This is a genomic window from Telluria sp. ZT3P39, assembly GCF_059685935.1.
Genome location: NZ_JCASIH010000001.1, coordinates 173,014 through 229,375, shown reverse-complemented (window position 1 = coordinate 229,375; position 56,362 = coordinate 173,014). Strand labels below are relative to the sequence as shown.

Below are 56,362 nucleotides of genomic sequence, written 5' to 3'. Positions count from 1 at the left end.
CGCTGGCCGAATGAGCCGGCACTGAGCTTCCAGGCAGCCCGGCCGATGGTGTATATTCCGTGCGCCCCACGGGATACCGCAGTCCCGTACCGACAACGACGACAAGAGACGAGATGACTACCCTGATTGCCACCATTGCCGCTTACCTGATCGGCTCGATTTCCTTTGCGGTCGTGATGAGCCGCGTGTTCGGCCTGTCCGACCCGCGCACCTACGGTTCCAAGAACCCCGGCGCCACCAACGTGCTGCGCAGCGGTAACAAGAAGGCCGCGATCGCCACCCTGATCGGCGACGGCTTCAAGGGCTGGCTGGCGGTCTGGCTGGCGATCAAGTACGGCCCGCAATACGGGCTGGACGACGCCGGCGTGGCGCTGGTGGCTATCGCCGTCTTCCTGGGCCACCTGTGGCCGGTGTTCTTCCGTTTTGTTGGCGGCAAGGGCGTGGCCACGGCGCTGGGCGTGCTGCTCGGAATTAACGTCTGGCTGGGTCTGGCGACGCTCGCGACCTGGCTGATCGTGGCCTATGCCTTCCGCTATTCGTCGCTGGCCGCGCTCGTGGCCTCGGTGTTCGCTCCGTTCTATTACGGGCTGCTGTTCGGCGCCGACGAGATCCTGTTTGCGGTGGTGGCGATGAGCGCGCTGCTGCTGTACCGGCACAGCAAGAACATCGGTAACCTGATTGCGGGGAAAGAGTCGAAGATCGGCAGCAAGTCGGCGGGGGCGAAGAAGACGAACTGACGCCGAATCAAGTGCGCCACGCGCTTGTGCACATCGCGTTACCATACCGCCACCTGGCACTCCCCGTGCCGCAACAACCAGGAAAGGTGGCGTTCATGACCAAGCAACTCAGGATCGATTTCGTATCGGACGTCTCGTGCCCGTGGTGCGCGATCGGCCTCAAATCGCTGGAACAGGCGCTCGAGCGCGTCGATGGCGAAGTGGCGGCCGACCTGCATTTCCAGCCCTTCGAGCTGAATCCGGACATGGGCCCGGACGGCCAGGACATCGTCGAGCACATCACCGAGAAATACGGCGCCACCGCCGAGCAGCAGGCGCACAGCCGCGAGATGATCCGCCAGCGCGGTTCGGATGTCGGTTTCGTGTTCGAGATGGAGCGGCGCGGCCGCATCTACAACACCTTCGACGCCCACCGCCTGCTGGCCTGGGCCGAAGAAGTCGGCCGCCAGCGCGACCTGAAGATGGCGCTGTTCGAAGCCTATTTCACCCATTGCGAAGACCCGAGCAACCACGATGCGCTGCTGCGCGCCGTCGAGCGCATCGGCATGGATGTGGAAACCGCCGCCCGCATCCTGCAATCAAGCGACTACGCCGACGAAGTGCGCGAGCGCGAGCAGTTCTTCCAGCGCGCCGGCATCCAGTCGGTGCCGGCCGTGATCATCAACCAGCGCCACCTGATCTCGGGCGGCCAGCCGCCGGAAGTGTTCGAGCAGGCGCTGCGCGACATCGCCGCCAGGATCGAAGCGGCGCCGGAAGCGCCGGCGCAGCAGTAAGCTGTTACTTCAGGTCGAGCACGATCGGCTGGTGGTCCGAGGCCGCGGTTTCCGACTGCACCTCGACGGCCGCCACGCGCGGCGCCAGGTCGTCGGTGACGAAGAAATGGTCGTAGCATTCCGGCCGGTCCGGCCACGGATAGCCGTGCAGGCCCGTGGTCGGCGCGCGTGCGACATTGCCGTTGGCGACGCGCCAGGCATCGAGGAAGGGCGGGGCGCCGCCCTCGAATGGCGCCAGCAGGGCCTGGTAGTCGTCGGCGTCCGGTGCGAAGTTGAAATCGCCGCACAGGATGCTCGATGCCGGACGAAAGCCCAGCTGGTAGGGCGCGTCGAGATTCGGGTCGGGCTGGAAGATGCGCGAGCGGGCGCTGGCCTCGGCATGCAGCTCGCGGATGCGCTGCACCTGCGCCATGCGCTGCAGCGGCGAGTAATACTCGAGGTGGGTGGTCATCATGCGCAGCTTGCCGTTGGGCGCGTCGAGCACGGTTTCGATCAGCCCGCGCGGCATGCCGGCGGGGCGCTCCGGGTCGGCCGGCCAGGGCAGCAGGTGGCGGTGGACCTGCGAAATGCGGTATTTCGAGAGGATCAGGTTGCCGAACAGGCGAGGCGAATTATTCTTGTAGAGCTCGCTCGGGGCATGTTCCATCATGTGATAGCCGCCAAAAGCGCCACCGAGCTGCTTGAACTGGTTCGCAGTCGCGCCGCCATTGAGTTCCGGATGGTTGGCCGCCACTTCTTGCAGGCACACCACATCCGGATTCAGCCGCCGCAGGACGTCGATGATCGCATGAATACGGATCCGCCCGTCCTTGCCACAGCCCCAATGAATGTTCCAGCTAACTACGCGCATCGCAAACCCTCCGTAAATCTTAACCGTCGGATATTGCCACCGTTTGGCAAGGGGCGGTCACACCGTAGGATCGATGTCAGGCTTGCAAGTTCAATATCGCGCGCACCATCCTGGTGCCGCGCGGCGGCCTGTTTCAGGCAGCTTCCAGCTCGTCCAGCGGCCAGCGCGGGCGCACGTTGAAGGCATAGTCGCGCTGGGCCAGCGCCGGATTGCGTTCGAGGCGCAGCGCGCCGGCAAAGGCGATCATGGCGCCGTTGTCGGTGCAAAATTCCAGCTCGGGGTAATAGACCTTGAAGCGGCGCTTGACGGCCGCCGCGTTGAGCGAGGCGCGCAGCTGCTTGTTGGCGCCGACGCCGCCAGCGATCACCAGGCGCGACAGGCCCGTGTGGCGCAGCGCGTTGACGCATTTCGCGGTGAGCACGTCCACGATCGCATCGACGAAGCCGCGCGCGATATTGGCCTTGTCCTGCTCGCAGATATTGGCCACCACTTTCTGTTCGTGGTTCTTCACGACCGTGAGCACCGCGGTCTTCAGGCCCGAGAAGCTGAAGTTGAAGTCTTTCGAGTGCAGCATCGGGCGCGGCAGGGTGTAGGCCGCAGGGTCGCCGAATTCGGCCAGGCGCGAAATCGCAGGCCCGCCCGGATAGCCCAGGCCCAGCAGCTTGGCCGACTTGTCGAAGGCTTCGCCGGCGGCATCATCCAGGGTCTCGCCCAGCAAGGTGTAGCGGCCCACGCCATCGACCCGCATCAACTGGGTGTGGCCACCCGAGACCAGCAGGGCAAGGAAGGGGAATTGCGGACGCTCGCTGGCCAGCAGGGGCGAGAGCAGGTGACCTTCCAGGTGGTGCACGCCGAGCACCGGCTTGTCCAGCGCCAGCGCCAGGCTGCAGGCCACCGACGAGCCGACCAGCAGCGCGCCGGCCAGGCCCGGGCCCTGGGTGTAGGCGATGGCGTCGATGTCGGACATGGCGATGCCGCCCCGGTCCAGCACCTCCTGCAGCAGCGGCAGGGCGCGGCGGATGTGGTCGCGCGAAGCGAGTTCGGGCACGACGCCGCCATACTCTTCGTGCATGGCGACCTGCGAATGCAGGGCATGGGACAGCAGCCCGCGCTCGGTGTCATACAGAGCCAGGCCGGTTTCATCGCAGGAGGATTCGACGCCGAGAACGATCATGGGGGAGAGGAGAGTGGTAAAGCGGAATCCGCCATTTTACATTACGGGCGCTGCAACAATTCCGCGTGCGCACTGCGCAGCATTGCCTCGGTCTCTTCCCAGCCGATGCAGCCATCCGTCACCGAGCACCCATACTTGAGCTGCGACAGGTCTTCCGGAATCGCCTGCGCCCCGCTGACGATGTTCGATTCGATCATCACGCCCACCAGCGAGCGGTTGCCGTGCCTGATCTGCTGGATCACATCCGACATCACCAGCGGCTGCAGCTCCGGCTTCTTGTAGCTGTTGGCATGCGAGCAATCCACCACCAGGTTGGCCGGCAGCTTCGCCTTGGTCAGGGCCTGCTCGGCAATCGCCACCGAGACCGAATCGTAGTTGGGACGGCCGCCGCCGCCGCGCAGCACCACGTGGCCATAGGCATTGCCGCTGGTGCGCACGATCGACACCGTGCCCTGTCCGTTGATGCCCAGGAAGGCGTGCGGGCTGGCCGAGGACTGCACCGCGTTCACGGCGATGCTCACGTCGCCGTCGGTGCCGTTCTTGAAGCCGACCGGGGTCGACAGGCCGGACGACATTTCGCGGTGGGTCTGCGATTCGGTGGTGCGCGCGCCGATCGCGGCCCAGGCGATCAGGTCGCCCAGGTATTGCGGCGAGATCGGGTCCAGCGCTTCGGTCGCGGTCGGCAGGCCCAGCTCGCAGACGTCGAGCAGGAAGCGGCGCGCGCGTTCCATGCCGACGTCGACGCGGAAGGAGTCGTCCATGAAGGGATCGTTGATATAGCCCTTCCAGCCGGTGGTCGTGCGCGGCTTCTCGAAATACACGCGCATCACCAGCACCATGGTGTCGGCGACCTCCGCCTGCAGGCTTTTCAGCCGGCGCGCGTAGTCCAGGCCGGCTTCCGGATCGTGGATCGAGCAGGGGCCGACGACCACGAACAGGCGCTTGTCCTTGCGGTCGAGGATATTGCGCAGCGTTTCGCGGCCACCCATCACGGTGGCGAAGGCGCGGTCGGTCAAGGGCAGCGAGGCGTGGAGTTCGTTCGGCGTCGGCATCTGCGCGAACGAACTGACGTTGGTATTTTCAATGGCGGGCGTATTGATCATGGTGCTGTGATTTCTGGAGGGAAGATCCAGTGTAGACCGAAAATGCTGCACTTGCACAAGGCATGGCAAATCCGCCGGTGGCCAAGGCGTTGTATGCTCCACCATATGGACAAGACCACCGAACGATTTGCCGCAGCCCCCTTTATCAAGGAGATAGGCCGCGGCGTGAAAGGCGCGCGCAGCATGTCGCGCGAGGATGCGCGCCTGCTCTACGCCGCCATGCTCGAGCGCCGCGTGTCGGACCTCGAACTGGGCGCGATCCTGCTGGCCATGCGCATCAAGGGCGAGTCGGTCGAGGAGCTGGCCGGCTTCATGGACGCGGCCGAACATTCGTTCGCACTGCTGCCGCCGCCGCCGGGGCAATATGCCCCGGTCCTGATCCCCAGCTACAACGGCGCGCGCAAGCTGGCCAACCTGACGCCGCTGCTGGCGCTGCTGCTGGCGCGCGAAGGCGTGCCGACCCTGGTGCATGGGGTGCGGTCCGATCCCGGGCGCATCACGACGGCGGAGATCCTGGCCGAGCTGGGCCTGGCCGAAGCCGGTTCCACCAGCGACATCCTCGACGCGGCCGCGGCCGGTCGCCCGGCCTTCATGCCGATCGAGCGCCTGGCGCCCGAACTGGCCCACATGCTGGCGCTGCGGCGCATCCTGGGCGTGCGCAATTCCACCCATACCCTGGTAAAAATCCTGCAGCCCTTTGCCTGCCCGGCGCTACGTCTGGTGTCCTACACCCACCCCGAATACCTGGAGACGCTCGGCGCCTATTTCACTACCGCCGCGCCGCCCGAGCGGGGCGACGCCTTCCTGATGCGCGGCACCGAGGGCGAAACCGTGGCCAACCCGCACCGGGCGCAGCAGATCGACTGGTTCCATGGGGGAGCGCGCAGCTTGCTGGTCGAGCGCGACGCGCCGGCCGACGAGCTGGCCACCGTGCCGGAAGGGCGCGATGCCGCGACCACGGCCGCATGGATCGCCGCCGCCCTGCGCGGCGAGGTGCCGATTCCGCGCCCGATCGCCGCGCAGTTCGCGCAATGCCTGCAGGTAGCGCGCTCCCTGCGCCGCTGAATGACCCGCTAACGTTGGATGGCAACAACATTTGTCTTGCCAAGACATATGTTTATGCGGTCGAGATGTGCGCTTTGCGGCGACACATATGAACTTGCAAACTGATGGGAATTTCCCATGAACTTACGTTATATGCAGCCAATTTTTAGTTATCCGAGGCTACGCACTTGTATAGGTGCGTGCCTTATTAACAATTATTGATGAAATTGACAAGATATTTTCAGTCGTAAACTTCCCGAAACAGTGATTTGGCGCAGAAAGCCGTTATTATTTTCTTGCAAAATAGCAAAACGATACCGAGCAGCAACGTTTAATGTTTCTTACAGAGCATCGTTGTGTAAGGTTCGTAAGAACAGTCCGGCGTAGAAATGCCGCTCCATCACTATCTGAAGGAAGACCAGAATGACCAAGCACGCCCGTTTCACTTCGACCCATCTGCCCCTGGCCGCGCTGGCACTGGCAGTCGCCGTTGCCGCCGGCAGCGCCCACGCCGCCAGCACGACGGCAGCCTCGACCAGCACCGTGGTCACCCCGATCGCCATCGTCCAGGCGGCCGACCTGGCCTTCGGCAGCTTCGCAGCCAGCGGCACCGCGGGCACCGTGACCGTCAGCCCGAACAATACGCGCGGCGTAAGCGGCGGCGTCACCGGCATGGGCGGCGGCAGCACCGCGGCCAAGTTCAACGTGACCGGCCAGGGCACCTCGACCTATACGATCAGCGTTATCGGCACCGCGCTGACCTCGGGTGGCGACACGATGGCCTTCACCCCGATCACCGATCTGACCGCCAGCGCCATCACGAGCGGCACCGTCACGGCCGGCGCCCTGACCGCCGGCGCGCAGTCGATCTACGTCGGCGGCATCCTGACCGTGGGCATCAACCAGGCGCCTGGCAATTACTCCGGCACCATCACCGCGACCGTCGACTACAACTGATGACGGCACGGTAGTGGCGTAAGCTGTCCCGGCTTTGTTCAGAATCATGCAGGTACGTCGCTACCACGCAATCCCTGCCGCCGGCACCCTGGTGCTGGCGGTGTTGGCCTCCTTCTGCCCGCTCGGCGCCCATGCCCAGCAAATTACGCTCAGCACGGCGCGCGGCATGGATTTCGGGCGTTTCGTCGCCGGCAGCGGCGGCACGATCATCCTTAGTCCGACCGGCGTGCGTTCGCGCACCGGCGGGGTCGTCCTGCTCAATTCGCCTGCGGTCGGGCAGGCCGTGTTCAACGTCGGCAAGAGCAGCAATGGCGGCAACAACAAGGCCGTCATCATCTCGTTACCGCCCAACGGCAGTGTCCGGCTCAACAGCGGCGCCAACAGCATGGCGCTCAATTCCTTTGTCAATAATCCGGCAACGCTGGTATCGGTGCCCAATGGCGGCACGACTCTGGCGGTCGGCGCAACCCTGAGCGTTGCGCCCAACCAGCCACCGGGCAATTACTCCGGTTCATTTCCATTGACCGTCAATTTCCAGTAGGACTACATCATGTTTTTCGCATCTGCTTGCCATCGCCACCTGCGCCGGGCGACCTCCCTTGTCATCGCCTGCCTGCTGCTGGCGCCGTTTTCGCCTGCGCATGCGGAACTGATGCTGCACCCGACCCGCCTCGTCTTCGACAAGAACGCACGCGCGGCCCAGATCGAACTGATCAACAACGGCAGCAAGCCCGCCAGCTACCGGATTTCGCTGGTGAACCGCCGCATGACCGAGGCCGGCCAGTTCGAGGCGGCCGACACCGCGATCGACGGCGAGCGTTTTGCCGACGGCATGCTGCGCTATTCGCCGCGCCAGATCACCCTGCAGCCCGGCACCGCGCAGACGGTGCGCGTCATGCTGCGCAAACCCGCCGACCTGGCGGAGGGCGAATACCGTTCGCACCTGCTGTTCGACAAGCTGCCCGAGGTCGAAGGCAATGCCAGCATCGAGAACCGCGGCGCGCAAACCCAGATCGGCGTGACCATCAACGCGATGGTCGGTGCTTCGGTGCCCGTCATCGTGCGTCACGGCAGCTTGAGCGCGAGCGCCGGCCTGGCCGGGCTGGCGCTGCAGAAGGATGCCGCCAGACGCCCGGTGCTGGCCCTGCGCCTCGAGCGCGAAGGCGCCAGCTCGCTGTACGGCGACCTGAACGTCAGCTTCACGCCGCGCGGCGGCAAGCCGGTCGGCCTGGCCCAGGTGGGCGGCATTGCCGTCTACACGCCCAACCGGGTGCGCCAGGCCGCCGTACCGCTGGAGGTGCCGGCCGGGGTGACGCTGTCCGGCGGCACCATCGACGTGACCTACCACGACCGTCCGGAAGCGGGCGGCAAGCTGCTGGCCCAGGCCCGGCTGAATCTGCCTTGAAGTCCGTTCACACGCTTCTCTTGATTCCTGCCCTGGCGCACAAGAGCTCCTCAGTTAATGTTTTTTGAGCAATAATCGTGTTGTCGGGCTGACCGCCGGTCGGCCGCCAACACGTGTATGCGCGCATCCAGGCACCATGCAGGGTTTTCGAACGGGATTTCTTGTCGCAGGATTGATGTTGCTGCCGGCCTTGCAGCCGGGGGCGGTGGCGGCGCCGTCGCGGCAATCCGAGGCCAATCTCGTCCTGCTGGAAGTGCGGCTCGGCAATCAGCTGCTGTCCGACGCCGTCACCGGCTATGAAATCGGGCGCGAAGTCTTCCTGCCGCTGGGAGAAATGTCGCGCCTGCTGACCCTGGCGATCCGGGTCACGCCCGGCGAAGGGCGGGCCAGCGGCTTCATCCTGTTTGAAAACCGCGGTTTCAGCCTCGACGTGCCCGGCCGCACGGTCGAGATCGCCGGCCGCCGCGAAGAACTCGACCGCTCGCAGTTCAAGCTGCTGCCCGAAGACATCTATGTCGCCAGCAGCCTGCTGCAGCGCTGGCTGCCGGTCGACCTCGAGCTGGACATGCCGAGCCTGGCCCTGAAGGTGCGCCCACGCGAGCAATTGCCTCTGCAGGCGAGGCTGGAGCGGCGCAAGTTCGGCAGCCTGCCGGGCTCGCCGGGCGGCTATGCCGATCCGGGCTACCCGCGCCTGGCCACGCCTTACCGGCTGGCCGACGTGCCCTTCATCGACCAGACCATCGGGTTGTCAAGCAGCAAGATGGATGGCCGGCGCCAGGCCGAAGCGGCCTATACGGCCTACCTGACGACCGACCTGCTCGGCATGGAAGCGGCCCTGTATGCCAGCCGCAACCGGCAAGACCCATCTTCCGGCCTGCGCCTGACCCTCGGGCGCAACGACCCGGACGGCGGCCTGCTCGGCCCCTTGCATGCGCGCACCGCGCTGTTCGGCAGCGTGCCGCTGCCGGGCGTGGCCAATATTTCGGCCAGCAGCGCGACGGGCAACGGCGTCCTGGTGAGCAACCGGCCGCTCAACCAGCCCACCAGCTTCGACCGCCACACGCTGCAGGGCGCGCTGCCGCCGGGCTGGGACGTCGAGCTGTTCTACAACGAGGCCCTGGTCGGCTTCCAGCAATCGCGTCCGGACGGCAAATACAGTTTCGAGGACATGCCGCTCGCCTATGGCCCCAATGAGTTCCGGCTGGTGTTCCATGGGCCGCTGGGGCAGCTGCGGGTCGAGCGTCAGAGCTTCCTGCTGGAGCAGTCGGCGGTGCCGCGCGGCGCGCTCTACTACGACGTCGGCGCGCACCGCGACCTCTTCGGGCGCGGGCGCGCGCTGGCGCAATTCGAATGGGGCCTGAGCGAGCGCATCAATGCCCTGGGCGGCTGGCAGCGCGTACCGATGTTCGACGGCAGCGCGCGCACCTATGCCAACCTGGGCCTGCGCGGCTACTGGAACAGTTTTATTGCCACCCTTGATGCGGCCAGGTCCGGCGACGGCGGCGCCCTGGCCCAGGTCGGCGTCAAGACCCGGTTGGGCAATGTGGCCGTGTCGGCGTCGCACGCACAGCTGGACAAGTTCACCAGCGACTTCTTCAACCAGAGCGCCGACCCGGTGCGTACCCGCGACGAAGTGCGCGCCGAAGGCGTCATCGCGCCAGGGGGCGCCCAGTTCTTCCCGCTGGCGCTGCAGGTGCGCCACGACCGCCTGGCTTCGGGGACCCGCAACCTCGATGTGCAAGGCCGGATCTCGGCCTACCGCGACGGCGTGGCGCTGACCAATACACTGCGCTGGCAGAAGGTGGGCAGCCACGAGCTGGCCGACGGCCTGTTCCAGGTCAGCCGCCGGGTGGCCGGCATCGGCCTGAGCGGACAGCTGCAGTACACGCTGTCACCCGAGACCGCGCTCGGCAGTGCGGCGGTCTCGGCCGACTATTACCTGAACGACGGCTACCTGCTGAACCTGGGCCTGGCGCGCATGTTCCAGAACCACGAGCTGCGCGTCACCGGCGCCCTGAACAAGAGCCTGGGCAGCTACGGGCTCGGCATCAACGGCTATTACTCCAGCCGCCGCGAGTACGGGCTCGGCCTGCAGTTCTTCATGGCGATGGGGCTGGAGCCCCGCAGCAGCCGCGTCATGCTGGACGCCCAGCCGATGGCCAACATGGGCGCGGCCTCGATCCGCGTCTTCCTCGACAAGGACCTGAACGGCATCATGGACGGCACCGACGAAGCCATTGCCAACGCCGGCTTCACCGTCAACGGCGCCAACTACGCTGCGCGCACCGACACCAGGGGCATTGCCTACCTGGGACGCCTGCCCACCCACCAGAACACCGACATCAGCCTCGACCCGAACACGCTCGACGACCCGCAATGGCAGCCGCGGATGCCCGGGGTGCGCGTCGTGCCGCGGCCCGGCAAGGTGACCCAGGTCGAGTTTGCGGTGGCCATGACGGGCGAGGTCGATGGCACCACCTACCTGTACGCCAACGGCGCCCGCCGCGCCATCGGCGACCTGCGCCTGGAAGTGGTGGATGCAGCGCGCAAGGTGGTGGCCACCATCAGCAGCGCGGCCGACGGCTATTTCGTCATCAGCGGCATCTTCCCGGGCGACTACTTCCTGCGCGTGTCGCCCGAGCAGCTCAAGCGCCTTGGGCTGCTTGACACCGGCATGCACATGATTACCATCGGGAAGGATGGCACCGTGCTCAACGGGCGTGACCTGGACGTGCGGGCGGGGGATGGCGGGTAGCGTTTGTAGGGTGGTCGGCTTTGCCGACCGCGCGTTCAACCAGATCGTGCGTCGCCACGGTGCATGCTGGATTTGAACGCGCGGTCGGAGGCCCCGACCACCCTACATGACAAGGCGCCTGCCGGCCTGGTCGGATACAATGGCCGGTTTGGCGATTTCAACGCCAACGCAAGGACACGGCAAGCATGGCAGAACAATATGATGTGGCAGTAATCGGCGCGGGCGCGGCCGGCATGATGTGCGCGGCCGTAGCCGCCCGGCGCGGCAAGCGCGTGGTGCTGCTCGACCATGCCACGAAGCTGGCCGAAAAGATCCGCATCTCCGGCGGCGGGCGTTGCAACTTCACCAATATCAACGCCGGCCCGGCCAATTTCCTGTCGCAGAATCCGCATTTCTGCCGCAGCGCCCTGTCGCGCTACACGGCCCAGGATTTCCTCGACCTGGTGAAGAAATACCGCATTCCCCACCACGAGAAGCACAAGGGCCAGCTGTTCTGCACCGAGTCGTCCGAGCACATCATCGCCATGCTGCGCGCCGAATGCGATGCAGGCGAGGTCAGCTGGCGCATGCCGTGCAAGGTCGGCAGCATCGAGCAGATGGAAAACGGTTTCCACATCACGCTTGATGCTGGCGACATCGAATGCGACAGCGTCGTGATCGCCACCGGCGGGCTGTCGATCCCGAAGATCGGCGCGACCGACTTCGGCTACCGCATCGCCACCCAGTTCGGCCTCGGCATTGTCGAGCCGCGTCCGGGCCTGGTGCCGCTTACTTTTGACGGCCCGAGCTGGGAAGCCTTCGTGCCGCTGGCCGGCATCGCGCTGGAAGTCGAGGTGAGCACGGGTTCCCAAGGAAAAGGGAAGGGCGGCAAGGCCAAGGCCGGCGGCCATTTCCGCGAAGACCTGCTGTTCACCCACCGCGGCCTGTCCGGTCCGGCGATCCTGCAGATTTCCAGCTACTGGGAGCCGGGCACGCCGATCGTGCTGAACCTGCTGCCCGAGATGGATGTGGCCGAGGAACTGATCGCCGCCAAGAGCACCGTAAAGAAACAGCTGGGCAACGTGCTGGCCGGCTGGCTGCCGGCGCGCCTGGCCGAGGGCCTGCTGGCGGCCAACGGATTTGCCCCGGACGCCCGCCTGGCCGACATGCCCGACGCCAGGCTGCGCAAGCTGGGCGACGCCATCAACCGCTGGGAAATCATCCCGACCGGCTCGGAAGGCTACAAGAAGGCCGAGGTGACCCTGGGCGGCGTGGATACGCGCGAGCTGTCCCAGCAGACCATGATGGCGAATAAGGTTCCGGGCCTGTATTTCATCGGTGAGAGCGTCGACGTGACCGGCTGGCTGGGCGGCTACAACTTCCAGTGGGCATGGGCATCCGGCTTCGTCGCCGGCAGCAGCGTTTGAACGCTGCACTGATGTAGCAATTGTGGAACATGACGATAAAACCTTCCACTGATCCACAAACAATGCTAAACTTTCGTTCTTCATAAATCCAACGGTTTCATTTTTACATGACCACTATCCGCCTTAAAGAAAACGAGCCGTTCGAAGTCGCAATGCGTCGCTTCAAGCGCACTATCGAAAAAACTGGTCTGCTGACCGAACTGCGCGCACGCGAGTTCTACGAAAAGCCAACCGCAGAGCGCAAGCGCAAGCTGGCAGCTGCCGTGAAGCGCCACTACAAGCGCATCCGCAGCCAGCAACTGCCTAAGAAACTGTACTAAGACGGCATTGCCGACTCCACCCGGTGACCGTTGTCCCGGTGAGTCGCTGAGCGTCCGCAAGCCCGCTCCGGTTGTTACCGCGGCGGGTTTTGTCGTTCATACCCATCGTTATTACCTATCCCAGACGGAGAATCCATGAGCCTGAAAGCACAACTGACCGAGGACATGAAGGCGGCAATGCGCGCCAAGGAAAGCGGCCGCCTGAACACCATCCGCCTGATGCTCGCGGACATCAAGCGCAAGGAAGTGGACGAGCAGATCGAGCTGGACGACACCCAGGTGCTGGCCATCATCGAAAAGATGATCAAGCAGCGCAAGGATTCGATCTCGCAATTCGAAGCCGGCGGCCGTGCCGACCTGGCCGATATCGAAAAAGCCGAACTGACCATCCTGTCGGCCTACATGCCGGCCGGGCTGTCGGACGAAGAAATCGCCGCTGAAGTCACCGCCGCCGTGGCCGCCACCGGCGCCGCCGGTCCGCAGGACATGGGCAAGGTGATGGGCGTGCTCAAGCCGAAGCTGGCTGGGCGGGCGGATATGACGGTGGTGTCGGGCTTGGTCAAGAAGGCGTTGACCGGCGGCTGATCGCGCCAAGTTGACCGCGTGCATCCACGCCACACGCGAAATCCAACTTGGCAATTGCCTTGTCATAAATCAATTTGCAGTCAGCGCTGCGGTATAGTCTGATCTGAGCCTGGACAAACACTGAGTACCTCTAGTGATTCCGCAATCCTTCATCACCGATTTGCTCAACCGTGTCGATATCGTCGATATCGTGGGCCGTTACGTCCAGCTGAAAAAGGGCGGCGCGAACTACATGGGGCTGTGCCCCTTCCACAACGAAAAATCCCCCAGCTTCACGGTCAGCCCGACCAAGCAGTTCTACCATTGCTTCGGCTGCGGCGCCCACGGCACCTCGATCGGCTTCCTGATCGAATATTCCGGCATGGGTTTCGTCGATGCCGTCAAGGATCTGGCCCAGGGCGTGGGCATGGTGGTGCCGGAGGCCGACGACAAAATCCCGCCGCAGCAGCGCGCCGCCCAGCAAGCCCAGTCGCTGGCCATGACCGATGCGCTGACCCAGGCCTGCACCTATTACCGCGCCCAGCTGCGCGAGTCGCCGAACGCCATCGCCTACCTCAAGAAGCGCGGCCTCACCGGCGAAATCGCCGCCCGCTTCGGCATGGGCTATGCTCCCGGCGGCTGGGACAACCTGCGCTCGGTCTTCCCCGACTACGAGGTGCTGGCGCTGGTCGAATCGGGCCTGGTGATCGACAAGGTCGACGAGGACGGCAACAACAAGAAACGCTACGACCGCTTCCGCGAGCGCATCATGTTCCCGATCCGCAACACCAAAGGGCAGGTGATCGGCTTCGGCGGGCGCGTGCTCGACAGTGGCGAACCGAAATACCTGAATTCCCCGGAAACGCCGCTGTTCCAGAAAGGCCTGGAGCTGTACGGCCTGTTCGAGGCGAGGCAAAGCATCCGCGACGCCGGCTACGTGCTGGTGACCGAAGGCTATATGGACGTCGTCGCGCTGGCCCAGCTGGGCTTCCCGCAAGCCGTCGCCACGCTCGGCACCGCCTGCACCAGCACCCACGTGCAAAAGCTGCTGCGCCAGACCGATACCGTGGTCTTCAGCTTCGACGGCGACAAGGCCGGCCGCCGCGCCGCCCGGCGCGCGCTGGAAGCCTGCCTGCCGCAGGTGACCGACGACAAGATCATCAAATTCCTGTTCCTGCCGCAGGAGCACGACCCGGACAGCTTCGTGCGCGAGCGCGGCGGCGACGCCTTTGCCCAGGAAATCAACGAGGCGATGCCGCTGTCGCAATTCCTGCTGCGCGAGATCACGGCCGAGCACGACCTGGGCACGCCGGAAGGCCGCGCCCACGCCCAGTTCGAAGCCAAGCCGCTGCTGCAATCGATGACGCCGACCGCGCTGCGCCTGCAGATCGTGCGCGGGCTGGCCAGCCTGACCGAGTCAACCCCTGCGGAAATCGAAGCGTTGTTTGAATTGTCCAAGCCGGTGTCGGTGCTGCGCAAGGCGCCGCCGCGCCAGGGCCGGCCCAAGCCGGTCGGACTCGAGCTGCAGATGCTGCGCATCCTGGTGTCCCATCCGCACTTGGCCCTTGACCTGGACGAAGCCGTGCAACAGACCTTCGACTACTTCGGGCAAGAGTCCGCCGACAGCCTGCGTTACCTGGTCGGCATGGCCCAGGCGCTCGGGGAGCATGGCAATTTTGCTGCCCTGTCGCAACAATTGAAAGAGGTGACCGTGGAGTACGACGGCCTGATCGCGGAGATCGCGGCCGAGCCGGAGTCCGAAGTTGATGCGGACCGCATATGGTTGTGGAGTGCACTGCGCCAAATCAAGACCGACTCGTTGAAACACGAGTTGAACCAGTTGTTTTCCGCGGGCCTGACCCCAGATCAGGTGAGCGCTCGCTATCGCGAAATCACGGCTGAGCTGGACGCTTTGGAGCGCGAGGCCATCGCGGAGAGGGCGCCTCGCTGAGTCTCCGCCACATAGTGCTGGAGGGCAGTCTTCACGACTGGAAAAACTAGGGGTGCGTGCTATAATAAAACGCTAACTATTGCAACCTTTGAAACCCTTTTTCGTTTCGAGAGGGCGTGGAGTTTGGGTTAGCGAGGCAACGGAAGTTGCTTGCAGGGTGATATAAGGTAACAAGAAAGTTTATCTTTAACCATCGTAAAGTGTGAGTCGTCGTGACTTCGAAAGCGCCTGTGCCAACCAAGAAACCCGAAACCAAAGTGGCTGCAAAAACCACGCGAGCGTCCGCCACGGTGGACAAAGGTCAAGACACGGCCGAGGTTCGTACGGCGAGCCCGGCACCGGTCAACCAGACGACCGATGCGGCGCTACTTTCCGCGATCGACACGTCCGGTTACGTCCTGCCATCCGTCAAGGTCCCGGGACGCCGTGGTCGCAAGCCGAAGGAATTCACGCCCGAGAACGAGGAGATCGCCGCCCTCAATGCGGTCGAGCGCGCCGAACTGAAGGCCGCGGACAAGGCCAAGGCCAAGGACCGCAAGGCCAAGGAAAAAGCGCTGCTGAAAGACGCCTTCTCGTCGGATACCGAAGCCAGCGAAGAAGAGCTCGAGATTCGCCGCAACAAGCTCAAGGCCCTGATCAAGTCGGGCAAGGAGCGCGGCTTCCTCACTTATTCCGAGATCAACGATCACCTGCCGGAAAACATCGTCGATCCGGAAGCGATCGAAGGCATCATCGGCACCTTCAACGACATGGGCATCGCCGTCTACGAGCACGCTCCTGACGCGGAAACCCTGCTGCTGTCCGATAACGTTGCCACCGTCACCAGCGACGACGAAGCCGAAGCGGCCGCCGAAGCGGCGCTGTCCACCGTCGACTCCGATTTCGGGCGCACCACCGACCCGGTCCGCATGTACATGCGCGAAATGGGCTCGGTCGAGCTGCTCACGCGCGAAGGCGAGATCGAAATCGCCAAGCGCATCGAAGACGGCCTGAAGGACATGATCCAGGCCATCTCGGCCTGCCCGGTGACGATCGCCGAGATCATCGACGCCGCCAGCAAGATCGAAAAAGACGAAATCAAGATCGACGAAATCGTCGACGGCCTGGTCGACCCGGACGGCGACGAACAGACCCCGCCGGTCGCCCCGCCTCCAGCTGCGTCGGATGACGACGAAGAAGAAGAAGACGAAGAAGAGGGCGCCGAGGAAGAGGAAGAAGAAGCCGCAAGCGCCTCCGGCGCCGCCGGCTACTCGGCCGAGCAACTGGAAGCGCTGAAGCAGTCGGCCCTGGCCAAGTTCAACCACATCGCCCAGCAATTCGACAAGATGCGCAAGGCCTTCGAGAAGGACGGCTACAACTCGAAAGCCTATGTCAAGGCGCAGGATGCGATCTCCGACGAGCTGCTGGGTATCCGCTTCACCGCCAAGGTGGTCGAGAAGCTGTGCGATACCCTGCGCGGCCAGGTCGACGAAGTACGCCACATCGAGAAGCAGATCCTGGACGTCGCCGTGAACCGCTGCGGCATGCCGCGCGCCCACTTCATCAAGGTCTTCCCGGGCAATGAAACGAACCTGGAATGGGTCGACGGCGAAGTCAACGCCGGCCACGCCTACAGCGCCATCCTGGGCCGCAACATCCCGACGATCAAGGAACTGCAGCAACGCCTGATCGACCTGCAAGCGCGCGTCGTACTGCCGCTGCCGGACCTGCGCAACATCAACCGCCAGATGGCGGCCGGCGAGATGAAGGCGCGCAAGGCCAAGCGCGAGATGACCGAGGCCAACCTGCGCCTGGTGATCTCGATCGCCAAGAAATACACCAACCGCGGCCTGCAATTCCTCGACCTGATCCAGGAAGGCAACATCGGCCTGATGAAGGCGGTGGACAAGTTCGAATACCGCCGCGGCTACAAGTTCTCGACCTACGCCACGTGGTGGATCCGCCAGGCCATCACCCGCTCGATCGCGGACCAGGCGCGCACGATCCGTATTCCGGTGCACATGATCGAAACGATCAATAAGATGAACCGGATCTCGCGCCAGATTCTGCAGGAGACCGGCGCCGAACCGGATCCGGCCACCCTCGCCATCAAGATGGAGATGCCGGAAGATAAGATTCGCAAGATCATGAAGATCGCGAAGGAACCGATTTCGATGGAGACGCCGATCGGCGACGACGACGATTCGCACCTGGGCGACTTCATCGAGGACAACAACACGCTGGCGCCGTCGGACGCCGCGCTGCACGCCTCGATGCGTGGGGTGGTGAAGGACGTGCTCGATTCGCTGACCCCGCGCGAAGCCAAGGTGCTGCGCATGCGCTTCGGCATCGAGATGTCGACTGATCACACGCTGGAAGAGGTGGGTAAACAGTTCGACGTGACCCGCGAGCGGATTCGCCAGATCGAAGCGAAGGCGCTGCGCAAGCTGCGCCACCCGTCGCGTTCGGACAAGCTGAAGAGCTTCCTCGAGGGTAGTAGCTGATTGTTGTAGTCTGGGCTTGACGGCCCTGTACTAAAGGCAATATCCTCTCGCCATTCTGCTCTACGGAAGGCGCCGTTGAAGCAGATGGCAGGAGTTGTTTCTGTTCCGATTTCTGGGCCTCTAGCTCATGCTTGGTTAGAGCAGCGGACTCATAATCCGTTGGTGCCGTGTTCGACTCACGGGAGGCCTACCAGTAAAATTAAGGACTTAGGTAAAAACCTGAGTCCTTTTTTATTGCTCGATAGATTCGTGTAGGCACCATGTAGGCTTTCCAGCACTACATCTCTGCCTGAGGTCAGCGCCAAAAGTATGATGCGTTGCAGAGTTGCTATTCAGTTAAAACCCTATAAAATTGCTAGACAATAAACCGGGAGGGCTGGCGCAGACCAGGCAACGAATTCTACGAAATCAGACGACTTTGGGCAGATTTGCAATTTTGCAAGAGTGCCACTCTTGTTCCAGCTGAGCTTTGCTATTCTAGTGACATTTATCGCTGTCGGGATCGCTGGTGCCGGGATATATGAGCAATACGCGAAGGGTACGCTATGGCCGTACGGCTTGATGTGGTTTGGCCTGTTCGTTGTTGCGACGTGGATTCCCGAAGAACTTATGCCAAGAATGTGAGGCGTGAATACGCTACTGTCCCCGCCGACGTCCCTCCTAGCGCCGGGCGTAGCCGCGCCCCTGCTGCTACTGCTATTTTTGTAGTGGCGCTGGGAATTCTTCATTCCAGTGGCCAGTTCGCAGCTGGAATTCTCGGGACACTGTACACAGTCTTACCTGTGGCATTGGCGTATGTCTGGGTGTTGGTTGCTGCCACCCGTTATAAGACGACAGCCCACTACAAAAGCTGCTCAAATAGAAATGCAGCGAATCAGGGCCGCCGAGTCTAAAGCGAAACCGCCATCAAAGGCGGAGATATATTTTTTAACAACTATCGGCTATCTAATGGGTTAGATATTTGGCCGAATCTCTCCTACTGATTTGCAGCTATAACCTCGCGGTAGGCCACTCAGGAGGAAGGACAACACCGTTCTTTCAATCGTGTTAGCTTGCTGCGGTGCGTACTGCATACGCGAGGTTTTTGGATGGATACTTGGCGCAGCCATAGTTGGCAGTATCCTCTACGCCTTGCTTGGACCGCTAGCAGGCATCCCAGTGAGCGTAGCAATCTTCTTCCGCACCATAATCATCGCTAACTCTCATAGAGGGAATGCATGACCCCTATGAATTCATTCATATTTTCTTTGCTGCCGAGCGGAAAGCGAGCATAAGGCTGGCAATGGTCTTACGTTGCTCCATCCACTCAGCAGAGCGCATGCCGTGCGTCAGCGCATTGGCAGCGGCTGCCGCCTTGCCTGCATCAGTTGTCGGACTTGTGGCACGCTCCCCAGCTTTCCATTAAGAGAACTCTACTCGCGAGCGCCAAGACGAAGCCCCTCCGCTATAGTACGCAATAGAATTTCGCCAAGCTTTACAGGGACGGCGTTTCCGATTTGCTTCCCAGCTGCAGTAATCCCCCCCTTGAATACAAATTTTTCGGGAAAGGTTTGGAATCGTGCCGCATGACGTGCGGTGATGCCGTGATGTTCGGTCGGGTGAACAAATCTTCCTTTTGACGGATTGATACACGCAGTAGTCATCGTCGGACCGGGTATTGAAGGATCGATTCGGCCGTAGACATCGTTATGCCCATTGTGATTTTTATGACATTCAAGCACACGTCCAGAATGACTGCGGCTTCCACCATTTTTTGGGGTCGCCTTAAAAACACTAATTAATTCTTCCGAATGACTCATATGAATATTGTTTTCATCTGATTCACTTAATGGCCTACTAAAAACAGTTCGCGCTGTCACCCAAGGTTTTAGAGCGGGAGTTCTCTGTCTAGCCTCATCGTCACCATGAGTAGCGCTTGGTGGCCAAACTGAATCTTCAAATTCGGCTCCCTTATGAATCCCGAGAACAAATATTCGTTTCCTTCGTTGCGGAATTCCATAATCTCTAGCATCCAGCGCAATCGGCCCAATGATGCGGTAGCCAGCGTTTTCGCTTTCAGAAAAAAACTCGGCTAAAAACTTCCGGTGCCGGGGCCAAAGTAGCCCAGGCACGTTTTCCATCAAAAAAACTTTAGGCTGCAGGCATCTTACGAACTCAAAATATCTGAGAACCAATTTATTGCGCGGATCATCTATCCCCGCGCCATTGATGCGATGAACAGAGAACCCTTGACATGGCGGCCCGCCGAGCACGACGTCACAAGGTGTGCCGTCGCCAAAGTGTGCCATTCTCAGCGCCTCGGGTTCGAGCCTTAAGATGTCTTCGACGTATAGCGTTGGACGGGTTGCGACCCTCTTGTTGTTGATCAAATTGGCTGTATATGTTGACGCCGCATGCTCATCCATCTCCACTGCGGCAACCACGCGGAGTTTAGCCTTTTGCGCTGCGAGTGAGAAGCCACCTGCGCCAGCAAACAAGTCAACGCAATTTAACCGAGGCGCTTTGCAATCTATGCGAGAAATCGACGCCGTGGTGTCAGTCTCGTTGTTTTCTACCTTGTTAAAGATTCTTATTTTGTCAGTTGTAGGGAAGTACATTTGTGAAGCCTATGGACGTTCATCAATTTTTGCCTTAGTGGTTTAAACTTAACGCAATTATTTTGGGCATGAGAAACTAAATGATTAAAGTTACATCTCTTTCGCGAAGTTATGTAATTTGCAACGTTAGTAAGAAATTGGACTTAGGGGGTGTCATTTTACGGGGTTCTGAAGATCGGTAGTAGTCATTCAGCTTGCCAACTAGAGTCAAGATTCGCTCTGATGTGTACGCGAACTGACCGGGTCGCTAACAGTCGCCTTTTCGACAGGCCGTATGCTCGATGCAGATAATTAGTATGCAAAGTATTTTTGACTTTCAGTAGTAAAATCTTAAATTCGCAGAGACGCTGCATGCATGGCTTAGACGAGCTACCTGCTCATATTTCATCCGCTGTCAACCGGTGATTGTGAACGTGGAATGCAAATCCCCGTTATGGAGTTCATGTGCTCCCTCCAGATGCCAGCCTCAGCGTTGCGTCGCTTTACCATCGTGGCATGCAGAAATTTAACCTCCTGTCCACCTGCCTACCCTCACTCAACATTCCCAAGTGAATTTTAGTTGCTTTTTATAAAATAATAAAGGAAGATGTAACTATCGACTCGTGTTGTTATATTGAAACAATTTTCTCTCGTTTACATCCGATAATGGCAATACAAAAGCATGAATTCTACGAAGGTGCAGCGCTGCACCAACTCATTCGGAGTTGCGGGAATGCAGAATTTAAATATTCTGCTCCATTTTTTGTCATAAATGACTCTATCCAACTCTACCTTAAATACTCGACAGGGGTGCGTAGCCCATGGGGATTCACATTTAATCCTGAGGAGCAAATATTAATTCGCTCTCGTGCAGCAGCGATCGATACTGTTATTGGATTAATTTGTGGGTCAGATGGGATTGCAGCTCTTCCATTCGACGATTTTAAGAAATTAGCTATTATTCGAGGCCTGTCCGTCCGCATTGGTTGTCATCGTAGATACCGGCAATATTTCGAAATCACCGGGCCCGACGGGTCATTGGATACAAAGGTCCCTCCCTCTGACTGGTATCGTTTAATTTCAAATAGAATTATGAAAGGCTCGGCATGAACCACCGCGATCAAGTGCTCAATCTTCTGAAAAAACAAGTTGGGAATCTAAGTGAAGTAGATGACATTCGAAGAACTGCAGAGGAAGTAGTTGAGAATTGGGTAGATCCGCTTACAGGCGGATCTGATTCTACAAACGGACTCATCTACGGCTTGGTTCAAAGCGGGAAAACCGGCGTATTGACTGTTACCGGCGCTATGGGGGCAGATGAGGGCTATAAGACAATTATTATACTAACTTCAGATATAGACCCACTTTATGAGCAAACTTTGGGCCGCGCGCAGGAGGCGTTTCCCGGTATTGACATTCTCGGAAAACACGACATCCGTGATCCGGTTGCTTTTTTGCAGCGGATAAAGGGAGGAACGTGCGCCATTGTGGTTACGAAAAATTCCGCTCTACTTAAAACACTTATAGAAAACTTTAAGAGTGCAAAGTTACGTGGATTAACATGTTTAATCATTGATGATGAAGCAGATCAGGCTAGCCTTAACACAAAAGCTCGCCGTATGGACGGGTCACGGAGCTCAATCAATCAGCTTATTGAAACTTTGCGGACTTTTTTCGTTCGAAACACGTATTTGCAAGTCACGGCGACGCCCCAAGCCCTTTTTTTGCAGGAAGGCGAACACGCTTTTCGGCCTAAATTTACCGTCTTAAGTCACCCTGGTTCGGAATACGTCGGTGGTGCAGATTTCTTTAAGGATAATTCAGCGCTTGTTACAGAATTTCCGATTGGAGAAATCGCAGCACTCTCAGCAGGCGCCCAACCATTGCCGTCTGGTGGAATGCCTGCGTCTCTGATTCAAGCTTTAGACACCTTTATGGTGGGCGCCACATATAAGCGCACAAAAGATGCCGATCAAAATTGTGCGTTCCTGTGCCACGTCAGTACGAAGACGGCAGATCACAAACACATAGTAGAGTTGCTCCGCGCATATAAAACCGATCTGACAAAGGGATTAAAAAATGGAAATGCCAAGGTCGTTGCGCGTCTAAGAAGAGCTTATGATGATATTGCGACAACCCATAAAGGAATTAGAAACAGTAATTTTCAAGAACTGTTAGATTCCATCGAATTCCTATCGCCAGGGATTACCGTAAAGCTGGTAAACGGTGAAACAGACGAAGACGTTGCTTTGCGATCGCCTTTTAATTTGTTCGTTGGCGGAAATAAGCTTGGACGTGGAGTTACGATAAAGAATTTGCTGGTCAGCTATTATGGGCGCAATCCAAGAACGCCTCAAGCAGATACAGTACTGCAGCACGCTCGAATGTATGGATATCGAAGAAAGGACATTGGCTTACTTCGGCTATTTCTGCCGAGAGAACTCCATGTGCTATTTCGTGCGATCAATAAAATGGAACATGGGTTGCGAGACTTGATCGCCTCGAGCCCTAATGAAGAGTTTCGTGGAATTTATGTTGAGACTGGTCTGCAGCCAACAAGAAAGAGCGTTCTGGTTCCCGGGGCAATAGGTGCATATTTAGGTGGGCACTCCTATAACCCGGCTCAAGTTTTACGCGATTCCGCGTCGATGACCGTTACGAAAAACTTAGATCTACGACTTTCAAAAATTTCTAATAAGACATTTGCTGAATTTCCTATTGCAGAGATTTTGGAACTTCTGTCGAAAACCAGGCCTGACGAAAGTGAGGCTGAACATGTATGGAACTCTGCTGCAATTATTGCGTCTATCGAGCAGTACGCGCAGCTCCACGGACAGACCAGTGGTTATGTCTATGTTGATCGTGAGCGTGGCTTGATAGAGGGGCGCCGGGAGACCCAGGGTATTTTGACCGGAGGCGAAGCGGATAGGGTGCCCTCTGACAAAGTAACACTATTTTTACTTCGTACAACGTCCGACAAAAATGGAAATTCGGCTTGGTGGCCACAGCTCCGGTTCCCAAGTGGGCAATACGCATTTGCATTTGCGGTCTAAGGACGCGTTTGGAGGGGCAACGCCGATATAGTCAGCACTTCACTCACTATAGCATTCAAAAGACTGGTAATGACTCCCAAACTCGACGGCAAAGTCGCCGTCATCACCGGCGCTGGCCGCGGCATCGGCCGTTCCATCGCCCTCAAGCTGGCCGGCGACGGCGCGCGCGTCGTCGTCAATGACCTCGACCAGGAGCCGGCGCAGGAAACCGTGCAGGCGATCCGCGATGTGGGCGGCGAGGCTGTTGCCTGCGCCGGCAACGTGACCGCGCCCGACTTCGCGGAGCGCTTCCTGCAGGCGGCGGTGTCGGAATACCAGGGCCTGGACATCATCGTCAACAATGCCGGCTATACCTGGGACAACGTGATCCAGAAAATGGGCGATGAGCAGTGGGCAGCGATGCTGGACGTGCACCTGACGGCGCCGTTCCGGCTGCTGCGCGCGGCCCAGCCCCTGATCCGCGCCTACAGCAAGGCGGAAGCAGACGCGGGCGCACCAACAGTGCGCAAGGTGGTGAATATCTCGTCGATCGCTGGCCTGTTCGGCAATGCGGGCCAGGCCAATTATGCGGCGGCCAAGGCCGGCGTCGTCGGCATGACCCAGACCCTGGCCAAGGAATGGGGCCGGATGAACGTCACCGTGAACTGCGTCGCGTTCGGTCTGATCAAGACGCGTCTGACCGCCGACGGCGACAACGCCAGCATCGATGGGCGCGAGATCAAGCTCGGCGTGCCGCCCGACGCGCTGGCCGCGATGGAGCGCGCCATCCCGATGGGCCGCGGCGGCACGCCCGATGAAGCGGCCGGCGCGGTCTACCTGTTCTGCATCCCGGAGTCAGATTACGTCAGCGGCCAGACGCTGCTCTGCAGTGGCGGCCTGACCGGCTTCTGATGCCTGGGGTAGGTTTGACCAAGCGCCGCCACAGTGCATGCGAATGTTGAACGCGCGGTCGTTCGTAACTCAGGCCACTGGCCTGAGTTACCCCGACCACCCTACGAAATTCACCGCTCCATACGGGGCGTTACTCAGATAGACCCTGGCCTCCCTGGGCGTGCAGGTAGTGCACGTCCGGCACCGCCCGCAACTGCGCCGCAGCCTGCTCCGGCGTCAGGTCGCGCTGGGTCTCCGCCAGCATCTCGAAGCCGACCATGAACTTGCGCACCGAAGCCGAGCGCAGAAGGGGCGGGTAGAAGTGCGCGTGCAGCTGCCACGCTGTATCAGCGTCAGACCCATACGGCGCGCCGTGCCAGCCCATTGAATACGGGAAGGACGACTGGAACAGGTTGTCGTAGCGGATCGTCAGCTGCTGCAGGGCCAGCGCCAGGTCGGCGCGCTGGGCAGCCTCCAGGTCTTCCAGGCGCTGCACCGGGAAGCGCGGCAGCAGGATGGTTTCGAAAGGCCAGCTGGCCCAGTAGGGCACCACCGCCAGCCAGTGGTCGGTTGCGACCACGACCCGTTCGCCATCGGCCGCTTCGCGCTCCACATAGTCCAGCAGCAGCGGCTTGCCATGCTGCGCAAAATAATCGCGCTGCCGGGCGTCTTCGGTGGCCGGCAGCACGGGCAGGAAGCTGGTGGCCCAGATCTGGCCGTGCGGGTGCGGATTAGAGCAGCCCATCACGGCGCCCTTGTTCTCGAAGACCTGCACCCAGCGGTATTTCGCGCCGAGTTCCTCCGCTTGCTTGCACCAGGCGTTGACCACGCCTTCGATGGCCGGCAGGCTCAATAGCGGCAGCGACTTGCTGTGGTCGGGCGAGAAGCAGATGACGCGGCTGGTGCCGCGCGCGCTCATGGTCTGGAACAGCGGGTCGTCGCCGGGCGCCGCTTCGGGCGTGTCGGTCGTCAGGGCCGCGAAATCATTCGTGAACACATAGGTGCCTTCATACGGCGGGTTGTGTTCGCCGTTGACGCGGGTATTGCCCGCGCACAGGTAGCAGTCGGGGTCGTGGGCCGGCTTGGCGGCGCGGTCCACCGCTTCCTGCTGGCCCTGCCACGGGCGCTTGGCGCGGTGGGGCGACACCAGCACCCATTCGTCCATGAGCGGGTTGTAGCGGCGGTGGGGATGGTCGGAGGGATTGAACATGGGATTCTTTCTCTAGCGTATCGATTGCATCTGCGTGGCGTCGTTGCGCCGGCGCTCAATACTGCCAGTTTGTCCATCACGTACGCGCACGCATGGTGCGTGGCCCTCCGGCCGGCCTCAATCGTCCGGGTCCGTGTCGTCCTGGGCCGGGGCCGCCATCCCTTTGCCGGCGCGCCGGCTTGCCAGCCAGTCCCGGCCGCCGGCCTTGAGCGCCTTGGTGATCACGTCAGGCGGCAGGCTGTAGACGGTGGCCCAGGTGGCGCGGCCGTCGACATCGTTGGACGGGAAGCTTTCGGTCTCGATCGGCCAGTGGTATTTGCGCTTGAGGGCGCGCACGATGGCGGCCAGGGTGATGCGGCCGCGCATCGGCTCGGCGCCGGTCTGGTCTGCGTTCGACAGCAGCACCGCGAGCACCGCGCCGCGGGCGGTCAGCGGGCCGGGGAAGATGGGGGTTTTTTTCGGCATGGGGCAATTGTAGCTGGAGCTCAAGAAGCAGCCTGCACGCTGCCGTCCTTCGCCAGCTCGTAGCGGTCCAGGTCGCGCGCCAGGGCCAGCCTGCCGCTGTAGTGCTCGCGCGCTTCGCGCTCGATGTCGTCCAGGGTCGGCCCGGCGCCGCGGTCCTGGTAGCGCGGGCTGAAATGGGTCAGGATGAGGTTGGGAAGGCCGGCCTGCCGGGCGAAGCGTGCCACCATGGCCGCCGAGCTGTGCTGGGGGCCGGGCCCGACCTTGCGCAGGACGTCTTCGGTATAGGTCGCTTCGTGTACCAGCAGGTCGGCGCCCGCCGCTTCGCCGGCAAGCAGCTCGGGGCGGTCGTTGTCGCCGGCGATGATGATCTTGCGCGGCTTGCGCGGCGGCAGCAGGAAGTCCGCGGCGCTGATCTGTCGCCCATCCGCCAGGCGCACGTCCCGTCCCTGCTGGATCTCGCCCCAGGCGGGGCCGGAAGCGATGCCGCCGGCCGCGAGCTTGTCGAGGTCGAGCTTGCGTTCGACGCGCGTCTCGGTGAAGCCGTAGGCGTGGGTGGCGATGCGGTGCGAGAGCGCCGTGGCGGTCACGTCCAGGTCGGGCAGCACCCTGGCATGGGGCAGGTCCTCGATGGCCACCCAGTCGATCGGATAGGGCAGGGTGAGCTGGGTCGCCGCCATGATGGCCTCGATCATCGCGCGCAGCGGCGGCGGGCCGACGATGGCCATCGGGGCGGTCCGGCCCTGCATGCCGGCCGTGGCCAGCAGGCCGGGCAAGCCGTAGCAATGGTCGCCGTGCAGGTGGGTGATGAAGATGGCGCGCAGGCTCACCGGCGACAGATGCGTGCGCTGCAGGCGGTATTGCGTGCCTTCCGCGCAATCGACCAGGGCCCAGTGCTTCGCGCCGCTGCTGCGGATCGCGCAGGCCGTCATGTTGCGGGTCCGGGTCGGCGTGCCGGCTGATGTTCCGAGAAACTGAATTTCCATAAGCGTCGGGCTGAAGGAGGGTAGAAAAGCAGGATAGTTTGATCGCGCTCAAGGCGCTCGCGTAACGCGAGGCCGCTTTCGCACTTTGACGCCAGCCCCGCTGTCTGATCTTGCAGGACGGCCGCCATGGTGCGGCTGCCACTCGATCATTCCTGAGGAGATGACATGCGTAAATTCTATCCGTTCCTTGCGGCAGCCTGCCTGCTGGCCGCACCCTTCGCATCGGCTGCCCAGTGCGGGCAGGGCACGGTCAACGTCACGGGCCAGCGCGGCGGCACGGGCACCGGCAGCGCCTACACGATCACCGGCACCCAGCTCGCCAACGAAGTCGAGGGCGCCTACGCCCTGTCCAACGGGCGCCGGCTCGACCTGGTCTATCTCGACCAGGCGGTGTACGCTGACTTCGAGCGCTGGCAGCGCGTCCGGCTCGAAGAAGTCGGCACCCACCGCTTCGCTTCGCGCGACGGCGATATCCAGATGACCTGGGTGCCCGATGCGCGCACCGACCGCATCTACCTGAGCTATCCGGGCAACGGCAGGGGAGAGCTCAAGCGCAGCTGTTAGCGCGGGGCAATAGGGCAGCGTCGCAGCGTCGGCACGAAGCGCCATAAATAGATGCTGACGCAGGTTCCGGTCAGGGCCAGGAGGGCAGGCGCGGCGAGGCCGTCGAAGCGCCCCATCGCCATCAGCAGCGAACTCCACAACAAGACGGTCGCGACGATCTTCGCGCGCAGCGGGATCCCGCGGCCGGCCTCGAAATTGCGCAGGTAGTCCCCGAAGACGCGGTGCGACAGCAGCCAGCGGTGCAGGCGTTTTGATCCGCGCGCGAAGCACCAGGACGCCAGCAGCAGGAAGGGCGTGGTGGGCAGCAGCGGCAGGAAGATGCCGATGATTCCCAGCACCACGCACAGCGCACCCATCACGTTATAGAACAGTTTCATGCTGCCACTCTAGCATGCGTGCCTGCGCGCGGCACTGTCGCGCTGGTGAAAGAATATTTCACGCAAGGCGCTGCAGTGAAAGAAAATTTCACACCCTGCACCGAGAAGCAAATTCAGCAATTGCCCCCGCACGATAAGTTCTGGTAATAAACAGTAGGTATAATCAATGTATTCACGACGGGCGCGTCCACGACGGTTTCGGACGCGAGCAGGACGCCCGGCTTCGCCTCGATGTGCCTACTTGTTGCCGCATAGTCGTCCATGCCTTTGTCCACCTTATCGTCATCGCCCTCGTCGGGCACGCGCATCGGACAATTCTTCCGGCCCCGCGTGCTGCGCGAGCTCGCGATCTACCTGGCCTTCATGCTCCCGATCGTCTGGGGCCTGGTGGCGGTGGAACAATCACGCTTTACTTCCCTGGCCGAAGCCGGCAGCAACCGCGACCTGCGCAACACCGCGCGCGCCTTCTCCGAGGAGGTGCGCGCCACGGTCGGCATCGTCGACCTGTCGCTGCTGCAGTTGCGCTCGACCTGGCAGCGCGACCGCGACGGCTTTGCCCAGACCGTGGGCGAGCATGCGCGCCACCTGCGCTACCGCGCGCCGATGCTGATCAAGGTACTCGACGCCGGCGGCAAGCTGGTCTACACCAACCTGGGGCCCGCGCGGGAAGGCCTGGACATGAGCGGCTCGGCCGCCTACAGCGTCCACCTGCAGGTCAACGACGACCGTTTCTATGTGCACCGCCCCGTGGTCTCGCCGCTGACCAAATCGTGGGCGGTCCAGTTCAGCCGCTCGATCCGCGATGCCGGCGGCCGGCTGCAGGGCGTGATCGTCGCCGCCGTGTCGCCCGATTATTTCGTGCGCTTCTATGAGGACATCGACCTCGGGCCCAGCGGCTCGGTGTCGCTGATCCGCACCCTCGATGGCGCCATCATGGCGCGCAGCACCCGGGCCGGCCGCCACCACGGCATCGGCACGGTCCTGAAGGACAATCCGCATAACGAGCAAAGCCCGCTCACCGGGAGCTTCCGGCGCGCCGGCCAGATCGACGCGGTCGAGCGCTTCTACGCCTGGCACAAGATTCCCGATTACGGCATGGTGGTGACGGTCGGCCAGGCCGTGCGCGACGCCAATGCCCGCTTCGCGCAGCAGCGCGCGGTGCTGGCCTGGGTCGGCAGCCTGGTGTCGGTGGTGCTGGCGCTGCTGGGCTGGGCCGCCCTCGCAGCGGCCGACCGCCGCCGCCGCGCGCTCAATGCGCTGGCCGCGGCCGAGGCGCGCTGGAAGCTGGCCCTGAATGCGGCCGGCGATGGCGTCTGGGACTGCGACGTCGTCACCGGCCTGGCCACGCTGTCGCCGCGCGCGCAGATGATCCTCGACACCGACCGCGCGGTGATCTCGTGGTACGGCAGCGCGCTCGACGCCATCGTCCATCCGGAAGACCTGCCGCAGCTGCGCGCCGATCTGCGCAGCCACCTGGCCGGGCGCGCGCCGGACTTCGCCGCCGAGTTCCGGGTGCGCCTGCGCAGCGGCGAGTGGAGCTGGATCGACGCGCACGGCACCGTCGGCGAGCGCGACGAGCTCGGCCAGCCGCTGCGGATGGTCGGCACCTTCTCGAACATCGACGCCCGCAAGCACGAGGAAGCGCGCATGCACCGCATGGCGCACGAAGACGCGCTCACCGGGCTGCCCAACCGCGTGCTGCTGGGCGACCGCCTGCGCCAGGCGATCCGCGCGGCCAGCCGCGATGGCCACAAGGTCGCGGTGATCTACTTCGACCTGGACAAGTTCAAGCCGGTCAACGACACCCACGGCCACGCCGCCGGCGACCGCCTGCTGCAACTGGTGGCGCGCCGCCTGCGCGCGGGCCTGCGCGATGCCGACACCCTGGCCCGCATCGGCGGCGACGAATTCGTCGTGCTGCTGCCGCACTGCGACAGCCACGACGACGCCGCCCGCGTGGCCGAGAACATCCTGGGGCAGCTCAACGAACCCTTCGAGGACGGCGAACTGGTGCACCGCATCTCGGGCAGCCTGGGCTGCGCGATGTTCCCGGACCACGGCTTCGACGCCGACGCCCTGCTGCGCAGCGCCGACCTGGCGATGTATGACGCCAAGTCGCATGGGCGTAACCGGGTGTCGAGCCGGTATCGGGAGGAGGCGGCGTGAGGCCTGCGCCGCAGCTCCATGGTTTTTCACGAACCGGGCTCCATGCCCCCATGACAAGGAGTTGAAGATGGCCTTGAAAGACGAGATCCAGGCAGCACAAAACCAGCTTGCCGAAGCGGTCGGCCGGCGCGACGCCGGCGGCGCGGCCTTGCTGTATACCGAGGATGCGCAATTGATCCCGCAGGGTGGGCCCGTCTGCATAGGGCGCGCCGCGATCGCCGCCTTCTTTGCCGGCGCCATGGACAATGGCGTCTCCGGCGCGCGCTTCACGACCGGCGAAGCCGATGGCGACGCTTTCCAGGCAATCGAGACCGGCCGCTACGAGCTGTATGCCGTGCCGCCAGGCGGCGAGCGCGTCCTGGCCGCCGAAGGCCGCTACCTGATCGTCTGGCGCAAGGTGGGCGGCGACTGGCGCATCTACCGCGACATGTTCAACACCCAATAGCAGGCGAGGTACAACCGTTCAGTGGGGCGCCGCCACGCCGGCATCGGCAGGCAGGCGGGCCGTGGCTCCCGCGTGGCGCGGCAGGTAGATCGTCACCGTCGTGCCCTTGCCCGGCGCGCTCGCGAGGCGGATGTCGCCGCCGCTCTGGCGCGCGAAGCCATGCGCCATCGACAGGCCGAGCCCGGTGCCCTTGCCCTCGGGCTTGGTGGTGAAGAAAGGCTCGAAGGCGCGCTCCATCACTTCCTGCGGCATGCCGTGGCCCGAATCGGCGACCGCCACCGAGACGTAGTCGCCCGGCGCCAGCTCCGGATCATGGTCGATGGTGACATTGCTAAGCTCAAGGGTGATGCGGCCAGTGCCGTCCATCGCGTCGCGCGCATTGATCACCAGGTTGAGCAGCACGTTTTCCAGCTGGTTCGGGTCGACCAGGGTCCGCCACAGCCCGGGCGGGACGATTTTTTCCAGCCGGATGCTGTCGCCCGCCGCACGCAGCACCAGGCTGTCCATGCGCTCGAGCAGCTCGCCGATATCGACGGTGGTGGGGTGCAGCGGCTGGCGCCGCGCGAAGGCGAGTAATTGCCCGGCCAGCTTGGAACCGCGCTCGACCGCATCGAGGATGCTGAGCAGGCGCTTGCGGTTGGCACCGTCCGCGCGCAGCATCAATTGCACGTTGGCGCTGATGATGTGCAGGATATTGTTGAAGTCGTGGGCCACGCCGCCGGTCAGCTTGCCTACCGCTTCCAGTTTCTGCGAACGGCTCAGGGCCTGGCGCGCTTCGTCGAGCCGCTGCTGGCGCTGCTGCTCGCGTGCTTCGGTTTCCTTGCGCTGGGTAATGTCGCGCACGAAGGTGGTGGCGCCGAAGCCGTTGCCGACGGCCAGTTTCGCCACGCTCAGCTCGGCCGGGATGGGGCGGCCCTCGCGGTCGAGCACGGTCAGTTCGGTCACCTTGCCCAGAATCGGGCAGTGGCCGCTGGCGGCAAAGGCCTCGAAGGCGGTGCGGAAGGCGGCGCGGCCTTCCTCGGGCAGCAATTGCCCGGCGTCGCGCCCGATCGCTTCCTGCACGCTCCAGCCGAACAGCCGGGTGGCCTGGGCATTCCAGTCGGTAATGCGGCCCCGGCTGTCGAGCGCCAGGAAGGCGTCGGGGGCGTTCTCGAGGATGACCTGCATGCGCTTCTGCTCGGCGGCAACCTGGTCGTGCGATTCGCGCAGTTCGAGCGTCATGCCCTGCGCCAGTTGCAGCGCGCCGCGCCGCTGCCGCGCCAGCAGCCAGACCACGATGCTGAGCAGTATGCTCAGGCTGATGCCGGTAAGCGCGACCAGCCGCGGGCGCGTGGTGTCGAGGCTGTTTTCCAGGACGGCGCTGGAACGCATCGAGATGGTCCAGGTGCGCCCGCCCGGCACGATCTGGGCGCTGGCCTTGAGGCGCGCCGCGCGCGGGGGCGCATTGGTGGAGCGGTAGAGCAGGGTGGCGCCGTCGCTCGGCTCGCCGTCGTGGATCTCGATGTCGAGGTCGGTCGAATGGGCGCCGCCCAGCTCCCGCATCAGGTCGTTCATGCGGAAGGGTGCGTACACCCAGCCCACGATGGCGGCGCGGCGCTGCTCGACGGTGCCGGCCAGCTGCCCGGCGCGGTAGACCGGCAGGTACATGACGACGCCGGCCTGCGGCGCGCCCTTGCGGTCCTGGACCAGCACCACCTTGCCGCTCAGGGCCGCCAGTCCGCTGTCGCGCGCCCGCACCATGGCGGCGCGGCGCGCCGGCTCGCTGAACATGTCGTAGCCGAAGGCGCGCAGGTTGGCGCCAAGGAAGGGTTCGATGCGGGTGATGGCGGTGTACAGCGGGCGCGGCCCCGCCGTCTGCGGTGAAGGATGCACCGCATAACTGGGGAAACCCTCGCGCCGGAGGGCCGCTTCGTGCGCGGCCAGCGCGGCAGGCGGCACGATCTCGGCAATGCCGAGCGCTTCCAGCCCGGGAAACGACTGCTCCAGCCCCAGCACCCGGTAATATTCTTCCCAGTCGCGCCGCGACACGTCGACCGAGCCGCGCAGGTAGCCGCGCGCACCGCGCAGCACCTGCTCGTACACCGCCATGCGCCGGCTGATGCTGAAGGCCATCTCGCGGGTGCGGTAATCGAAGGTTTCCAGGAACTGGGCCTGGGCGGTGCGCTGGGCGCCGCTCCAGGCGCTGAAGGTGACTGATAGGGTGAGAAGCAGCACCAGTAACGCCAGCAGCAGGGGCATCAGTCCGGAACCGGGCAGGGGAATGCGGCTCGTGTCGGCGGAAGAAGGTTGCTGCATGTGGTCGTACGCGCGGCGGGGGCCGTGGGGAGGTTGATCGGAATCGCGCGAAAAGCAGTAGGATACGCATCCTTGCTGGGTTGAGGCGCACGCAAGTGCTTGCGTTTGGCAAGACTATTACTGATAAAAAATTACTCGATGCACCAATCTGACGCGATGACCATCTACTTGCCCGGCGCTCCTGCGCCGCACCCCGCATGACGGCCCTGCCTGCCTGGCGCCGGCATTGGCCGCTGACCGTGCTGGCGGGCAGCATCCTGCTGGCCTTGGTCTGGGGAACGCTGGCGCCGCTGCGTGGCGCCAGCCATGAGCTGCTGCTGGAGATCGGGCCCGAGAGCCGGCAGTCCAGCGTGCGCCTGACGCTCGGCGTGCAGGACGTCCTGCTGCTGCGCAACAGTAGTGGCGCGCCCCTGGTCTTCGGCCCGGTGCAGCTGGCGCCCGGCGGCGAGTTCCGCCTCCCGGTCGAGGAGGCCGGCGAGCAGGCGATTCCCTGTCCGGCGCTGCCGGGCGGCATGCTGCTCGTGCAGGTGGTGCCGATGCCCGATCCGGGCATGGCGCGCTTGCGCTGGCGGCTCGCCAACCTCGGCAATGCGATCCGCACGATGCCGTTGCAGGCGCCGGATTCATGAACACGCCGACGCGGAAAAATCGGCCCTCAATCGTGCTCCGGTCCCCGCTGTGATTCTGTCATGATGGGATCATGTCGACGATTTCCATGCCGCTGTTCCCGCTCAGTACGGTACTGTTCCCGGACGGGGTATTGCCGCTGCAGGTGTTCGAGGTGCGCTACCTCGACATGATCAGCCGCTGCCTCACCGAGGACACGCCGTTCGGGGTGGTGTTGCTCACGCAGGGACATGAAGTGCGCCAGCCCGAGGGCGACCCCGAACGTTTCGTTGCCTCCGGCACCATTGCTTCCGTCACCGAAACCACCACCTCCACGCCGGGCCTGCTGCAGGTGCTGTGCCGCGGCGGTTCGCGTTTCACGGTGGTCACCGCCGAACAGCGCCTGAACGGGCTGTGGATGGCCGAGGCCGAGCTGGTCGAGGACGACCACCCGGTGCGGGTGCCGTCCGAACTGCAGGGCGCGTCCGACGCGCTCGACCGGGTACTGTCTTCGCTGCACGACGTACCCCAGCACCGCTGGCCGGTGCAGCCGCCGTTCCGCCTCGACGATTGCGGCTGGGTGGCGAACCGCTGGTGCGAACTGCTGCCGCTGCCCAACCAGCAGAAGCACCAGATGCTCATGCTCGACAATCCCGTGATCCGGCTCGAAGTGCTGCACGATGTCCTCGACGAACATGGACTGATCACCTCCTAGCTTACCAACTGGCGTGCTGGCATGAAATTCTCGGACGACCTCCTGATTGCCTACATCAACGGCGAGTTGGCCGAGCCGGCGCGCGCGGCGGTCGAGCGGGCCGTCCGCGCCGACCCGGTGCTGGCGGCGCGCCTGGCCCAGCACCGCAAGGAGCACTCCAGCCTGGGGCGCTCGCACATCTTCAGCGTCTCGGCCAACGGCCACGACGGCAATGGCAACAACAAGCCTCCCCATCGCTCGCCGCCAACGCGCGGCGCCAAGATCGTTCACATCGACACCATCCGCCCGGGACGCGCCATCGTGCCGCCGGTCCCGCCGGCGCCGCCCTCCTGGGGGGCGCGCCACTGGGCGGCCGTCGGCGCGGCGCTGGCCATCGGCGCCGTCGCCGGCGCGCTCGGCTGGCAGGCGCTGCGGCCCAACCCCGACCTGGTCACCCTCATGGCCAGCGACGGCGCACTGGTGGCGCGCGGCAAGCTCACCGACGCCCTGGCCGACCAGCTGGCCAGCCCCGGACCGTCCGAAACCGGGGTGCGCATCGGCGTCACCTTCGTGTCGAAAGACGGCAGCTATTGCCGCAGCTTCGTGGTCGACACCACCGCCGGCCTGGCCTGCCGCGCCGGCGGGCGCTGGACCATTCCCGTGGTGGCCCAGGCCGGGGCGGGCGCGGCCTGGGTCGACGGCAGCGTGCTGCCGCCGGCGGTGCAGGCCGCGATCGACGCGCGCATCGTCGGCGCCACGCTCGACCCGGTGGCCGAACGCGCCGCCCAGCAGCGCGGCTGGCAGCCGTAAACCCCCGGCACTATTCGTCCATGTCCGTAAAAAACTTCCCCCGAAACAGGACCTTATATACAGGGGGGGCGATTTCAGGTATCGTGTAGGCCGCTAAAGTGCGTCTACGTCCGCGCGCCCGTGTTCCGGCGCCCTCCGCGGCACCGGCCCCGGCCTGCCGTCCCATCTGGAAGCTTCCCGCGCAGGCCGTGTCGTGCCGCAGGCGCAGCCGTAGAGCTAACGAAATACTGTCCAACAAGAATATGTCTGATACCCAGAACACTCCAGCCAGCGCCGAATCGCTCGACTCCCCGATGACCGCATCCGACCTGGTGCTGGCCGCGACCGCACCGGTGGCCGCCGTCGATACGCCGGCCAGCTTGCCGGATGCAGTGGCCGAGTCCGACGCCACCTCGGTGCTCGACGCGCCGGTCGAGCAGGTCGCCGCCGACGAGCAGCCGACCGTGCGCTTCGCCGACCTCGGCCTGGCGCCGGAAATCCTGCGCGCGCTGAACGACCAGGGCTATGTGCATCCGACGCCGATCCAGGCCAAGGCGATCCCGCTCGTGCTGCAGGGCCGCGACGTCATGGGCGCCGCCCAGACCGGTACCGGCAAGACCGCCGGCTTCTCGCTGCCGATCATCCAGCTCCTGATGGCACATGCCAGCAGCAGCATGTCGCCGGCGCGCCATCCGGTGCGCGCCCTGGTGCTGACCCCGACCCGCGAACTGGCGGTGCAGGTGGCCGAGAACGTCAAGGCCTATGCGCGCCACACGCCGCTGCGCTCCACCGTCGTGTTCGGCGGCATGGACATGAAGGGCCAGACCACCATCCTGAAGGGCGGCGTCGAGATCGTCATCGCCACCCCGGGCCGCCTGCTCGACCACATCGAACAGAAGAACGTCAGCCTGTCGCAGGTGCAGATGCTGGTCATGGACGAAGCCGACCGCATGCTCGACATGGGCTTCCTGCCGGACCTGCAGCGCATCATCAACCTGCTGCCAAAAAAGCGCCAGAACCTGATGTTCTCGGCCACCTTCTCGCAAGAGATCAAGAAGCTGGCCAACAGCTTCCTCGATAAACCGGTGCTGATCGAAGTGGCGCGCAGCAATGCCACCGCCGACAAGGTTACCCAGATCGTCTACAAGGTCGATGAGGAACTCAAGCGCGACGTGGTCGAGCACCTGATCCGCGAGCGCAACCTGAAGCAGGTGATCATCTTCTCGAACACCAAGATCGGCGCCTCGCGCCTGTCGACTCACCTCGAGAAGAAGGGCATCAAGGCCTCGGCCATTCACGGCGACAAGACCCAGCAGGAACGCATGGCCGCACTCGACGCCTTCAAGGGCGGTGAGATCGAAGTGCTGGTGGCGACCGACGTCGCCGCACGCGGCCTCGACATCTCCGACCTGCCGTGCGTGATCAACTACGACCTGCCGTACAACGCCGAAGACTACGTGCACCGCATCGGCCGCACCGGCCGCGCCGGCGCCTCGGGCGACGCGCTGTCGGTGTTCTCGGACAAGGACGAGCGCCTGCTGACGGACATCGAAAAGCTGATCAAGCAGACCATCACGCGCGGCACCCTGGCCGGCTTCGTGGCGCCGTCGAGCCGCGCGCGTGAAAGCGGTCGCGAAGGCGGCCGCGAAGGCGGCCGCGATTTCGCCCGCGAAGGCGAGCGCCGCAGCCGCCGCACCCCCGAAGAATCCGGCGCCGCCCCGCGCAGCGGCGAACGCCCGCCACGCCCGAGCTACGGCAGCAGCCCGCGCCGCGAGAAGGTCGATCCGTGGTTCCTGAAGCCCTACGAGCCGTCGAGCGCGGCGCGCAAGGAAACCGTGACACCGGTGTCCAATAGCGTCAAGTCGGGCAAGCAGAAGCTGGCTTACCTGCTGGGTGGCGGCCCGCGTCCATAGAGCCGTCGAATCCTGTAGGGTGGGCGGGTTTCCCGCCCGCGCGTTCAACCAGTGTTCGCATAATGATGCGCGCTTGTAGCTCGCAACCGTGATTTGAACGCGTGGGCAAGGAACTTGCCCACCCTACGTTTCTTTGCGGTTCATATTCCGTTATTCTCTCGGCACTCAAGCCGCCCGCTTCGCATGCAGCGCCGCCTGCACCCGCTCCAGCAGCGTCTGATGATGATACGGCTTGGCCAGCACATCCAGCGCCTGCCCCCGTGAGGGCAACTCATCCATATACCCCGTGGTCACCAGCACCGGCAGCTCCGGCCGCCTGGCATGCACCTGCTCGATCAGCTGCAGCCCGTTCATCCCGCCCGGCATGATCACGTCGGTGAACAGCAAGTCCACCGGCTGGGTCTCCAGCACCGCCAGCGCCTGCTCGCCGCTGGGCGCCGACAGCACCTCGTAGTCGGCCGCCGCCAGCATGGCTTCGGCCAGCTCGCGTACGTCATCGTTGTCTTCCACCACCAGGATGCGGCATTTGCGGCCCTCGTCGGGCCTGGTCTCGGCCGCTTTTTCCTCTTCTTTCACCTGCGTCACCGGGAAGGTCATGCGCACTCGCGTGCCGCGGCCCGGTTCGCTGTCGATCTCGAGGCGGCCATGCGACTGCTGCACGAAGCCGTGCACCATCGCCAGGCCCAGGCCCGTGCCCAGGCCCTTGGTGGTGAAGAAGGGCTCGGTGGCGCGCCGTACGACCTCGGGCGGCATGCCGATGCCTTCGTCGTGCACGCAGATCGACACGTAGTCGCCCGGCGGCAGCTTGTTGGCGCTGCGGCGCTGCTGGCTGGTGAACGCGGTGCCGACGGTGACCACGCCGCCGTCGGGCATGGCGTCGCGCGCGTTGATCACCACGTTGAGCAGGGCCATTTCAAGATAGGTGGTGTCGAGCGTGCAGGGCGGCAGGCCGGGTTTCAGGTCGAGCCGCAGCTCCACCTTGTCGCCCAGGGTGCGCACCAGCATGTCGGAGAACTCGACCACCAGGCTGTTGAGGTTGATGTCCTTCTGCTCGAGCCGCTGCTTGCGTGCAAAGCTCAGCAGTTGCTGGGTCAGCTTGCCGGCCTGCATGGTCGCGCGCTGGGCGCGCCGGATCGGCTCGACCGCTTTCGGGCTGGAGCTGCTGCTGAGCAGGGCCAGCTCGAGGTTGCCGTTGATCACCTGCAGCAGATTGTTGAAATCGTGGGCCATGCCGGCGGACAGCTGGCCGATGGCTTCCATTTTCTGCGCCTGCAAATTGGCTTCCTGCATCCCGCGGCGCTCGCTGACGTCCATCTGCGAGGCGAAGAAGTAGAGCAGCTTGCCGTCATGGTCGAAGATCGGTCCGATGAACAGCGCGTTCCAGAAAGGCTCGCCGTCGGCCTTGTAGTTGAGCACGTCGACGGCGACCGCGCGCTGCTCGCTCAAGGCCTTGCGTAACTCGGCCACGGTAGCACGGTCGGTGTCCGGGCCTTGCAGGAAGCGGCAGTTGCGGCCCAGTACGTCTTTCTCCTGGTAGCCGGTCAGGTCGAGGAAGGCGCCATTGGTGAAGACGATGGGGTTATCGGGCTGGTTGGGATCGGTGACGACCATGGGCATGCGCGTCATTTCGACGGCGGCAAAGAAGACGTTGCCACGGTCGCCCAGCCCGGCACGGCCGATGTATCCGGCCTGCCAGTGCTTGATGCCCGGATTGCCGAGCGTGGAGACGGCATTGCCCTCGACCTCGCCGTCGGCGGGCACGCCCGCGCTCTGGCCGCCGCCCTGGATGTCGAGCGGCTTGCCGGCGCGGTCGTCCTTGTCTGATCCCGTTACCATCGAGCGTGTTCCTGGAAGCGGCCACAGAAGGTGACCGGGCAGGTAATCACTCTACCCGCGCGGGCCGGGCTGCTCCGTTCGGGACTTCACTTAGCGCCGTAGGCGGTTGCGCCGGATCAAGGAACGGCCTGGGCCTGGGTGCTGACGCGCCGGCTGGTATCGGTGATGGTGATGTCGGCAATGCCGATGCCGAGCTTGCGCGCATCGGCCGGGTTGCCCAGGTCGGCAGGCGAAATGGGGCGCGGGACCTCGATGCTCAGGCTGCGCTGCTTGCCGTCGGTAACGAAGCGCAGGCCCAGTTCCTGCAGCGAGGGCGAGAGCTGGAACCGGGTGCTCTCGGCGCCGATGCGCATGGTGAAGGGCAGGGTGGCATTGACGTCGAAGGCGCGGGCGTTCAGGATCACCTGCAGGTTCTTCGGCAGGGGCGCATTGAAGTGCAGCACGACCTGCTTGCTGTCCGACCAGCGGCCCCATTGCTCGGCATGCGACAAGCCTTCGGCGTCGCGCAGCAGCCCGCTGCCGTAAGGCTTGGACAGTTCGGCCGTGCCGACCGTGCGGCTGTCATCCAGCGGCAGCTGCACCAGCGCATACTCATTCGTCTTTTTCACGGGGGTCAGGCCGGGCGGCAGCGGGTGGTTGCCGACCACCAGCAGCCACTTCCTGCGCACCGGCAGCTGGTATTCGGCAATCGGCGCGTTCGGCGGCAGGTCGAGCATGGCGCTGTCCGGGGCGTCGATGTGGAATTGCGCGCGCATGATTTCCTGGGTGCCGGTCGAGGCCACCGTGATCTGGTTGTGTTCGTGCTTGGGCACGTGGGCATGGGCGAACTTGCCGCCGTGGTCAGGGCCCCAGCCCGGCACCAGCTGGGCCAGGTAGGCATTGGTTTCCTGCGTGCCCAGCGCCAGCATCACCGGCACCGCGCCGAACAGGAACAATGGCGCGCCAAAGCGGCTGCCCATGGCCCACAAGCCCAGGGCCAGCACGTCCAGCCCGACCACCAGCCAGCCGGTCCACAGGCGCAGGTTGATGCCGGAAATCTCCGGGCCGTCGACGGGATTGAGCGAAAAATTAGGCAGCCGCACCAGGGCGAACAGCAGCACCGTACCCAGTCCCAGCGCGACCAGCCAGCCCAGCGGCGGACGGGAAGCGGCGGGGCGTTCCATCGTGCTCGCCACCAGGATCAGCAGCAGCGGGAACACGAAGGTGTAGTAGCGCAGGTGCAGGCGCACCACTTCGAGCGGGCCCAGCGGGGCGATCGAGGCGGTATAGGCGATCGTCATGCCGGCGGCCGAGCCCAGCATCAGGAAGGCGAACAATTGCAGGCGGTTGAGGGCGCTGCCGGCCTGCCGGCGTGCAGCGCGGCTGACCACGGCGTGCAGCAACAGTGCCAACGGCAGGCTCATCAGGACGGTGAGGGCCATCAGGTGGCCGCGGCCGTTGATGAAGGCGGGCGCCAGCAGTTCCAGCGGCGAGCGCGGGCGGGTGCCGGCGGCGGCGTTCGCATAGAAGCTGCCGAACAGGCTGAGCGCGGGCTCGCCGGCGATCAGGTAGCCCAGGCCGAACTTGATGGCGAGCGCGACGAGCGGAGCGATCGCCGCCGCCAGCAGCGCCGTGCGCAGGCGCTGGTCGTGCTTGTCGAGCCAGGCGCCGGCGGCCAGGAACAGGCTGGCGGCCGGAATCAGGAACAGCGCATGCACTTTCACCAGGCTCATCAGGCCGAGCACGACCCCCAGCAGGAGCGCGCGGCGCGGCAGCGACCAGGCCCGGGGCGTGAGCGCGACCCAGCTCAGGGCGGCGAAGCCGAAATAATAGCTCGCCTCCGGCATGAAATAGGCCGTATAGATATTGGTCGGCGCCAGCAGGGCCAGCACCACGACGCACACTGCCAGCAGGGGCCGCATGTAGACGCGCGCGACGAAGTAGAAGAAGGCGCCGGCGCCGGCGAACAGCAGGCCGTTGGCGATGCGCACGCAATCGAGGAAGCCGTCGCCGCAGGCCAGCGAGCCGCGGAACAACCACAGGTAGAGGTAGGAGGGCACGATGGCTTCGCCAAGCGGCGTCAGGCGCGCCATTTTGCTGTAGTACCACTCGTCGGCAAAGATGGCCGGGTACAGGCCCAGGTTACGGTAAAGCAGCCAGGCCAGCACGGCGGCGAGCGCCGCGCACAGGACCAGTCGCTGGCGTCCGGTATCGGCGGGAATGATGGTGTTCATGTTCAAGGGTGGTCGTAGGAAGGGGATGCGGCGCGCCATGCGGCGATCGCCCGGGACATCTGGTCCCAGGTGAAGAAGCGGCGTTTTTCGTAGTACAGGGCGCCGGCGTGCGGGCGCTCGCCGAGGCGCGCCGGCGCAACCGGCTGTAGCTGCTCGACGCCGCGCAGCAGGTAGTGCAGCGCGACAAACGGAAACAGCCCGATCCAGGTGACGCGCTGCGACGGATAGGACAGGCAGGCCGTCAGATGCCGCAAGCGCGCGCGCCACGGGATCGGCAGGGCCTGCACAGGGCCGTTTTCGGGTAGTGGCGCCAGCACCCGGAACAGCGGGCCGGGCAAGCCCTTGGCCTGGTAGAGCGAGAACTGCCAGGTGCGCCCAAGCAGGCCGCGTTGCGCGGCCAGGGTCACGGCCAGCGCATGCAGCGCGTCGTGGTCATGGTGACCGCCTTCCCAGGCCGTCACGTGCAGGGATTCGACCTGCCGGTAGCGATCGAGCCAGCGCGCGATCCATCCGGCGGCGGCGGGCAAGTGCAGCGGCAGCTGGGCGTCGCCGATGCCCAGCTCCAGGCCGGCGAAGGACACGTCTTGCGGCGCCACGCCCAGCTTGCTCAGCACCGCCAGCGATTCGCGGTTGCGCTGCTCGGCGCCGGCGCTGGCGGTGCGGCCATCGGTGAGATACGCGCAGGCTACGCGCAGCCCGCGCGCGCGGCAGTCGAGGATGCGCTGGAACACGCCGAACTCGTCGTCCTGATGGGCGAACAGGAACAGCGCAACTGGCGCGTGGCCGGTCTCAGTAGGCATCGAAGTCGAGGAAGGTGAACTGGATGCGCGACGCGTCCAGCAGGGGCACGCGTGCTGTGAACGGGCGCCAGATCAGGTTCAGCGGCGAAGGCCGCAGCCGCATCGGGATGCTGGCGTAATTCCAGTAGCGGCAGGTCGCGTCGGGCGCCAGGCCGATGAACAGCCGCAGCGGCGACGGCGCCGAACCGTTTAACGGCGCCAGGCCGGCCTGGGCATCCAGCTCGGCATAGGCCGGCAAGTGCTTGCCCATCGCCGCGGCGTGGAATTGCAGGCGCTTGCTGCCGTTTGCCACCGCGTGCACGCGGTTGTGCGGGTTGGCGCAGCGCCAGGCCAGCGAGGCCGGGGTCCAGCTGCGCTCGAAGGAAAGCGTGGCGGCCGCCGGCTTGGCCGCATGCTGCAGCCGGCCGATGCCGACGCGCGCTTCGAGCGGGCGCACCAGCTGGAAGCCGAGCTTGCGCACGAAGCCGGGCGTGCTGTTGGCATTGGCCACGCCGTACACGCCGTCGAAGCCCGCCTGGGCGCCGGCCTCGTAGGTCATCGCTGCCAGTTTGGTGAACAGGCCCTTGCCCTGGTAGTCGGGGTGGGTGGCCGTGTTCAGCGACAGCAGCACCAGCACTTGCCGGCCCTCGACCCAGGCCCGGGCCGGCACGCAGACGTAATGCGCGGCGAGGCGTTCGCCATCCCAGGCATCGAAACCGACCGCGGCGCCGTCCGGATTGGCCACGTACAGCCAGTCGAGATAGGCGGGCGTGAACTTGTTCGTGCCGGGGAAGCAGGCGGCGAACAGCGCGCCATACTGGGCCAGGGTGGCGGGGTCGTTCCGGACGGGCGCAAATCGCATCGGCTGCATCACTTGAAGATCCAGTATTTGCTGAGCAGGTAGCCGTTGACCGCCACCAGCGGCAGCGACAGCAGCTTACCCAGCAGCGGGTTGTCGAGCTTGGCCTCGGCCAGCGCCACGCAGCCGATCGTCAGGAGGTAGTTCACCCCGACGACGCACAGGTAGCGCGTGAAGTTCGCCGGGCTGGCGGCGGTATTGAAGGTAACACGGCTGTGGAAGGCGTAGTTGACCAGCAGCCCGGCGCCGAAGCCCGCGCTGGCCGCCGCGGTGCTGGCCACGCCGTTGGCCAGCAGCAGCTGCATCAGGCCGACGTCGGCCAGCGCGCAGATCAAGCCGCCGGTCACGAACACGGCGAACTGGCGCGACAGGATCAGGGAAGCGAGCTGCGACACCGTCATTTGCTGCTGCGGTACAGCGTTTTCTTGTGCAGCGGCTGGCGCGGCACCGAGGCAACGTCGTGCGCCAGGAAGGCCAGGATCAGCTGCACGCCCATGATCACCGGCAGCGCAGCCAGCATGACGGTGCCGGCCGGGGTCGAAATGCCCGAGCGCGCCGAGGCGATCCAGTGCGAGATGCCGTAGCCGGCGCCGAAGCAGGTCAGGAAGATCCCCAGCGGCAGTTCGATCGAGGCCACCGACATGTTGCGCAGGTAGTAGTTGTAGAACAGGCGCTTGCCGAAATTGCGCACGTGCTTGGAGAAGAATTCGGTGACGATCTTCGAGATCTTCAGGTTGCTCACTTCGTCGCCATACACCGCGTCCATTGGCACGTCGGTCACCACCGCGCCCAGGATGTTCAGGCGGAACAGCATGTCGGATTCGAAGAAATAGCGCTTGCTGATCTTGTCGAAAGGCAGGAAGCGCGCCGCGTCGGCATGGATCGCGGTGTAGCCGTTGGTCGGGTCGAACAGGTCCCAGTAGCCCGAGGACAGCTTGGCCATCAGCGACAGCACCGCATTGCCGAACAGGCGCATCGGCGGCATGGCCCCTATGCGCTCGAGGTTGAAGAAGCGGTTGCCCTTGGTGTAGTCGGCTTCGCCGGCCAGGATCGGTGCGATGAAATTCGGCAGCAGGCTGGGGTCCATCTGGCCGTCGCCGTCGATCTTCACCATCACCTTGGCGCCATCCAGGATCGCCTGGCGGTAGCCGGTCATGACGGCGCCGCCCACGCCCTGGTTCTCGGCATGCTCGAGCACGACCACGCGCGGGTCGCGGCAGTGCTCGCGCACGAAGGCGCCGCTGCCGTCCGGGCAGCGGTCGTCGACCACGTAGATGCGCGCGACTTCGGGACCGATGCCCTCGATCACGCCGAGGATGTGGCGGGTGACCTTGTAGCTCGGGATCACGACCGCGACCGCGTCCGCGAGGGCGAGGGCGCTGCCTGCCGGGACGGTCAAACTGGTGGTGGTGGGTGCGTTCATGGCGTGCTTCCAGTCGATAGTGCAGACGATATGGCGGTCGATGGGCCTGGCGCGGCGGTGCACAGCAGCGGACCGTCCAGGTAGCGCCAGCCGCGCGCGCTGTCCGTGACCGGGTTGCCCGGCGCCAGCCTGGCGCCGGCGCCGCACAGGGCGGCGTCGAGCCCGCCCTTGGACGCGTGCACCAGCGTCTTGACGCGCCGGCCGCCGACATCGTAAGTATAGATTTTTTCCGGCTCGACCCAGTTGTCGTGATGGCCCATGCGCTCGGCGAAAATTTCCGGTTCGGGGTGGTACCAGCCTGGTGCATGCTTCAGCACCAGGGCGGCCAGCGGGCTGAACTCGATGTACTCGTAGCGCGTGGCGTGCACCATCGCCGCCGCCTGCAGCGCCAGCACGGCCGCCAAAGCGGCAGGGCGCCAGCTGGGCAGCTCGCGCAGCATGGCCAGCAGCGCGAACAGCAGCGGCATCGAGGCCCAGGCCACGTAGCGCATCGGGCCGGCGGCGCCGGAATTCCAGTTGATCACGGCCAGGGCCGGCAGCACTAAGGCCAGCGTGAACAGCAGGCACAGGGCCAGCAGGCGCAGGCCGCGCCCGCGCACCAGCAACAGGGCCGCCAGCACGCCGGGGATGGCGATCACCATGCCCTGGTTCAGGTCGGCGAAGAAAGAAAGCAGGCGGGTGCTGCCGATCAGGCCCGGGTCGGAGAAGCGGGCGACGATCAGGTTCGGCACGCCGTAGTGGTAGAGGTTGAACAGGATGGGCAGGGCCGCAACCAGGGCGCCGGCCGCCAGCGCCGCCACGGTGCGCGCGCCGGCTTGCCCGCGCAGGTTGCCGGGCAGGCCGCGGTTGCGGTCCCAGTTCAGCGTCATGCGGATGAACGGTGCGAACACGAAGAAGAACACGATGGTCGGGTTCTGCTGCGCCGCGAGGCCCGCCAGCAGGGCGCCGGCCACCGGCATGCCGCTGGTGAACAGCAGCAGTGCGCCCAGCAGGGCCGCGGCGCTCATGCATTCCGGGCTGGTCCAGGTCCAGTACAGCACCCCGCAGCAGAGCATGAACAGCAGCAGGCCAAGGGCCGCGCGTGCGCTGGAGGCGAAAAAGCGGCGCAGGGCCAGGCCCAGCACGAAGACGAAGGCCAGGTTCACCGCCTGGAAAGCCTTGAAGGGCGGCTGGCCGAGCGCCTCCATCAACTTCAGGGGCAAGGCGGCCAGCAGCGGATAGCCGAAGAAGTGGACCGGATACACGGCCCCCTCGCGCCCGCGCGCGAAGGCGGGATACACGTCCGGCACGCCGCGCCGCATCTCGTCCTGCAGCATGCGGAACAAACCGTCGAAGCGCCCCGGCAGCAGCGCCATGGTGCGGTCGATGTCGCTGCTGCGGATGTCCGGCGTGCCGTGGGTGGCGATGGCGACGGCGTCGACCGTGTACTCGAGGGCGTCGCCGCTGATCGATACCGGGCGCGCCATGAACAGGGCCAGCAGGGCGAGCGCCAGCAGCACGGGGAAGATCCAGCGCGATGGCGAGGTGGCAGGGCGGCGCGTCTTCATCTTCATGTTCAGTAGGCGGCCAGGGTGGCCAGGCCAAGGCAGCAGGCCATGACCACCAGGCTGGTCTTGTCCTTGCAGACGTACAGGACCGGGTCTTCATTGACCTGGCCGCGGAAGGACAGCACCCACAGGCGGCCGAGCCAGAACACCAGCAGCGGCAGGATCCCGGCCAGCCACTCGGGCGTGCGGTAAAGGTCCAGCACGTTGTTCGAATTAAAGTAGAGCATGAAGATCAGCACCGACACAAAAGCGCTGTTGATCCCCATGACGCCCACCGGCGTCTTGTCGGCCGTGGTGTAGCCGCGCCCGCGGGTCTTGTCCTTGCCGTCTTTATGCAGGTTGATCAATTCGCTGTGGCGCTTGAGCAGCGCCAGGCTGAGAAAAATGAAGAAGGAAAAGGCCAGCAGCCAGAACGAAGGCGGGATGCCGGTCGCGGCGGCGCCGCCCAGCAGGCGCAGGCTGTACAGCACGGCCAGCGTGACGATGTCGATCATCAGCAGGCGTTTCAGCCAGGCCGAATAGGCGACGGTAGAGATGAAATACACGCCCACTGCCGCCAGCAGCAGCACGTTGTACGAGGCGCACAGTGCGATGGCGCCAAGCGCCAGCAGCGGGCTGGCCACCAGCGCCAGCGGCAGCGGCAGGGCGCCGGAGGCGATCGGGCGCCGGTGCTTGGTCGGGTGCAGGCGGTCGTCCTGGGCATCGAGCGTATCGTTGAGCAGGTAGGCGCTGGACGCGCACAGCGAGAAGGCCACGAAGGCGACCAGCGAGGCGGTGAAGGTCGGCAGGTCGAGCGCATGCCCGGCCAGCATCGGCACGAATACCAGCAGGTTCTTCAGCCACTGGTGCGGGCGCACGGCGCGCAGCAGGGCGGGAACGGCTCCGGCGCGCACGCTGCCCGAATGTTGAGTCGAGCGGCCGTCACTGAGGCGGAAGGGCTTGCAGGTGACCGACCACGGGTGGGCGCAGCCCAGCCACACCGGCAGGTCGGCGCGCGAATTGCCGATGTAGTCGTAGCCCTGTTCTCCATAGAGTTCGGCCAGGCGCCGCGCCTTGTTGTGCGAAGTCAGGTTGACGCCGTCGCCGGTTGCCAGCACCAGGTCGAACAGGCCCAGGTGATTTGCCACCTGCTCGGCGAAGCGGCGCTGGGCGCCGGTGGCCAGCACCACGGTGCGCCCGCGCGCGCGTTCGGTGCTCACCAGGGCCAGCACCGTGCGGTCGTACGGCAGGGCGGCCGGATCGAGCTCGACCGCGTTCGCCAGGCGCTCCTTGAACGCCGCCTTGCCCGCCAGGAGCCAGAAGGGCAGCAGCCAGGCGCGCAGGATGTTCGTCTTCAGGAACAGCACGATCGATTCCCACAGCAGGTCGGAATGGATCAGCGTGCCGTCCAGGTCGACTACCAGGGGCCGCTGCAGGCTGCCTTCGACGTCCCGTTCAAGCATGGCGTTCGTCTGTCCCAGGTAAAGTGCGGTACCACTGCTGGCGCACCAGCGCGTCCAGCACCTGCTGCGCGGCGCCGTCCCAGGTCAGCCAGGGCATGCCGGTCGATTGCGGCGCTTTTCCCTCGCGCTGCAGCGCCAGCCAGGCCTGGACGGCGGCAGCCAGGTCTTGCGGGGCCAGTCCGTCGAAATAATAGGCGTGTTCGCCCGCCACTTCGCGGAACACCGGCAGGCTGCGCGCCAGGATCGGGATGCCCTTCTGGGCCGCTTCGATCAGCGGCAGGCCGAAGCCTTCGCCTTCGGACGGCGCCAGCAGGGCGGCCGAGCCGGCGTAGAGCTTGAGCAGCATCTCGTCCGAGATCCCCGGCAGCCAGAACAGGCGCTTCGATTTTTCCGGATGCGCGGCCATGCGCTCGCACAGCTTTTCCATCATCCAGCCCTGCTTGCCGACCACCACCAGGTTGACGTCCTCGCCGCGTTCCCACAGCAGCTCAAAAGCGGCCAGCGCCTGGGTGTGGCCCTTGCGCGGCTCCACCGTGCCCACCATCAGGAAGCTCGGGCGCTCGCCGAGCGCTGCCAGCACCTGGTCGGCATCGGGCGGCAGCCCGAAGCTCGGCGCGCTGGCATTGATGTCGGCGCCGAGGTGGAAGTGGCCCAGCAGCAAAGGCGTGCGGCGCTTGAGGCCTTCGCGCCCGATCCAGCCGGCCAGTTCGTCGGCCACCGCGCGCGAGATGCACAGCACGCCGTCGGACACCTTGTGCACGGTGCGCAGGAAGTCGCCGAAATACTGCTCGGTCCCGAAGGGGAAGACGTCCGGACGCAGCATCGGCAGGATGTCGAACACCACGAAATAGATGCCGACGCCGCGGTCGCGCATCGACAGCAGCAGGGCTTCGTTTTGCGAGGTGCCGGTGGTGAACAGGTCGAGGCCGAAGAAGATGTCGCCGGGGCGCAGATCGACCGGCGCGTCTTCCAGCGCCAGCTCGGTTTCACCCACCATGTTCAGGCCGAAGCGGCGCGCGTAATGGTAGCTGCGGTTGCCGCCGTGCGAATACACCGGTTCGATCCGGAAGCCCGGTGGCGGGTCGGCGATCATCGCCAGCAGGATGCTGCGCACCACGCGCTGGATGCCGGTCTTGAGGTCGGACTGCACCACCGCCGAGACGTCCACCAGCAACTGGCGCGGCTGGGCCGGGGCACGGTTGAAGGCGATGGCGGCGGCCAGCTGCTGCAATTCCTGGGCCGGGCACAGCGGGGCTACCGCGCGCACCAGCGCCTGGTAGGCGGCATGCTCGCCGTGGCGCGCGAAATCCTCGATGGCGTCGCGGTAGAGCGCGCCGACGTGGGCCGGCGCATGGTGTTCGGCCATGTGCCCGAGCGCGCGCGCCGACAAGCGCGCGCGCAAGGCGGCGTCGCCGCGCAGGCCGGCAAGCGCCGCGACCAGCTGGCCCACCGCGAATTCGTCCGGCAGTTTCACCAGCAGCGAATCGGGCAGGGAAGCGGCCGAGCCGTGGGCGTTGACGATGGTCGGCAGGCCATACAGCAGGCAGTCGAGCACCGCGGCAGACGTCTCGCCGCGCGTGGACGAGCGCAGCTGCACGGCGGCGTCGGCGGCGGCCAGGTAGCTGCCGTAGACCGCGGCATCGACGAAGCCGGTAATGCGGATGCGGCCCGCCGCGGGGCTGGCGAGGATTTTTTCGCGCAGCTCCTCGCCATACGGGCCGGGATCGTTTTCGCCCACAAAAACCAGGTGGCAATCGGGATCGAGTGCCAGCGGCGACGCGAGGAAGGCTTCCAGCAGCTCGGCATTGAGCTTGGTGCGGCCCAGCATGCCGAAGCTCGCGACCACGAAGGCATCGGCTTCCAGCCCCAGGGCGGCGCGGGCCGCGCTGCGCGCCTCCTGCGATACGCTGCCGTCCGGGCGGCCGCGCAGCAGCGGGATGGTGCGCCAGCCGTCGGCCGCGCCTTGTCCATACCACTGCACCGCCAGTTCGCGCGAGAAGTCGGAATGGACGATGACGCCGGTGGCGTTGTCGAGCACACCCTTGTTGAGCGGGTATTTCCAGATCGACGGGTTGCGGCCTTGCTTGCGGTGTCCGAGCAGGCCGGTATAACCGTGCGACTCGTACAGCGCCTGCAGGAAGCCCTTGTCGAGGTATTCCTCGCGCTCGAGGTTGTCCAGTACGCCGGAGAGATAAAAGTCGTGCAGCACGACGATGCCGGGCACCTCGCGCACCAGCTCGAACATGTGCTTGTGGGCGTGCGAATTGCCGAAGTGGTAGACCACACGGTCGAGTTCATGCGCGTGCTCGCGCAGCCAGGCGGCGCTGCGTAGCGGCATGCCGGCCAGGCGCGGGTCGGTAAGGCCTTCCGGGCTTTGGTCCACCACCAGCTCGATGTCGTAATACTGCGCCAGTTGCGGCACCAGTTCGGCGCTGTAGTCGGCGATGCCCGATTTTTCCGGCGGCAGCGGCGAGACATAGGCCAGCCGTGGCCGCGCGGCTGGCGGCGGCGGGAGTGTTTCGGCCGCGGTGGCGTCGAGTGCCGTGAGCAGGGTCGCCACGTTCACGCCGCGGCATTCGGTTTCCAGCACCGGGTAGGGCGTGGCCTCTGCCCCGGCGGCGCGCTTGCCGGCCGCGCGCACCGGCGCCAGCACCACGCCTGGATTGAGGCTGGCCAGCGCATGCCGGCGCACCAGGGCGCGCACCCGGCCCCCGGCCGGCAGGTCGAAGGCGCGCATGCGCTCGCGCGGCAGCAGGCCGCATGAGCGCAGGGTTTCGATGGTCAGCGGGTCCTGCAGCGGCACGGCGACATATACCTCGCGCGGCCCGGCCTGGCGCAGCAGTTCCTGCACCAGCGCGAGCGCGGCCGCATCGACGCGGCCCGGGTGTTCGAGAAGATCGATAACGATACGCATGATTGTTTAAGCCTTGGTCTCGGGGCGGCCGATGTGGCGGCGGCGCGCCTGTTCCAGGTCGGACAGCACCAGGCGCACCGAGGCCGGCACGCCGCGCAGCTCGTCCGGCACCGGCTTGACGCCTTCCGGCAGCGGTTCTGGGGGCAACTGCTTGAGGGCCGCCAGCGAGGCCTGCACGCGGCGGCCCAGCGGCGGGAAGCGCAGCAGCACCGGGATGATGAGGCGGCGCAGCGCCTCGTTGCGGGTCAGGCGGGTGAGGATGCGGCGCACGAGCTCCGGCCGGCGCAGCGAATGGACCAGGTAGCCGAGCGCGCGCACTGGACGGGTGATCTTCCAGGAGGTGCTGTTGTGGGTGGCAATGACCGTCGTTTCCAGGCTCTTGGCCCAGGCCAGCAGTTTTTCGGCGTTGGCCTGTTCCGCGGCGACCGCCTGCTGCAGCGCGATGATGCTGGCGTCGGCATGCATCTTTTCCTGCGCCAACCGTTCGGCACGGGTCCAGGCCGCATCGAGCTGTTCATGCAGTTCGGCGACACGCTGGCCGGTTTCGGCGGCATGGCGCTCGGATTCGCGCAGGGAGCGCGTCAGTTCCTTCGACGACGCCCACGCCTTGTCGAGGTGGTGCGAAATATAGTCGTCGAACACGTTCGGCTGGATGCCGAAATGCGCCATCAGGTCCGCGTGTTCTTCGGCCACGTAATAGCGGTTCAGGCCATCGAACCAGGCGAAGCGGTAACGCTGGGCCACGACCAGGTGCTCCCAACTGGCGTGGTTGGTGGCGCGGCTGTTCGGCAGGGTCGCTTCGATCACCAGCACCCACGGGCGCCAGCGCGCGAAGTCCATCCCGCGCAGCACTTCACCTTCGAAGCCTTCGACGTCGACTTTCAGGAAGTGGATCTCGCCATCGACGTGCTCTGCGCAGACCGAGGCCAGGGTGCGCACCGGCACCGTCATTTCGGCGACCTCGTGTCCTTCTGACCGGTGCAGCTCGGCCACCGACTCTTCGGGCGAGGCCCAGCCGCGCACGGCCGGTACGTCGTACAAGGTCAGTTCGCCGTCCGCGCTGCCGGCGGCCACCGCCAGGTTGACGTCGCGCGGGCGCTGGTCGAGGAAGGCCTGGTGGAAGCTGGGCAGCGGCTCGATGCTGATGCCGCGCCAGCCGGCGTCGTAGAAGGCCTTGGTCACCGAATGCTCTTCGGGATCGTTGGCGCCGACGTCGATGTAGAAGCCGTTTTTCACGTGGCCGAGCACGCGCCACAGCAGCACGTCCTCGAGGTTCTGGGCGTAGGAAATCAATGTCATGTGCGTTGGATGTCGATGGCCGGGTCGAGCCAGGCCGAACCCTCGAAGTGCGGGCGGCGCATGTTCATCACGGTGAACACCAGGGCCAGGTCGCGCCACTCGTAGTTGTTCACCAGGTGGGTCTCGGTGCTGACGATCGCGGTCGCGACCGAATAGGTGCCGGGGCCGAGGTTCATCGGAAAGGCGAAGCGGTAGACCACTTCTTCGCCGGCGCCCACGGCCTCCAGCGGCAGTCCCTTGAGGTGGGTATTGGTGCCGTACATCGGCTGGCCGAGGCGGTCCTTGATCATATAGCCGAGCACCATGCGCGGGATCGCGGCCTTGGCCTGCACCCGCACTTCCAGCGTCACGGCGGCGCCGACATCGACCACTTCGACCCGCGCTCCCGTCTCGTCGATCAGCGCGATGTCGGAAACGGTGGCTTCGCCGGTGCCGGACACCGTCTGCACCTTGCCGCCGGAGGTGCCGTTCAGGCGCACGGTCTCGTTTTCGCGCTCGGCGATCATGGCGTTGTAGTAGTCCATGATTTCTTCCGGCCGGCCTTCCTTGGCCAGGCGCCCGCCGTCGAGCAGGATGGCGCGGTCGCACACCGACTGGATCGCCTGCTTGTCGTGCGAGACCAGCAGCAGGGTGGTGCCCTCCTTGCGGAACTGGCGGATGCGGTCGAAACTCTTGTGCTGGAAATAGGCGTCGCCCACCGACAGCGCTTCGTCCACGATCAGGATGTCCGGGCGGCGCGCGGTGGCGACCGAAAAGGCCACCCGCATCTGCATGCCGCTCGAGTAGACGCGCACCGGCTGGTCCATGTACTCGCCGATGCCGGCAAAATCCTCGATCTGCGGCATCAGCGCCGTGATCTCGGGCACGGTCATGCCCAGCAGCTGGCCGGCCATGTAGACGTTCTGGCGGCCGGTGAAATCGGGATGGAAGCCCATGCCCAACTCCAGCAACGCCGCCACGCGGCCCTGCATCGCCACCGTGCCGGTGGTCGGCTGGGTGGTGCCGGTGATGAGCTTGAGCAGGGTGCTCTTGCCCGCCCCGTTGATGCCGATCAGGCCCACCGCTTCGCCGGGCGCGACCTGGAAGCTGATGTCGGTCAGCACCCATTTGAGCTTGTGGCGCGGGCCGCGCATCGGCAGCAGCCATTCGCCCAGGCGCGACCAGCGCGTCGGGTACTGCTTGTAGGCCTTGCCCAGCTTGGAGACGACGATCGTGCCCATCAGAGTTCGTCCACCATCTCGCCCGAGCGCTTGCGGAACAGGCGCATGCCGAGGATGCACAGCAGCAGCGCCATCAGGGCTGCGGGAATCAGGGAATTCCAGTCGGGCAGCCGGCCTTCGACCAGGATCTGCTGGTGCGCCTGCACCACGGCGGCCATCGGGTTGTAGACCAGCACCGGCCGCACCGCTTCCGGCAGGATGCTGGCCGGGTAGACGATGGGCGTGAGCCAAAACCAGAATTGCATGGCGATGGTGACGAACTGGCCGACGTCGCGGAAGAACACGTTCAGGATGCCGCTGACCATGCCCAGGCCGATGGCCAACAGGATCTGCAGCAGCAGGACCGGGACGATGGCAAAGAACACGAGGCCCGGGAAGTTGCCGGTCGCGATCAGGAAGACGGCGAACAGCCCGAAGATGATGCCGAAATTGACCAGCGCATTGAGCACGACGATCAGCGGCAGGCAGATGCGCGGGAAGCTGATCTTCTTGATCAGGTTGGCCTGCTCGAGGAACATGTTCTGGCCGCGCGCGACGATCTCGGCGAACAGGCCCCAGGTCAGGATGCCGGCGCACAGGTAGATCGAATAGGCCGCGCCGGAGTCGTTGCCGGGCAGCTTGGCACGCATGACCTCGGAAAAGATCACGGTGTAGACGAGGATCATCGCGAGCGGACTCAGCACGGACCAGACGGCGCCGAGCATGGCGTTCACGTATTTCGACTGGAATTCGCGCTTGACGCTGCCCAGCACGAAACCGCGGTAGGCCCACAGGCCTCGCAGCATCAGGGGCGAGATCATGAGGCGGCCCGTGCTGGCAGCGCCCCGGTCGGGTGCGTCAGGGTTGTGGTCATGTGGAATGGCTGAGCCGGATGAGCCCGAAATTATACTTCATCCAACAGCCGCTCCGTTGTTACAGATGTAACATCTTGTCGTAAGTCAATAAGAAGTTGTCACGGAGGTGTAGCAGGCAGACGCGCGGGGGGAGCTCGTCTATACGTAGGGTGGGCGAGTCCCTCGCCCGCGCGTTCAAATCACGGTCGAATTGAGGCGCTGGCCTTTCATGCACTGGTTTTACGCCCTCCCTGCTCAACTACCCAAATTGGTAAAAATCCCCACCGCCAGCTCCGCCCACACATACACGAACGCCAGCGCAATCGCCCCACCCACAAGCACGCGCTGCTTCGCCGACTTCACCTTGCGCGACGCAAACACAAACGCCAGCCCGGTCACCATCAGCAAGATACCCATCACGACGAAATCCGAGACGGTCCAGTCGACTTCACCGGTGAACTGCATCGCCACCAGCGGAATCATCAGCACGGCGGCGGTCGCCGCGACGACGTAGGAGATGCTTTTTCCGAGGCTGCGCTTCGTGTCGAGGCTGTTGCCGGTCAGGGTGCTCATGGTGGTCTCCGAGGGGGGCGAGGAAGCCGGCAGGCGGGCGGGCATGCCACAAATGTATCACGCGTCGTCCAGTGCCGCCACTGGCGCAGCAGGCTGCGAGGGTAGTGATCGCACACCGGCATGTGGTGTCGATATTCTTTACAGGAAAAATTAGTTTAATTTGAACATTGTTTAAAATCAGCAACTTATAGTGCTGGCACGTTACGTGCTTAGTTCCTGCCATAAACAATTAAAAGGGATGAACATGAAACGCTTTCTCACCACCGCAGTCCTGGCCCTTTGCGTCAGTGCCGGCGCTACCGCCGCACCAGTTGTCGGCAATACCTACCTCGACGCGAACAACCAATCGTGGAAATACATCGGCATGTTCAACGTCGCCGGTGGCCCAAGCTGGCAGACCAATGGCGTGACCTATAACGGCATCGAAGCGGCAACGCTGGTGTTCGGCGCCGTTGCCCCAGGCAGCGCGTATGCCATCAGCACCGTCGACAATTTCGTTAACCACCTCGCGTGGTACGACGGTTATGGCCAGATCAACCACCTGAACAATGGCGGCGGCAATGTCGGCCTGGGTGAGAACATCAACGAAGACCTCGACGGCAACGGTTACAGCTACGGTGGCCAAGGCAATGGCGACTGGTCTGCCTACATCCGCGACCACGTCGGCAATGCCTCCACCTCGAACAATTACGTCTTCACCCGCCAGTCGGACGTACCGGAGCCGGCAACGATCGCCCTGACCCTGCTGGGCGTCGCGGCAATCGGCGCCAGCCGCCGCAAGAAGGCCTGATAGCCGGTGGCGCGGCCATCCCGGCGCGGCCGGGATGGCTGGCGTCGGCCTGCATCGGTTCGTTGCCGATCTGAAGGCCTGATCGTTTTTCCTGCCGGGCCGCCCGACGCGGCGACCCGGACATCACCCCCCCTGCACCAGCCTCTGCAAAGCATCCGGATCCAGAATGATCAAGCGGTGCGCATCCTTCTGCACCACCCCCTGCTGCACCAGCGTCAACAGCGCCCGCGTCACCGTTTCGCGGCTGGTATTGATCATGTTCGCGATATCCTGGTGGGTCGGCAGGTTCTCCACCACGCGGGTGCCGTCCGGCCCCGGGGTGTGCTGCATCAGCGCGATATAGGTGAAGATGCGGCGGGTCGTGTTGTTGATGCTGAGCAGGGCGCGGAATTCGGAATCGCGCTGGATCTTCTGCGCCAGGTGGCCCAGCATCTTGCGCGCCACCGAGGGCGAATGCGAGAACAGGTGCAGCGCGACCGTGGCCGGCAAGAAGGCCACCAGCACTTCGGTGGTCGCCACCACCGAGGCCGAGCGGGTCGAATCGTTGATCAGGGCGATTTCGCCGAAGAAGTCGCCGGCCGACAGCATGCGCAGGCCGACCGAGCGGCCGTCTTCCGTTACGTCCACCACCTGCAGGTGGCCCGACAGCAGGAACAGCAGGCCGTCGCCGCTGCCGCCCTTGTGCAGCACCACCGACCGCTTGGGGTAGTGGCGGAAGCGCAATTCGCCGCGCACCTGCAGGATTTCCTCGTCCGTCAGCTCGGACAGCAGCGGAATCTTGCGCAGGTGGATCTGGACCTGGCGTTCCTGGACCTCCTGCGGTGCGGGCGGTTCGGGTTGGTCACGGCGCTGGGGAAGCTTGGCGGAAGAACTCATCGATGGGTCAGGTTTCGTCAAAAATGCCCGATGGCGAAGGCGGGGAGGGCGACAAAGGCGATACCGGCCGCGTTGGCGGCCAGGTCGCGCCAGCAAAAGCGCCGGTCGGGCACCAGGCCTTGCAGGCATTCGAGCAGCCAGCCGCCGACCAGCAGGCCGGCCAGCCACCAGGCGGTTTCGACGCGTCCCTGGGCGACCCGCAGGGCCAGCACGGTGAGCAGGGCAAAGGCGGCGAAATGCAGCAACTTGTCGTTGGGCAATGGGGGTAGCCAGCGGTTGGGCACCAGGCAGCCGGCCCCGAGCCCGGCCGCGGCGCAGGCAAACACGATCACATCTGGGGCCATCGGCAATGCTTCCCTTTCATTGAAACCAGCGGCGGCAAGGCTGGAATCAAGGGTATTGCCATTGCCAACTCAGCTGTAGCTGACGGTTATTGTACTGAAAGATGCTGATGTTTTCCCGGTTGCGGACCATGCGTCCCTCTAGCGCAACAGTCTGGTTCTTGGCAAGCTGCCAGGTCAGGGCCGCGCGCAGCACCTGGGTGCGCTGGGCGCGGACCTGGCCGATCAGCAGTTCGGGCGAGTAGGGCGAGGCGCTGTCCCACTGCTGGCGTGTCCAGGCCAGCTCGCCGCTGGTGTCCCAGCCGAGCGGCCGGCGCAGCGTCAGCGTCAGGTAATTGCCATGGCGGTTGCCGCCCGGACGGTCGCTGCGCGCGCGGTCGCTCAGCAGGCCGAAGGTGGCGCTGGTGGAGAGCAGGCCGGCCTGGTGGGCCAGCAGCGCACGCGCCTCCAGCACGTCGGAGTCGAAGGTGCGCAGGGTCAGGTATTCGGTATGGGTGGCGCTGGCGGTCAGGTAGAGCTGGGTATTGGAGGGCAGCGGCAGCGGCGGGGCTACCCTTGCCTGCGCCTGGGCCTGCTTCTGGTAGAGCCGGCCGCCCATGGTCGTCACGCCCAGTGAGCCCGTGGTGCGCAGGGTCCAGGCGCCGAAGCGCCATGGCGATTCGATGCCGCCATACAGCGCGCCGGTGTCGTAGGCGCGCATGCTGTCGTAGCGGCGCTGCTGGAATTGCAGGAAACCGAGGCTGCCGTTGCTGCCCAGCGCGCGCACGTAGTCGGCGCCCAGCACGGTGTAGCCGTCGCGCTTGGGCAGGAAGTCTTCCAGCAGCGGCAGTTCGACGTCGCCGTTCGGGCCGGTGACGATGAAGGTCGAATTGCTGGCGCCCTGGTTGAC

At 64.5% G+C, this 56,362-nt stretch carries 48 protein-coding genes and 1 tRNA gene (2 of these 49 running past the window's edge); 24 read left to right on the top strand and 25 right to left on the bottom strand.

Features of this window, described 5'->3' with window-relative positions:
* From AC56LR_RS00905 to AC56LR_RS00895, 3 genes are all read left to right on the top strand, one after another.
* A protein-coding gene (locus AC56LR_RS00905) for an aminoacyl-tRNA deacylase (RefSeq protein WP_497126885.1) crosses the window boundary here: on the top strand, positions 1 to 14 show its 3' end. 478 nt of this gene lie to the left of the window's left edge; the window shows 14 of its 492 coding nt (coding positions 479-492); its start codon lies beyond the left edge, outside the window; its stop codon occupies positions 12 to 14.
* A 99-nt stretch (positions 15 to 113) separates the two neighbouring features.
* Entirely contained in the window at positions 114 to 737 is a 624-nt protein-coding gene (gene plsY, locus AC56LR_RS00900; protein WP_497126426.1) for a glycerol-3-phosphate 1-O-acyltransferase PlsY, read from the top strand.
* Between the two features lie 95 nt (positions 738 to 832).
* Complete coding sequence (locus tag AC56LR_RS00895; RefSeq protein WP_497126424.1) at positions 833 to 1,510, top strand: DsbA family oxidoreductase; 678 nt, start codon at positions 833 to 835, stop codon at positions 1,508 to 1,510.
* A gap of 4 nt (positions 1,511 to 1,514) precedes the next feature.
* On the opposite strand, the gene AC56LR_RS00890 is transcribed toward AC56LR_RS00895, so the two are convergent.
* The 3 genes from AC56LR_RS00890 to AC56LR_RS00880 all read right to left on the bottom strand — a co-directional run bounded on the left by AC56LR_RS00890 (position 1,515) and on the right by AC56LR_RS00880 (position 4,637).
* Positions 1,515 to 2,360: an endonuclease/exonuclease/phosphatase family protein gene (locus AC56LR_RS00890; protein WP_497126422.1), complete on the bottom strand. Its 846-nt coding sequence runs from the start codon at positions 2,358 to 2,360 to the stop codon at positions 1,515 to 1,517.
* Positions 2,361 to 2,493: 133 nt separating this feature from the next.
* A complete protein-coding gene (gene tsaD / locus AC56LR_RS00885) occupies positions 2,494 to 3,534 on the bottom strand; it encodes a tRNA (adenosine(37)-N6)-threonylcarbamoyltransferase complex transferase subunit TsaD (RefSeq protein ID WP_497126420.1) in 1,041 nt (346 codons plus the stop codon).
* A gap of 41 nt (positions 3,535 to 3,575) precedes the next feature.
* Positions 3,576 to 4,637, bottom strand: coding sequence for a 3-deoxy-7-phosphoheptulonate synthase (locus tag AC56LR_RS00880; RefSeq protein ID WP_497126418.1), 1,062 nt, complete (start codon positions 4,635 to 4,637; stop codon positions 3,576 to 3,578).
* A gap of 93 nt (positions 4,638 to 4,730) precedes the next feature.
* Between AC56LR_RS00880 and ybiB the strand changes: the two genes are divergently transcribed.
* The 11 genes from ybiB to AC56LR_RS00825 all read left to right on the top strand — a co-directional run bounded on the left by ybiB (position 4,731) and on the right by AC56LR_RS00825 (position 17,715).
* Complete coding sequence (gene ybiB / locus AC56LR_RS00875) at positions 4,731 to 5,702, top strand: DNA-binding protein YbiB (protein WP_497126416.1); 972 nt, start codon at positions 4,731 to 4,733, stop codon at positions 5,700 to 5,702.
* Positions 5,703 to 6,104: 402 nt separating this feature from the next.
* A complete protein-coding gene (locus AC56LR_RS00870) occupies positions 6,105 to 6,638 on the top strand; it encodes a DUF4402 domain-containing protein (RefSeq protein ID WP_497126414.1) in 534 nt (177 codons plus the stop codon).
* 46 nt (positions 6,639 to 6,684) lie between these two features.
* Positions 6,685 to 7,179: a DUF4402 domain-containing protein gene (locus AC56LR_RS00865; RefSeq protein ID WP_497126412.1), complete on the top strand. Its 495-nt coding sequence runs from the start codon at positions 6,685 to 6,687 to the stop codon at positions 7,177 to 7,179.
* Positions 7,180 to 7,188: 9 nt separating this feature from the next.
* Entirely contained in the window at positions 7,189 to 8,043 is an 855-nt protein-coding gene (locus AC56LR_RS00860) for a fimbrial biogenesis chaperone (RefSeq protein WP_497126410.1), read from the top strand.
* Positions 8,044 to 8,218: 175 nt separating this feature from the next.
* A complete protein-coding gene (locus AC56LR_RS00855; protein WP_497126408.1) occupies positions 8,219 to 10,798 on the top strand; it encodes a carboxypeptidase-like regulatory domain-containing protein in 2,580 nt (859 codons plus the stop codon).
* A gap of 185 nt (positions 10,799 to 10,983) precedes the next feature.
* The gene (locus tag AC56LR_RS00850; protein WP_497126406.1) at positions 10,984 to 12,204 is read left to right on the top strand and encodes a BaiN/RdsA family NAD(P)/FAD-dependent oxidoreductase; all 1,221 of its coding nucleotides are present in this window, start codon (positions 10,984 to 10,986) and stop codon (positions 12,202 to 12,204) included.
* 107 nt (positions 12,205 to 12,311) lie between these two features.
* Positions 12,312 to 12,524: a 30S ribosomal protein S21 gene (gene rpsU, locus AC56LR_RS00845; RefSeq protein WP_005665410.1), complete on the top strand. Its 213-nt coding sequence runs from the start codon at positions 12,312 to 12,314 to the stop codon at positions 12,522 to 12,524.
* Positions 12,525 to 12,659: 135 nt separating this feature from the next.
* Complete coding sequence (locus tag AC56LR_RS00840) at positions 12,660 to 13,109, top strand: GatB/YqeY domain-containing protein (RefSeq protein ID WP_497126401.1); 450 nt, start codon at positions 12,660 to 12,662, stop codon at positions 13,107 to 13,109.
* A 133-nt stretch (positions 13,110 to 13,242) separates the two neighbouring features.
* Entirely contained in the window at positions 13,243 to 15,039 is a 1,797-nt protein-coding gene (gene dnaG / locus AC56LR_RS00835) for a DNA primase (RefSeq protein WP_497126399.1), read from the top strand.
* A 290-nt stretch (positions 15,040 to 15,329) separates the two neighbouring features.
* A complete protein-coding gene (rpoD, locus tag AC56LR_RS00830) occupies positions 15,330 to 17,522 on the top strand; it encodes an RNA polymerase sigma factor RpoD (RefSeq protein ID WP_497126397.1) in 2,193 nt (730 codons plus the stop codon).
* Between the two features lie 114 nt (positions 17,523 to 17,636).
* Positions 17,637 to 17,715: transfer RNA gene (locus AC56LR_RS00825), tRNA-Ile, on the top strand.
* A 1,219-nt stretch (positions 17,716 to 18,934) separates the two neighbouring features.
* Here the strand turns inward: AC56LR_RS00825 and AC56LR_RS00820 are convergent.
* Positions 18,935 to 20,119, bottom strand: coding sequence for a DNA cytosine methyltransferase (locus AC56LR_RS00820; protein WP_497126395.1), 1,185 nt, complete (start codon positions 20,117 to 20,119; stop codon positions 18,935 to 18,937).
* Positions 20,120 to 21,204: 1,085 nt separating this feature from the next.
* Here AC56LR_RS00820 and AC56LR_RS00815 point away from each other — a divergent pair.
* Both AC56LR_RS00815 and AC56LR_RS00810 read left to right on the top strand, forming a co-directional pair.
* A complete protein-coding gene (locus AC56LR_RS00815) occupies positions 21,205 to 23,151 on the top strand; it encodes a Z1 domain-containing protein (protein WP_497126393.1) in 1,947 nt (648 codons plus the stop codon).
* Between the two features lie 69 nt (positions 23,152 to 23,220).
* Complete coding sequence (locus AC56LR_RS00810; protein WP_497126391.1) at positions 23,221 to 24,042, top strand: SDR family NAD(P)-dependent oxidoreductase; 822 nt, start codon at positions 23,221 to 23,223, stop codon at positions 24,040 to 24,042.
* A gap of 130 nt (positions 24,043 to 24,172) precedes the next feature.
* Here the strand turns inward: AC56LR_RS00810 and AC56LR_RS00805 are convergent, their stop codons facing one another.
* The 3 genes from AC56LR_RS00805 to AC56LR_RS00795 all read right to left on the bottom strand — a co-directional run bounded on the left by AC56LR_RS00805 (position 24,173) and on the right by AC56LR_RS00795 (position 26,679).
* Complete coding sequence (locus AC56LR_RS00805; protein WP_497126389.1) at positions 24,173 to 25,231, bottom strand: UDP-glucose--hexose-1-phosphate uridylyltransferase; 1,059 nt, start codon at positions 25,229 to 25,231, stop codon at positions 24,173 to 24,175.
* Positions 25,232 to 25,348: 117 nt separating this feature from the next.
* On the bottom strand, positions 25,349 to 25,696 hold the full coding sequence (locus tag AC56LR_RS00800) for a hypothetical protein (RefSeq protein WP_497126387.1): 348 nt from the start codon (positions 25,694 to 25,696) through the stop codon (positions 25,349 to 25,351).
* 20 nt (positions 25,697 to 25,716) lie between these two features.
* The gene (locus AC56LR_RS00795) at positions 25,717 to 26,679 is read right to left on the bottom strand and encodes a ribonuclease Z (protein ID WP_497126385.1); all 963 of its coding nucleotides are present in this window, start codon (positions 26,677 to 26,679) and stop codon (positions 25,717 to 25,719) included.
* A 165-nt stretch (positions 26,680 to 26,844) separates the two neighbouring features.
* Between AC56LR_RS00795 and AC56LR_RS00790 the strand changes: the two genes are divergently transcribed.
* On the top strand, positions 26,845 to 27,243 hold the full coding sequence (locus tag AC56LR_RS00790; protein WP_497126383.1) for a hypothetical protein: 399 nt from the start codon (positions 26,845 to 26,847) through the stop codon (positions 27,241 to 27,243).
* On the opposite strand, the gene AC56LR_RS00785 is transcribed toward AC56LR_RS00790, so the two are convergent.
* Complete coding sequence (locus AC56LR_RS00785) at positions 27,240 to 27,620, bottom strand: YbaN family protein (protein WP_497126381.1); 381 nt, start codon at positions 27,618 to 27,620, stop codon at positions 27,240 to 27,242. The genes AC56LR_RS00790 and AC56LR_RS00785 overlap by 4 nt on opposite strands.
* A 261-nt stretch (positions 27,621 to 27,881) precedes the next feature.
* Between AC56LR_RS00785 and AC56LR_RS00780 the strand changes: the two genes are divergently transcribed.
* Complete coding sequence (locus tag AC56LR_RS00780; protein ID WP_497126379.1) at positions 27,882 to 29,786, top strand: bifunctional diguanylate cyclase/phosphodiesterase; 1,905 nt, start codon at positions 27,882 to 27,884, stop codon at positions 29,784 to 29,786.
* Positions 29,787 to 29,853: 67 nt separating this feature from the next.
* Positions 29,854 to 30,231, top strand: a complete 378-nt coding sequence (locus AC56LR_RS00775; RefSeq protein WP_497126377.1) for a YybH family protein — start codon at positions 29,854 to 29,856, stop codon at positions 30,229 to 30,231.
* An 18-nt stretch (positions 30,232 to 30,249) separates the two neighbouring features.
* On the opposite strand, the gene AC56LR_RS00770 is transcribed toward AC56LR_RS00775, so the two are convergent.
* Positions 30,250 to 32,526, bottom strand: coding sequence for a CHASE domain-containing protein (locus AC56LR_RS00770; RefSeq protein ID WP_497126375.1), 2,277 nt, complete (start codon positions 32,524 to 32,526; stop codon positions 30,250 to 30,252).
* Positions 32,527 to 32,723: 197 nt separating this feature from the next.
* Between AC56LR_RS00770 and AC56LR_RS00765 the strand changes: the two genes are divergently transcribed.
* From AC56LR_RS00765 to AC56LR_RS00750, 4 genes are all read left to right on the top strand, one after another.
* Complete coding sequence (locus tag AC56LR_RS00765) at positions 32,724 to 33,155, top strand: hypothetical protein (RefSeq protein ID WP_497126373.1); 432 nt, start codon at positions 32,724 to 32,726, stop codon at positions 33,153 to 33,155.
* A 71-nt stretch (positions 33,156 to 33,226) separates the two neighbouring features.
* On the top strand, positions 33,227 to 33,847 hold the full coding sequence (locus tag AC56LR_RS00760; RefSeq protein ID WP_497126371.1) for an LON peptidase substrate-binding domain-containing protein: 621 nt from the start codon (positions 33,227 to 33,229) through the stop codon (positions 33,845 to 33,847).
* 21 nt (positions 33,848 to 33,868) lie between these two features.
* Positions 33,869 to 34,636, top strand: a complete 768-nt coding sequence (locus AC56LR_RS00755; protein ID WP_497126369.1) for an anti-sigma factor family protein — start codon at positions 33,869 to 33,871, stop codon at positions 34,634 to 34,636.
* 293 nt (positions 34,637 to 34,929) lie between these two features.
* The gene (locus tag AC56LR_RS00750) at positions 34,930 to 36,528 is read left to right on the top strand and encodes a DEAD/DEAH box helicase (RefSeq protein ID WP_497126883.1); all 1,599 of its coding nucleotides are present in this window, start codon (positions 34,930 to 34,932) and stop codon (positions 36,526 to 36,528) included.
* A 165-nt stretch (positions 36,529 to 36,693) separates the two neighbouring features.
* Here AC56LR_RS00750 and AC56LR_RS00745 read toward each other — a convergent pair whose 3' ends face one another.
* The 13 genes from AC56LR_RS00745 to AC56LR_RS00685 all read right to left on the bottom strand — a co-directional run bounded on the left by AC56LR_RS00745 (position 36,694) and on the right by AC56LR_RS00685 (position 53,466).
* On the bottom strand, positions 36,694 to 38,364 hold the full coding sequence (locus AC56LR_RS00745; RefSeq protein WP_497126367.1) for a histidine kinase famiy protein: 1,671 nt from the start codon (positions 38,362 to 38,364) through the stop codon (positions 36,694 to 36,696).
* A gap of 116 nt (positions 38,365 to 38,480) precedes the next feature.
* Positions 38,481 to 40,577: a DUF7024 domain-containing protein gene (locus AC56LR_RS00740; protein WP_497126365.1), complete on the bottom strand. Its 2,097-nt coding sequence runs from the start codon at positions 40,575 to 40,577 to the stop codon at positions 38,481 to 38,483.
* 2 nt (positions 40,578 to 40,579) lie between these two features.
* Positions 40,580 to 41,377 carry a PIG-L deacetylase family protein gene (locus AC56LR_RS00735; protein WP_497126363.1) on the bottom strand — a complete coding sequence of 266 codons (798 nt, stop codon included), beginning with the start codon at positions 41,375 to 41,377 and terminating at the stop codon, positions 40,580 to 40,582.
* On the bottom strand, positions 41,367 to 42,218 hold the full coding sequence (locus tag AC56LR_RS00730; RefSeq protein ID WP_497126361.1) for a GNAT family N-acetyltransferase: 852 nt from the start codon (positions 42,216 to 42,218) through the stop codon (positions 41,367 to 41,369). The genes AC56LR_RS00735 and AC56LR_RS00730 overlap by 11 nt, the downstream gene beginning before the upstream one ends.
* An 8-nt stretch (positions 42,219 to 42,226) precedes the next feature.
* Complete coding sequence (locus AC56LR_RS00725; RefSeq protein ID WP_497126359.1) at positions 42,227 to 42,616, bottom strand: GtrA family protein; 390 nt, start codon at positions 42,614 to 42,616, stop codon at positions 42,227 to 42,229.
* A complete protein-coding gene (locus AC56LR_RS00720) occupies positions 42,613 to 43,638 on the bottom strand; it encodes a glycosyltransferase family 2 protein (RefSeq protein WP_497126357.1) in 1,026 nt (341 codons plus the stop codon). Before AC56LR_RS00720 ends, AC56LR_RS00725 begins: the two co-directional genes overlap by 4 nt.
* Entirely contained in the window at positions 43,635 to 45,185 is a 1,551-nt protein-coding gene (locus tag AC56LR_RS00715; RefSeq protein ID WP_497126355.1) for a hypothetical protein, read from the bottom strand. The genes AC56LR_RS00720 and AC56LR_RS00715 overlap by 4 nt, the downstream gene beginning before the upstream one ends.
* 8 nt (positions 45,186 to 45,193) lie before the next feature.
* Positions 45,194 to 46,627: a UbiA family prenyltransferase gene (locus tag AC56LR_RS00710; RefSeq protein WP_497126354.1), complete on the bottom strand. Its 1,434-nt coding sequence runs from the start codon at positions 46,625 to 46,627 to the stop codon at positions 45,194 to 45,196.
* Entirely contained in the window at positions 46,620 to 49,541 is a 2,922-nt protein-coding gene (locus tag AC56LR_RS00705; protein WP_497126352.1) for a glycosyltransferase, read from the bottom strand. The genes AC56LR_RS00710 and AC56LR_RS00705 overlap by 8 nt, the downstream gene beginning before the upstream one ends.
* A gap of 6 nt (positions 49,542 to 49,547) precedes the next feature.
* Positions 49,548 to 50,840 (bottom strand): FkbM family methyltransferase, encoded by a 1,293-nt coding sequence (locus tag AC56LR_RS00700; RefSeq protein WP_497126350.1) that lies wholly within the window; start codon positions 50,838 to 50,840, stop codon positions 49,548 to 49,550.
* The gene (locus tag AC56LR_RS00695) at positions 50,837 to 52,060 is read right to left on the bottom strand and encodes an ABC transporter ATP-binding protein (RefSeq protein ID WP_497126348.1); all 1,224 of its coding nucleotides are present in this window, start codon (positions 52,058 to 52,060) and stop codon (positions 50,837 to 50,839) included. The genes AC56LR_RS00700 and AC56LR_RS00695 overlap by 4 nt, the downstream gene beginning before the upstream one ends.
* Positions 52,060 to 52,860, bottom strand: a complete 801-nt coding sequence (locus AC56LR_RS00690; protein WP_497126346.1) for an ABC transporter permease — start codon at positions 52,858 to 52,860, stop codon at positions 52,060 to 52,062. Before AC56LR_RS00690 ends, AC56LR_RS00695 begins: the two co-directional genes overlap by 1 nt.
* Positions 52,861 to 53,148: 288 nt before the next feature.
* A complete protein-coding gene (locus tag AC56LR_RS00685; RefSeq protein WP_497126344.1) occupies positions 53,149 to 53,466 on the bottom strand; it encodes a hypothetical protein in 318 nt (105 codons plus the stop codon).
* Between the two features lie 244 nt (positions 53,467 to 53,710).
* Between AC56LR_RS00685 and AC56LR_RS00680 the strand changes: the two genes are divergently transcribed.
* Positions 53,711 to 54,256, top strand: coding sequence for a PEP-CTERM sorting domain-containing protein (locus tag AC56LR_RS00680; RefSeq protein ID WP_497126342.1), 546 nt, complete (start codon positions 53,711 to 53,713; stop codon positions 54,254 to 54,256).
* Positions 54,257 to 54,379: 123 nt separating this feature from the next.
* Here AC56LR_RS00680 and AC56LR_RS00675 read toward each other — a convergent pair whose 3' ends face one another.
* The 3 genes in view from AC56LR_RS00675 to AC56LR_RS00665 are tightly spaced (at most 46 nt apart) and all read right to left on the bottom strand, a layout consistent with a single transcriptional unit that may run on beyond the window.
* The gene (locus AC56LR_RS00675; protein ID WP_497126340.1) at positions 54,380 to 55,132 is read right to left on the bottom strand and encodes a Crp/Fnr family transcriptional regulator; all 753 of its coding nucleotides are present in this window, start codon (positions 55,130 to 55,132) and stop codon (positions 54,380 to 54,382) included.
* A 17-nt stretch (positions 55,133 to 55,149) separates the two neighbouring features.
* A complete protein-coding gene (locus tag AC56LR_RS00670) occupies positions 55,150 to 55,476 on the bottom strand; it encodes a VanZ family protein (protein ID WP_497126338.1) in 327 nt (108 codons plus the stop codon).
* Positions 55,477 to 55,522: 46 nt separating this feature from the next.
* Positions 55,523 to 56,362 carry the 3' portion of a tetratricopeptide repeat protein gene (locus AC56LR_RS00665; RefSeq protein WP_497126336.1) on the bottom strand. 426 nt of this gene lie beyond the right edge of the window, so the window shows 840 of its 1,266 coding nt (coding positions 427-1,266); the start codon falls outside the window, past its right edge — the gene reads right to left on this strand; it ends in the stop codon at positions 55,523 to 55,525.

Excerpts from the sequence above, each read along its gene's own strand:
- plsY (WP_497126426.1), top strand. The coding sequence starts at position 114 with ATGACTACCCTGATTGCCACCATTGCCGCTTACCTGATCGGCTCGATT.
- AC56LR_RS00895 (WP_497126424.1), top strand. The coding sequence starts at position 833 with ATGACCAAGCAACTCAGGATCGATTTCGTATCGGACGTCTCGTGCCCG.
- AC56LR_RS00890 (WP_497126422.1), bottom strand. The coding sequence starts at position 2,360 with ATGCGCGTAGTTAGCTGGAACATTCATTGGGGCTGTGGCAAGGACGGG.
- tsaD (WP_497126420.1), bottom strand. The coding sequence starts at position 3,534 with ATGATCGTTCTCGGCGTCGAATCCTCCTGCGATGAAACCGGCCTGGCT.
- AC56LR_RS00880 (WP_497126418.1), bottom strand. The coding sequence starts at position 4,637 with ATGATCAATACGCCCGCCATTGAAAATACCAACGTCAGTTCGTTCGCG.
- ybiB (WP_497126416.1), top strand. The coding sequence starts at position 4,731 with ATGCTCCACCATATGGACAAGACCACCGAACGATTTGCCGCAGCCCCC.
- AC56LR_RS00870 (WP_497126414.1), top strand. The coding sequence starts at position 6,105 with ATGACCAAGCACGCCCGTTTCACTTCGACCCATCTGCCCCTGGCCGCG.
- AC56LR_RS00865 (WP_497126412.1), top strand. The coding sequence starts at position 6,685 with ATGCAGGTACGTCGCTACCACGCAATCCCTGCCGCCGGCACCCTGGTG.
- AC56LR_RS00860 (WP_497126410.1), top strand. The coding sequence starts at position 7,189 with ATGTTTTTCGCATCTGCTTGCCATCGCCACCTGCGCCGGGCGACCTCC.
- AC56LR_RS00855 (WP_497126408.1), top strand. The coding sequence starts at position 8,219 with ATGTTGCTGCCGGCCTTGCAGCCGGGGGCGGTGGCGGCGCCGTCGCGG.
- AC56LR_RS00850 (WP_497126406.1), top strand. The coding sequence starts at position 10,984 with ATGGCAGAACAATATGATGTGGCAGTAATCGGCGCGGGCGCGGCCGGC.
- rpsU (WP_005665410.1), top strand. The coding sequence starts at position 12,312 with ATGACCACTATCCGCCTTAAAGAAAACGAGCCGTTCGAAGTCGCAATG.
- AC56LR_RS00840 (WP_497126401.1), top strand. The coding sequence starts at position 12,660 with ATGAGCCTGAAAGCACAACTGACCGAGGACATGAAGGCGGCAATGCGC.
- AC56LR_RS00820 (WP_497126395.1), bottom strand. The coding sequence starts at position 20,119 with ATGTACTTCCCTACAACTGACAAAATAAGAATCTTTAACAAGGTAGAA.
- AC56LR_RS00815 (WP_497126393.1), top strand. The coding sequence starts at position 21,205 with ATGAACCACCGCGATCAAGTGCTCAATCTTCTGAAAAAACAAGTTGGG.
- AC56LR_RS00810 (WP_497126391.1), top strand. The coding sequence starts at position 23,221 with ATGACTCCCAAACTCGACGGCAAAGTCGCCGTCATCACCGGCGCTGGC.
- AC56LR_RS00805 (WP_497126389.1), bottom strand. The coding sequence starts at position 25,231 with ATGTTCAATCCCTCCGACCATCCCCACCGCCGCTACAACCCGCTCATG.
- AC56LR_RS00800 (WP_497126387.1), bottom strand. The coding sequence starts at position 25,696 with ATGCCGAAAAAAACCCCCATCTTCCCCGGCCCGCTGACCGCCCGCGGC.
- AC56LR_RS00795 (WP_497126385.1), bottom strand. The coding sequence starts at position 26,679 with ATGGAAATTCAGTTTCTCGGAACATCAGCCGGCACGCCGACCCGGACC.
- AC56LR_RS00790 (WP_497126383.1), top strand. The coding sequence starts at position 26,845 with ATGCGTAAATTCTATCCGTTCCTTGCGGCAGCCTGCCTGCTGGCCGCA.
- AC56LR_RS00785 (WP_497126381.1), bottom strand. The coding sequence starts at position 27,620 with ATGAAACTGTTCTATAACGTGATGGGTGCGCTGTGCGTGGTGCTGGGA.
- AC56LR_RS00780 (WP_497126379.1), top strand. The coding sequence starts at position 27,882 with ATGCCTTTGTCCACCTTATCGTCATCGCCCTCGTCGGGCACGCGCATC.
- AC56LR_RS00775 (WP_497126377.1), top strand. The coding sequence starts at position 29,854 with ATGGCCTTGAAAGACGAGATCCAGGCAGCACAAAACCAGCTTGCCGAA.
- AC56LR_RS00770 (WP_497126375.1), bottom strand. The coding sequence starts at position 32,526 with ATGCAGCAACCTTCTTCCGCCGACACGAGCCGCATTCCCCTGCCCGGT.
- AC56LR_RS00765 (WP_497126373.1), top strand. The coding sequence starts at position 32,724 with ATGACGGCCCTGCCTGCCTGGCGCCGGCATTGGCCGCTGACCGTGCTG.
- AC56LR_RS00760 (WP_497126371.1), top strand. The coding sequence starts at position 33,227 with ATGTCGACGATTTCCATGCCGCTGTTCCCGCTCAGTACGGTACTGTTC.
- AC56LR_RS00755 (WP_497126369.1), top strand. The coding sequence starts at position 33,869 with ATGAAATTCTCGGACGACCTCCTGATTGCCTACATCAACGGCGAGTTG.
- AC56LR_RS00750 (WP_497126883.1), top strand. The coding sequence starts at position 34,930 with ATGACCGCATCCGACCTGGTGCTGGCCGCGACCGCACCGGTGGCCGCC.
- AC56LR_RS00745 (WP_497126367.1), bottom strand. The coding sequence starts at position 38,364 with ATGGTAACGGGATCAGACAAGGACGACCGCGCCGGCAAGCCGCTCGAC.
- AC56LR_RS00740 (WP_497126365.1), bottom strand. The coding sequence starts at position 40,577 with ATGAACACCATCATTCCCGCCGATACCGGACGCCAGCGACTGGTCCTG.
- AC56LR_RS00735 (WP_497126363.1), bottom strand. The coding sequence starts at position 41,377 with ATGCCTACTGAGACCGGCCACGCGCCAGTTGCGCTGTTCCTGTTCGCC.
- AC56LR_RS00730 (WP_497126361.1), bottom strand. The coding sequence starts at position 42,218 with ATGCGATTTGCGCCCGTCCGGAACGACCCCGCCACCCTGGCCCAGTAT.
- AC56LR_RS00725 (WP_497126359.1), bottom strand. The coding sequence starts at position 42,616 with ATGACGGTGTCGCAGCTCGCTTCCCTGATCCTGTCGCGCCAGTTCGCC.
- AC56LR_RS00720 (WP_497126357.1), bottom strand. The coding sequence starts at position 43,638 with ATGAACGCACCCACCACCACCAGTTTGACCGTCCCGGCAGGCAGCGCC.
- AC56LR_RS00715 (WP_497126355.1), bottom strand. The coding sequence starts at position 45,185 with ATGAAGACGCGCCGCCCTGCCACCTCGCCATCGCGCTGGATCTTCCCC.
- AC56LR_RS00710 (WP_497126354.1), bottom strand. The coding sequence starts at position 46,627 with ATGCTTGAACGGGACGTCGAAGGCAGCCTGCAGCGGCCCCTGGTAGTC.
- AC56LR_RS00705 (WP_497126352.1), bottom strand. The coding sequence starts at position 49,541 with ATGCGTATCGTTATCGATCTTCTCGAACACCCGGGCCGCGTCGATGCG.
- AC56LR_RS00700 (WP_497126350.1), bottom strand. The coding sequence starts at position 50,840 with ATGACATTGATTTCCTACGCCCAGAACCTCGAGGACGTGCTGCTGTGG.
- AC56LR_RS00695 (WP_497126348.1), bottom strand. The coding sequence starts at position 52,060 with ATGGGCACGATCGTCGTCTCCAAGCTGGGCAAGGCCTACAAGCAGTAC.
- AC56LR_RS00690 (WP_497126346.1), bottom strand. The coding sequence starts at position 52,860 with ATGATCTCGCCCCTGATGCTGCGAGGCCTGTGGGCCTACCGCGGTTTC.
- AC56LR_RS00685 (WP_497126344.1), bottom strand. The coding sequence starts at position 53,466 with ATGAGCACCCTGACCGGCAACAGCCTCGACACGAAGCGCAGCCTCGGA.
- AC56LR_RS00680 (WP_497126342.1), top strand. The coding sequence starts at position 53,711 with ATGAAACGCTTTCTCACCACCGCAGTCCTGGCCCTTTGCGTCAGTGCC.
- AC56LR_RS00675 (WP_497126340.1), bottom strand. The coding sequence starts at position 55,132 with ATGAGTTCTTCCGCCAAGCTTCCCCAGCGCCGTGACCAACCCGAACCG.
- AC56LR_RS00670 (WP_497126338.1), bottom strand. The coding sequence starts at position 55,476 with ATGGCCCCAGATGTGATCGTGTTTGCCTGCGCCGCGGCCGGGCTCGGG.